This is a genomic window from Microbacterium sp. NPDC090281 (assembly GCF_044769635.1).
Classification (GTDB): domain Bacteria; phylum Actinomycetota; class Actinomycetes; order Actinomycetales; family Microbacteriaceae; genus Microbacterium.
Map to the genome: position 1 here is coordinate 1,041,593 of NZ_JBIVYH010000002.1, position 57,671 is coordinate 1,099,263.

Consider the following 57,671-nt stretch of genomic DNA (forward strand, 5'->3'; position numbering starts at 1 on the left):
GGCCCCGGCTTCACCCTCGCGACGGGTGCCGGAGCCGCGGTCGCCGCGTCGGCACCGGTCGCCGCATCAGCTTCTACGCCGACGGTCGCTGCCGCAGCGCCCACTCCCTCCCCCGCCACGTCGACCTCGGTCGCGGAGCCGCTGTGGGCCGAGGCATCCGACCTCCTCGACGGTCTGGATGCACCGGAGGACGACCCGATCGAGCTGCGCATCCCGCTGTCGTCCGACGAGCACGCCCGGCTGCGCGATCGCGCGGAGGCTCAGGGGGTCTCGCTCGAAGAGGCCCTCCGCCGCCTGATCTGAGCCCGACGACCGCGGCGTACACTCGCACCATGTCGACTCCCGCCCGCACCATCGGCCGCATCTTCCTCGGCGCCTCCCTCGTCTTCGCGGGCGTCTCCCACCTCACGGTGGCGCGCGAGGAGTTCCAGGCGCAGGTTCCCGACTCGCTGCCGCTGGACCCTGACACCACGGTGCTCGCCTCCGGCGTGGCCGAGGTCGCACTCGGATCCGCACTGCTGCTGGCACGACGCCGTCGGCGTACTGTCGGCACGATCGCCGCTCTGTTCTTCGTCGCCGTGTTCCCCGGCAACGTGGCGCAGTGGATGCACCACCGCGACGGCTTCGGTCTCGACACGGACATGAAGCGCTTCGTGCGACTGTTCTTCCAGCCCGTGCTCGTCGCACTGGCGCTGTGGTCGACCCGCGAACCCCGACGCTGACGCATGCCCTCTGAGGCACGACGGGCCCTCCGAGCTGAGGTCCGTAGACTCGGCTGATGACGGAATGGGCGGTGACGCAGCGGTGAAGGCCCGCACCGTCTTCGGTCTGCTCCGCCTCGGCGCGGCCGCCGTCTGCCTGGTGGCGCTCATCCATCGGCTCGCCTGGGGCCTCGCGTCGAACACCATCGCGAGCCAGAACTTCTTCGCGTATCTGACCAACCAGTCGAACATCGCCTTCGTCGTGCTGCTGACCGTCGCCGGCATCATCGCGCTGCGCCGGGTGCGGGATCCTCGCTGGCTCACCGTGGCCCTGGCACTCGTGCTGACCTGGACGATCACCGCCGGACTCGTGTTCGCGATCCTGGTCTGGCAGGCCGGGATCCGCGGCATCCGCATCGATGTGCCCTGGTCAGATCAGGTGCTGCACTTCTGGCTTCCCGCCGTGACCGTGGCGGCGTGGGCCCTCGCGCCCGGTCACCGCTCGGTGCCCTGGCGGGTCATCCCGGTGACGCTCGCGTACCCCGTGATCTGGGGCATCGCCACGATGATCCGCGGTCCCTTGATCGGCTGGTACCCGTACTACTTCCTCGACCCGCGGCAGGTGAGCGGCCCGATCGAGTTCCTCGCCTCCTCCGCCGTCGCTCTCGGCACGTTCGCCGCCGTCGCCACTGCCCTGGTGCTCATCAGCCGGATGCCGCTGCCGCGGCGGCTGCGCACGGAGGGCGAAGACGCGTCCGATACGGCGTCACCGGAGCAGGCGACGGTGGGCGAACGGGTCGCTCAGACGTAGAGAGCGAGGGAGGCGAGGGCCGTTTCGATGGCCTTGTCCTCATCGAGCTTCGCGAACTCGGCGGCCGCCGCCCCTCCCACGATGCCGACGAGCACGTTCTCGCCGGTTGCGGGGCGCAGGTTGATCCACGTCGGGATCGCCACGTCGGCACCGACCGCGTGCCAGATCGCCTCCTCGTTCTCCCAGAACGGCTCGTCCCAGCGGAGCCAGACGGTCTCGATCGCGCCCATGCCGAGTGCCGAGACGGCTCCGCGATTGGAGAACGGCAGGGGCGGGTCGAACTCGATGCTGCGGTCCTGGAGAACGCCGAGCGGCACCGTGACGATGACACGGTCGAATGACAGGGCCTCACCGGTGCCGAGGCGCACGCTCACCCCGGAGTCGTCGTACGCGAGGCGGGCGACCGGAGAGTTGAGCCCCACCTTGACGCCATCGAGCGCCTGCTCGATGAACGGCGCGAGGTCTTCCGTCGCAGCCTTCGGGTCGCCCGTGGGCAGCGGCGGCGCGAACCAGCTCGACAGCTCGTCGGCTCCGGCGCCGGTGCGGGCGGCGAGGATCGCGAGCAGTGCAGCCGTCGCGGGATCGGCGGGGTCGATGCCGGCGGCGGCCAGGGCGTCGGTCACCGAGGAGTCTTCCGGGGCGGCCTGTGCCGTCGTGATCGCTGCATCGAAGGGCTGGGGGTCGACCGGGTCGAGGTCTCCGTCGGGTCCGCGCCAGAGTTCACCGGCCAGTTCGACGATGCCGACCTCTCCGCGGCTCATCCGGTCGAGCACCTCGGCGTCATCCGCGCCGAAGAGCCAGGCGCCGAGCTGCACCGGCACGGGCCACGAGTCGTCGACGCGGGAGTACACCCGTCCGCCGACGCGGTCCCTGGCCTCGAACACCGTCACCTCCAGCCCGCCCGCAGCCAGCAGCGCGGCAGCGGTGGCGCCGGCGAGCCCTGCACCCACGACCGCGACGCGCTCGCCCGAGGTCGCCGGGATCAGGAGTTCTTCGGCCGCGCGCGCAGCCGAGCTGATCGCACCGCGCACCGTGCCGGGGGCATCTTCATCGGTCGCCTCGCCCGCGAAGAACAGGCGTCCGTCGACGGGCTTCCCCAGCGCGAGGCGGGTGCCGGCGAGCACACCGACGGGGGTGAAGCTGGCCGCGCCGAGGGCGTACGGATCGGTGGTCCAGGTGCTGCGGATGCTGCCTGCTGCGGCCGGGACACCGGGCGGAGGCTCGGGCTCACGCGTGCGAGTGGGCGTCGGCGTGGGGGCCGGTTCCGGGGTGCAGGAGGCGAGAAGCACCGAAGCGACACCGGCTCCGGCGCCGAGGAGCAGAGTGCGGCGCGTGATCCTCATCGTGTCGCCACTTTATCCCGAGCGGCCGGGTTCTGCCTCGGCGCGCGGTGTGGTGCCGCGTCGCGCGCGTTCACAACTCAGGAAGAAGCAGCCCGCACACGGCAGAACCGGCCGGATCCGCGGGGATCCGGCCGGTCCATCCTGAGCTGTGAACGCGTGCGCGCTCAGACGGAGAGCAGCTCCCGCTCCAGGCGGGCGAACGACGACTCCATGCCGTCGGCCATGCCGGTGGCGAGGATCATGTCGCGCGTCTCCAGGTCGGGGTACTCGATGAGCAGCGTGACGAGGGTTGCGCCGTCTTCCTCGTACAGGTTGAGGTCATTGAGGGTCTCGGTCGGCAGGCCCTGCATCCGCTCGGTGGTGACGGCGCGGCGCGGGGCGTCGATCAGGAGCGCCTCCCCCTCGAACCCGAACGACTGTCCTTCGGTGTCGCCGACCGGCGCCCAGGAGTTCCGGTACGACTGGCCGACTTCGGTGGCCGAGACGCACTCCGTCATCTCCCAGCCGTCGGGCCCGAGCATCCACTTGCGGATGAGGTCAGGCTCGAAGTGCGCCCGCCAGACGAGCTCGCGCGGCCCCTCGACCAGACGCGTGATGCGCACGTGGGTGTCGTCGAGCAGTTCGACCCGCGTGCCCTTGCCCTGTGCGTAGTCGCGAAGATCCTGCAGCACGGTGTCGAGCTGAGCCATCGCCATCTTGATGCCTTCGACCTGACCCATCTCGACGACCTGCTCGAGCGCATCGACCGAGTCGAAGTGGCTCGTCGTGACCATGCGCGTGCCGTCGGCGGTGGGCTCGAACGCGAACGACATCCGCTGCGCGGGGAAGCCGTCGAGCGGCTTGCCGTTCTCGTCGACGAAGGAATCGATGACCTCGAAGCCGTTCGGCGCGTCGATCGAGACGAACTCCCACGCCCCCGACGACTTCTCGCCGCGCGGTCCGTTCATCGAGTAGACGGCACGCCCGCCGACGGTGTGGTCCCAGGCGGTGAAGGTGGCCGGCCACCCGGGAGGGCCCCAGAAGCGCTCGAGCTGACGCGGGTCGGAGTATGCGCTCCACACCCGCTCGATGGGGGCGGCGAAGTCTGCGACGACGGTCATCGTCAAGTTCTCGGCATCGGTGGTGACGTCGGTGACAGGCATGTTCAGTCTCCTTGTTCGTTCTTCTGGGTGTCGCTGTTGTCGGTTGAGCCGGACCGAGGCGTCTCGGCCAGCAGATCGTCGAGCCGGGCGATGCGCGACCGCCACAGCTCTTCGTATCGGGCGAGGAGCGCCCTGGCGCGGGCGATCATCTCGGGGTTCGCGCGGACGAGCCGCTCGCGTCCCTCGGCGCGCTTGACGATGAGGTTCGCGGCCTCGAGCACGGCGACGTGCTTCTGCACCGCGGCGAACGACATCTCGTATTCGGAGGCGAGGGTCGAGACGGACTGCTCACGCTCGATCGTCCGACGCAGGATGTCGCGCCGGGTCGACGTCGCCAGTGCGTGGAAGACACGGTCGACCTCCGCTTCGCTCAGTTCTCTTTGTGCAACCATTTGGTTGTACGTTATGCCTGAGCGGAGCGGATGTCAAGAGGTCACGCTCAGAATCACGACAGCCGGAGGCTCACGATCTCGAACCCGGCCCGAACCCGATGCTCACCCCGATCACACGTGCACCATCTCCCGGAGGAGCAGCGTGCGGTGCTCTCATGCAACCGGCTGCTGCTGGGTCGCGCAGTGGATGGTCCCGCCACCACTCATGAGACCATCGGTGCTGATCTGAATGACGACACGATCGGGGTACAGTTCCGCGATTCGGTCGAAGGCGAGGCGATCAGCAGCCGCGTCACCGAACTGGCTCATGATGATGCAGCCGTTCGCCTCGTAGTACCCGATGTATCCGGGGGCAGTCGTGAGGGCGAATTCCTCGATGGTGCGAGTCGTGATCGGATGCTCGGCGTTGCGCTCCCGGACCGACGCGTACACCTTCTCTATGTCGGGCGTCGGCAGTTCCCGTGTCGACAAGCGTGCTGCCGGTGAACCGAGCAGGGCCGTTCTCCGCTCCGGCCGCAGCTCGTTGAGCTCGGCGACGGAGGATTCCAAGGCCTTGCGGTTGCGCTGGTCCGACGGCTCGAACTTCTCGTCGAAGGCGAAGACGAGCAGGTCTTCGCCCACGAAACGGGCGGTGAAGTCGACGTGCCAATCCGTCAGCTCGACGCCGGTGACACCCGGCATCCACAGCATGTGCTCGATCCCGAACAGGCGGCGAAGCTCGCCCTCGATCTCTGCTCTCGTCTTTTCCGGGTTCCGGTTCGAATTCACGATGCAACTCTCCATCGCGATGCCGAGACCCGCGCCGTTGACTTCGAGTCCGCCGCCCTCCATCGTCAGCCAGGTGTCGACGATCGGCGCATCGGCGAGACGCGCGATGGCGGCAGCGACTCCACGATCGCGGTCGACCGGCTGATCCAGGACACCGTTCCTCGTCTTCTCAGCATCCTTGCGCCACCCGGGCAGTGCCGTCGATATCGGCCACTGACCCCACCCGTTGAAGTTCAGGTCGACGGCGTGAAGCCGCCGCGCGGCGTCTCTGACGAATACGGGGGCCGTGTCTCGAGTCCAGAGATCGTCGAGCGGGCTGCGGAAGAGGGTGATCCGGTTCGGATCGATCGGCGGAATATCGCTCGATCGGGCGATGCCGCCCGTGAAGATCCGGCCCGTATCGTCCAACTCGTTCGAGAGTTGGTCCTTGGGAGCTACGCCCCCGATGATGTCGGCGAGGAACCCCCTCGCCTCCGCCTCGTCTTCCGCAGAATCGACGAGCATCGCGACAGGCTCGAAGCGGGACAGATTCGCGGCGATCCTCATCAGATCCTGACGCGCGAGGGTGCGACTGTTGCCGATGTCGCGCCCGAACGGAGACGACAAGTCCTCCCCCCAGGCGCCCGGCGTCGCCCCGTACGCCATCCACGTCGTCGCGTGCGGAGCACCTTCAGCGGGCATGAGCAATCTCTCCGGCGAGAGGGTCTGCAGATCGGACATGTGTGCCTTTCGAGTCATTCGTCCACCTTGATGGTGTCCCAGTAGTACATTCCCCACGGTGCGGCCGTGAAACCCGAGACGCGGTCGCTCACCGCGTGCAGCACCTGGTATTCGGCGAGGCTGATCACATTGGCGCTCACGAGCGTGTCGTCCTGTACCGCCTGGACTATCTGCTGCTTCTCTTGCGGAGTACTGGCCTTGGTGTAATCGAGGTACTGCTGGGTGATCGTCTCCGTCTCGTATCCGGAGAACAGCCAGTCGCCGCCCGCGAACACTCCGAGCGGATCGACGACATCAGGGGAGATGGCTCCGGTCGACCAGAGCACCATGTCGGCGTCGAGTCCGTAGGCCCGGCTGAGGAACACTCCTGTCTCCTGCGGGCTCAGCGTGACCTCCACGTCGACCTCATCCAGGTTCGCCTTGATGATCTGCGCGACGAGGGCGTCTGTGGGGTTCGCCGAGTCGTAGATCAGCTCCAGGGGCTCGCTCGCATCGAAGCCGCTCTCGTCGAGAAGACCGACCGCCTCCGCTCGGTCGAGCGCGTACGGCTTTCGGGTCGGCGGCACCCAGTTCTCGAGGTTCGGCGGAACGATTCCCTGAGGCTCCGAGCCGTAGCCCTTGAATGCTCCGGCGATGATCGACTCGTAGTCGATGGCGTAGGCGATTCCTTGACGCGCGCGTTCGTCGTCCAGAGGCGCACGCGTCGTGTTGAAGCTCAGGTGTTCGACCTGGCTGGCCGGCAGCGCGACGAGGGCCTCACCGTAGGCTGCAGCATCGATCGGGCTCACATACTCCGAGATGTCGATCTGCCCCGCCAAGTACTGCGCGCTTCTCTCCGTGGCATCCGGCAGCACATCGATGACGACCCTGTCCAGATATGGTCGCCCCGGCTCGTAGTAATGGGCGTTCTTCTCGAGGATGGTCTTCCCGCCCGGAGACCAGTCCGCCACCACGAAAGCGCCGGCCGCGACGGGTGCCGCGAAGTACTCGTCTTTTGTCTTCCCGCCGAAATCCGAGGGGAAGATCGCGGACGAGGACCACGTCATCAGCACGGGGAACGTGGTGTCCGGAGTCGAGAATGAGAACACGACGGTGCGATCGTCGGGCGTGGCGACGGAAGCGATGTTCGCATAGAGGGAACCGACATTGGGACCTTCGGCCCACACGCCCGCGGAGAACGCGACGTCTTCGGACGTCAGGTCGGAACCGTCGCTGAAGAGCAGTCGGTCACGCAGCACGAACGTCCAGGTCAGTGCCGCCGGATCGAACGTCCACGATTCAGCCAACCCGGGCGCGAGCCCCGTGCCATCAGGCGTCACTCGGACGAGCGGCTCGAGGACCCCCTGCAACGTCTGGAAGGTGCCGTAGGCCGCGGCACGATCCGGATCCCATCCTTCGAAGGACTCGGCTCGTGCGACGTGCAGGATCGCCTCGTCGCCGCTTTCCGAACTCGACTGCCCCGCCGAGGTGCACGACGCGAGGAGGATGCAGATGGCTCCGAGTGCCAGGGAGGCCCCGGCACGCGTCGCAGCGCGCTTCAGCGGCGCGGTCATGATCGCACCACGGCGTGAGCCAACCGCGGGGTGCGCGCAGGTGATGTGCGTCGGCGACCCGTCGCTTCGAACGCGGAGGCGATCTCGAGCAGCGCGGTGTCGTCATAAGCGCGTCCGGCGAAGGTGAGCCCGACCGGCATCCCGATGTCCACTCTGGTGCCCATCGGCACCGTCACGGTGGGGATGCCGAGATGTCGCGGAACGAGATTGCCGTTCGCGACCCAGACGCCGTTGCGCCAGCCTCGCGCTGCTGAGATCGGGTTCACGTCCATATCCGCAGCGCCCACATCAGCAGCGGCGGGGAACACGACCGCGTCGAGTCCGAGCGTGTCCATCCACTGCTCCAGGTCGACGCGCCGAGTCTCCTCGAGTCCGCGCAGGCCCTCAGCGAGTTCCGGCATGTCATCCAGAGTCATTCCCGGATGGGCGCGCGCCCAATCCGGGTAGTCGGAGACGTCGTCATCGAACCCTGTGTAGCGATCCGGGAGCGTGCCGTCGTCCGGCGGGAAGATCTGTGAGCCGTCGACGTCCGCGAGCCGGTGCAGAACCGGGTCGCCGTTGGCCTCGAGAAACTCGTTCCACGACCAGGCGGAGAGATCGACGATCTCGCGCCGCAGGTACTCGGGACCGACCAGCCCGCGTGTCGCGATGGTCGGCGCACCGCGGCGGTCCCCCTCGTAGTTCGACACGACGGGAAAGTCGACCTCGACGACCTCCGCCCCTGCCGCCTCCAGGTCGCGCCGCGCCGCCTCCCAGAGTCGAACGATCGCGGGATGCGTCTCGATCCGCTGCCCCGTGGGACCCCCGATTCCGACGCCCCGCGCAGGCTCCGCGACGCCCGCATCCGGATCCGCATTGATGTACATGCGGGGGATGCCGAACCGGACACCCCGCAATCGATCCTGCGCGGCCGTCAGGCCTGCGGGGCGCAACGCCGTATATGAAGCAGGACGCACGGACGATGCGCTCGGGATGCTCACCCACGGCTGCACACGCCAGAAATCGCCGCGCGTCTCCGGATCGTCGGCGACGATCACGTCGAGCACTTCGAGCAGGTCGGCCATCGTACGGGTGTGCGGAACGACGACATCCATCGTCGGGACGAGCGGCCAGTTGCCGCGCACTGAGATCACACCACGCGATGGCGTATAGGCGCACAGCGCGTTGTTCGAGGCTGGCGCGCGACCCGACGACCAGGTCTCCTCGCCCAATCCGAATGCTGCGAACGATGCGGTCGTCGCCGTCCCCGACCCATTGGACGAACCCGAGGCGAAAGCAGCCGTGAGGTACCTGGCACTGTAGGGGCTCTCGGCTCGTCCGTACAGTCCGCGCTGCATGCCGCCGTTGGCCATCGGAGGCATGTTCGTGAGCCCGATGAGAACCGCGCCAGCCGCGCGCAGACGTTCGATCGTGAAGGCATCCCGCTGTGCGACGAGGTCGGCGAAGGCGGGGCTGCCTGCCGCGACGCTGAGGCCGCGCACGAGGTAGCTGTCCTTGGCCGTGTAGGGAATCCCGTCGAGAGGACCGAGGGTCGCTCCCCGCGCACGGCGGTCGTCGGAAGCACGGGCATCGAGGAGCGCGTCCGGGTTCATGACCACGACAGCGTTGAGGGCAGTGGCGGTTCCCGGGCGGTCATACGCCTGGATACGTGCAAGGTAGGCGAGAGTGAGCGACTCGCTCGTCGCGTGCCCCTCCTCCAGTGCTGCCCTCAGTTCGGCGATCGACGCCTCGACCACGTCGACGCCTGACGCCTGGGTTGTCACCTCGCGCTCCGGCCTGTCGCGGCGGGAATCTGCTGAGTGATGCAGTGCGGGCCGCCCCCGCCGAACGCGATGGTCGCGCCGGGAACGCCGACGATTTCCCGTTCGGGATAAGTGGCGCGCAGGAACTCGAGCACCGGTTCGTCGTGCGCATCGCCGCCGACGGGCACGATGACGGCGCGATCAGCGAGATAGTGGTTCGCGAACGCCACCTCGGAGTCGACATGCGGGTCGAGGAGCGCGACCTCGATCTCGCGGCCGGCCGCATCACGGGATTCGCGGAGTCGGGCGAGGTTGGCACGCGAACGCAGATACTCGGTGGATGCGGGGTCGCTGGGCACTTCGAGCAGAACGCGCCCGGGTGCAATGTACTGGGCGACTCCGTCGACGTGCCCGTCGGTACCCGCCGGCCCGACGTCGAGACTGTGACCGTACGGAAGCCAGATGATCGTGGAGACACCCAGGTAGTCGCGCAGCCCCTGCTCGATCTCTCCCTTCGACATCGAGGGGTTGCGGTTCGGGTTGAGCAGGCACTGCTCCGTGGTGAGCAGCGTCCCCTCACCATCGACGAAGAAGGCGCCACCTTCGAGCACGAACGGCGCACGGAACAGCGGGATGCCGAGGTGCGCGGCGAGGCGGTCGGGAATCAGTGCGTCCTGGTCGTGCGGATGCCACCGCTCACCCCAGGCGTTGAAGCCGAACTTGACTGCAGCGAGCTCGCCACGAGCGTTCGTGACGAATGCCGGCCCACTATCGCGTGCCCAGGAATCGTCGATGGGAACCTCGAGTGGCTCGACCCCGGCACCGCACAGATCGATCACCTCGGCGGACTGGCCGGGGTTGCACAGCATTATCACCGGCTCGAACGCGGCGATCGCCCTGGCCACCGTCGCGTAGTCGCGCTTGGCCTCATCGAGTCGGTCCTGCCAGAGCGCCACGCGAGCCGGCCAGACCATGACGCAGCCGGAGTGCGGGGCCCATTCGGCGGGCATCGAGAAGCCGGCATCGGCCGGGGTGGTGTTCGTGTCGATCACGGCGGACCTCCGTTGGTTTCGTGTACTCACACCATATTGGATCTCATCCAATTCTTTCGCAACCCGGATGGACGATCCGCCCGCTACGAAGGAGGAGCATCGCCATGCACGACGAATAGCGCTCCTCGAGGGGAGCGCTATTCGTCATCTGGCTTCAGGCCGGAGAGCCCGACCCGGCCCCCAAGAAGGCGGCGCAGACGCGCATGCACAGCTGCAGCATCCGCTCATGGTCGAATCCGGGTGCACCCACAGTGAGCTGCACAGAGAGGCCGTCGATCGACGCCGAGATGACCTGCGACACGTCATCGAGGTCGTCGAAGGAGAAGGCCCCGCGGTCTCGCCCGTAGGTGAGGACATTGCGCAGGATCTGCCGCCAGCGGTCATCGAGCTCGTTGTGCACGTCCGCGACGGTGTCGTCGGTCGCCGCATCCGACCACACCTGGAACCAGAGGATCCAGCCGGTGTCGCCGCGTCCATTCGATGCCGACAGTTCGATGAGGCGCTTCAACCGCGCCCAAGGCTCTTCAACGCCGTCAAGCTCGACGTCCACCTGATCGACGAGCGACTCCTCGCTTCGACGGATGGCCAGCATGAGCAGATCGGTCTTCGAGGGGAAGTAGTAGGTCACGTGGCCGGAGGTCATCCCTGCCCGTTCGGCGATATCCGACACCCGCACGTTCGCGAGCCCGAGATCGGCGATGGCTTTCGCCGCGGCATCCACCACGATCTGCTGGCGCGCTTGACCCTTCGCCAGCCGACCGGTCACCCCACTCATAGTGGCTCCATCCTATCCACGCCGCGTGTCAGTGATCCCGGACGTTCCGGCGGTACGACGTCGGGGTCCCATGCGAAATGACAGGCCGCGCGCTGATCCGGTGTGGGCCCCGCCAAAGCCGGCACTCGGTCGGCGCACTCGTCCCTGGCGACGGGACAGCGTGGATGGAACCGGCATCCGGACGGCACCGAGTGCAGGCTGCCGGGTTCGCCACTGAGCGCAGATCCTCCCGACAGCTTCTCGAAGCCCAACCGAGGTGCGGATGACAGGAGCGCGGCCGTGTACGGATGCCGAGGATCCTCGAAGAGCTCTTCCGTCGGCCGGTCTTCGACCACCGTTCCCAGGTACATCACCACGACGCGGTCGCAGAGATGTCGCACCACAGCGAGGTCGTGCGAGATGAAGAGAATCGTCAGGCCGAGCTCCGCGCGCAACCGTTGCAGCAAGTTGAGGATCGCTGCCTGCACCGACACGTCCAGCGCCGCCACCGACTCGTCGGCGACGAGCACCTCCGGCTCGAGCGCCAGCGCGCGAGCGATTCCGACGCGCTGCCTCTGCCCTCCGGAGAGCCGACGCGGGTACGCCTGCAACAGCGACACCGGAAGCTCGACCCGTCGCATGAGCTCCTCCGCCCGCGCCTGCACATCGGCGGGCGCCACCATGCGGTGCACACGGAGGAGCTCGCGCAACGTCTGCCCGATCGTCATGGAGGGGTCGAGCGATGCACTCGGATCCTGGAAGACCATCTGTACACGTCGCGTCTGCTGCGGCGTGCGACGCGGGCTCAGAGTCTCACCGTCGAGCGTGATCGACCCACCCGCGAGCGGCGCAAGACCGACCAGCGCCTTGGCGAGCGTCGATTTGCCGCAGCCCGATTCACCGACGATGCCGACCACCGAACCGCGCTCCACGACCAGGTCGATCTGCTCGATCGCATGCACTTCGGGAACGGCGTGCCCGCGCACACGCGCCCAGAGGGCCGAACCCACGCGGTAGCTGACGGTGAGGTCACGTGCCTCCAGGAGGACGCTCATGCCGCCACCGCCTCGAGCACCTCGGGGCGGATGCAGGCGGTCGCTCTCTCGCCATCTCCGTCGAGGGTGTACGGCGCCCGGAGGCACTCCTCCTGCGCGAACGCGCAGCGTGGAGCGAAGCGGCATCCGCTCGGGAAGTCACGCGGGTCGGGTGGGGTACCGGGGATCGTCGCCAACTCGTCGGTTCCGCCGGCGAACGAGGGCGCAGATGCCAGCAGCGCTCTCGTGTAGGGGTGACGTGGCGAACGCAGCACCTCGGCGACGGGTCCGGTCTCGACGACCCTGCCGGCATACATCACCGCGATGCGATCGCACACCTCGGAGACGACTGCCAGATCGTGCGAGACGAAGACCATCGCCATGCCGCGCTCCTCTTGCAAGCCTCGCAGCAGTCCGAGGATCTGGTCCTGGATCGTCACGTCGAGCGCGGTGGTCGGTTCGTCGCAGAACAAGATCTCCGGCCCCGTGGCGAGGGCTGCGGCAATCATCACGCGCTGACGCAGTCCTCCCGACAGCTCGTGCGGCCACATGCGGGCGCGCCGCGCCGGTTCGGGGATGCCGACGCTCGCCATGAGCTCGACCACCCGCGCCTTGACCGCTCGTCGGGAACGTACGCCCGTGACCCGCACTGCCTCTCCGATGAGGTCGCCGACGCGCATCGTCGGGTTCAGCGCGGTCATCGGCTCCTGGAAGACCATCGCGGCTCCCCGTCCGCGCACACGCTCGGCATTCGCGCTGATCCTGCCGTCGGCGAACGCATACCGCACGGATCCGGTCGATGTCCCGTCGCGCGGCAGCAGGCCGAGCACCGCACGCAGGGACAGGCTCTTGCCCGACCCGGACTCGCCGACGATGCCCAAGGACTCCCCGGTGCGGACGTCGAAAGAGATCCCATCGACCGGTGTCACGATGTTTCCTCCCAGCGACAGCGAGACGTGCAGGTCTCGCACGCTGATCACGTTCCGGGTCATTTCCTCGTCCATTCTTCGATTCCCTCTCCGACCAGGCTCAGTCCCAACCCGAAGCCGACGACAACGAGTCCCGGCACGGTCGAGAGCCACCACTGCTCCCGGATATACGGCTGGCCGGCGGCGATCATCGCACCCCACTCCGGCGTCGGAGCCTGGATGCCGAGTCCGAGGAACGACAGTGCCGCGAGTCCGAGGGTCGCCCCCACGATGTCCGACGGCAGATAGACCAGGGTCTGACCGACCGAGTTCGGGAAGACGTGCCTCCAGAGCGTTCGGCGGCCTGAGAGGCCGGATGCCCTCGCCGCCGAGACGTAGTCGAGCCCTCGTTCGCGAAGTACTTCGGTGCGGATCAGCCGCGCATAGGAGACCCATGCGATCAGCGTGAATGCCACCAGGATCGACGTCACCCCGGGGCCCAGCGCGAAGACGAGGGCGATGATGAGGATGTAGGTGGGGAACGCCTGCACGACATCCGATACCCGCATGATCACGCCGTCGAGCCACCCGCCGCGGAAGCCGGCGACGGCCCCGAGGAACGTGCCCAGCACGGCGGGCAGCGCCGCACCCAGGAAACCGACGAGCAGGTCGATCCGTGACGCGTAGATGAGCCGGGAGAGCACGTCGCGCCCGAGTTCGTCGGTGCCGAGCCAATGCGCAGCGCTCGGAGCGGCGAGGGAGTTCACCACGTCCTGCGCAAGCGGATCGTACGGCGCGATGAGGGGGGCGAAGACAGCGGTGAGCACGTATGCAGCCACGATCGAGATCCCCACCCACACCCGCCGGGGAAGACGGGTCCGCTCTGCAGCGACGATCAGCCGGGTCTTCGGAGACAGCGCTCCGACCGTGTCGGCGGTGATGGCACTCATGATTCGACCTCCAGTCGCGGATCGGCCATCGAGGTGACGATGTCGGCGATGAGGAACACCACGACGACCGCCAGCGCGAACAGCAGGGTGTAGCCCTGGATGGTCGGGATGTCGCGCTGACGAGCGGCCAGGACGATACCCTGCCCGATGCCGGGGAGGGCGAAGGTGGTCTCGACCACGACCGCACCGAACAGCAGGTAGCCGATGTTGAGGGCGAGGATCGAGACGGTCGGTGGTGCGGCGTTGCGGAGCACGAAGCGCGACATGATGCGCCCGTTCGAGAGACCGAGTGAGCGCGCTGTCGTGACATGCTCGGCACCCAGAACCTCGATGATGCTGGTCCGCAGGCTCCGGATCTGCAGCGGGGCGATCGAGAGAGCGAGAGTGAATGCGGGCAAGAGGACAGAATGCAGGTGCTCAGCAGGTGTCGATCCGAATCCGCCGACGGGGAACCACCCTGTCGGCACCGCGACGGCGAGGATCAGCACGATCCCGACCCAGAATGACGGCATCGACAACGCCACGAGCCCGAAGGCCCTCGCCCCGTGATCGATCGGTCCGTCCGGACGGCGAGCCGAGAGGATCGCGAGCGGCACCGAGATCGCGAGCGACATGAGCGCACCAGCCCCCAAGAGCCAGAGAGTCGCGGGCAGCCGCTCGGCCACGATGGCTGACACCGCTTCGTTCGACTTGAACGAGTATCCGAGGTCTCCGGTGAGCAGGCGCCCGACGTAGGCGAAGTACTGCACGATCGCCGGGTCGTTCAACCCGAGCTGTTCACGGACGAGCTCGAGCTCCGCCTCCGGCGCGCGCAGTCCCACGATCAGGCGCGCGGGATCACCGGGGGTGATCTTGAGGATCAGGAAGACCAGGAGCACGATGCCGAGCAGTAGCGGGACGGCGAGTGCCAGCCGTTTGACGATGAAGAGGTAGCGTCCCACGGCTCTACTCGCTCACCTGGATGGTGTCCCAGTAGTACATGCCCCAGGGCGCCGAGGCGAATCCGGAGACACGGTCGCTCACCGCATGCTGCACCTGGAACTCGGTGAGGCTGATCGCCTGTGCGTTGCGCAGCGCATCGTCCTGCACCTGTGCGACGATCGCCTGCTTCTCATCGGTCGACTCGGTCGCCCCGTAGGCGAAGAACTGCGCGGTCACCGTGTCGGTCTCGAACCCCGTGAACAGCCAGGAGGTGCCGGTGATCCAGCCGAGCGGATCGACCACATCAGGGGAGACGGCACCGTACGACCAGAGGACCATGTCGGCATCGAGCCCGTAGGCGCGGCTGAGGAAGGCCCCCGTCTCCAGCGCCGTGAGGCTGAGATCGACGTCCACTTCGGCGAGATTCTCCTTGAGGATCTGGGCGACGAGGTGGTCGGTCGGGTTCGCCGCGTCGTAGATGAGCTCGAGCGAGGCGACATCCGCGCCCGACTCCTCGAGCAGGCTCTCGGCCTCGTCGAGGTCTTTCGTGAAGGGCTGCTCGGTGGGCGGCGCCCAGTTCGCGAGGCTCGGCGGGATGATGCCGCGTGGTTCGGCACCGATCCCCCGGAACGGGCCGGCCGCGATCGCTTCGTAGTCGATCGCATGAGCGAGGGCTCGTCGCACATTCGGATCTGCCAGCGGGCCGCCGGTGGTGTTGAAGCTCAGATGCTCGATCTGACTGGCGGGCAGCGCCACCAGGGCGTCGCCGTACTGCTTCGCGTCGATCGGGGAGATGTACTCCGAGATGTCGATCTGTCCTGCTTGGAACTGCGCGCCGCGTTCGGTCGCGTCGGGTACGACCTCGATGACGATCTGATCGAGATACGGGCGCCCCTCCTGGTAGTAGTGCGGGTTCTTGTCGAGGACGATCCGACCACCGGGCGACCAGTCGGCGACCGTGAAGGCTCCAGCGGCGACGGGGGCGGCGAAGTACTCCTTCTTGCTGAGACCGCCGAAGTCGGTGGGGAAGATCGCCGACGACGACCAGGTCATCAGCACCGGGAGGGTGGTGTCGGGTTCGGCCAGGGCGAAGACGACTGTGTGCTCGTCGAGTGCCGACACGTCCGTGATGTTCGCGTAAAGACCGCCGTAGTTCGACCCTTCCGCCCACACTCCGGCAGAGAAGACGACGTCGTCCGAGGTGAGCGGCGTGCCGTCGCTGAACATGACGTCGTCGCGCAGCGTGAACGTCCAGGTGAGCGCCGCGGCATCGTAGGCCCACTCCGTGGCGATCCCGGCTTCGACCTGATCGCCCTCCGGCGCGAAACGCAGCAACGGTTCGAGCACGCCCTGCAGGGTCTGATAGGTCGAGTAAGCCGCGGCCTTGTCGGGGTCCCACCCATCGAACGACTCGGAGCGCGCGACGTGCAGCGTGCTCTCGGCGTCGGTCGAAGGGCTCGAGCCTTCACCATTGCACGCGGTGAGTCCGGCGGCCACGAACACGACTGTCAGAAGCGACAGCGTCTTTTTCATGACGGGAGCCATGATTCCTCCTGTCTCCCGGGACAACAGCGTCACCGGAGCGGATTTGGATGATATCCAATTATCTTGAGGCTGTTCGTCCTGCTTGTCAACCGCGGGGCCTCCGGAGCCCCGGCACGCTCGACGAACAGCGCACGATGTCGGGCGCGCCCGAGTACCGCGCGCGATCGTCCGGCGGGTGAGCTCCCGACCTCAGCGCGCCGCCCCTGCGCCCGCGTCCGTCGCCCGTTCGTCGGGTTCATCCGGGGCGACACTCCCCGGAACGGCGCCTTCCGGGGCATGGGACTGCGCTGGCACCTCAGCCGCGGTAATCGCCGCACTCTCCTCCAGGGCGCGCTCGGTTCGCACCCCGACCATGACCACGGCGAATACACACACCGCGATGATCGCCTCCGCCCAGAAGAACGCGAGGTAATCGATGAGCGAACCGATCGGCGGGGACCCCGGGGCCGCGTTGCGGAACCCGGCGATCGCGAACAGCGTCGCCGCCATCCAGCCGAGCGCCGGCCAGACGAGGCCGCGACGACGTGACAGCAGGTGCCATGCACCTGTCACGACGGCGATAGCGAGCGCCCACATCGCGAGGATCATGAACACCGCGAAGGTGAGCACGCCGACAGACCGCGTGAGAGTGAGCCCGGCGACGGCCGCATCCGAATCCTGTTGGGCGTCGATCGCCGCACCGAACAGGGCGTCACGGTTGGAGAGCGTCAAGTGAACAGGCACGGTCTCGCCCCCCATCTTCGCCGTGAACTCGATCGTCGCCATGTACCGATCAAACGGGTAGGCGGTGACTCCGGAGCCACTGAGCACGACAGGAACATCGACGCTGCCGATCCGCTCGAGCGCCGGGAAGAAGGGGTCCGTCTTCATCGCCGCTGAGGTGAGGATCTCGAGATCCTCGCGGGGAGAGAGCCCGTCCTCGGTGGTCAGATCACCCCGCGGCACGACGAGCAGGCGCAACAGAAGCTCGCCGCTCGACGGATCCACGCGGATGATCGCGGCAGTGACATCGACACGATCCGGGTCGTTCACCGGACCCGATTGCACACCGCCGCCACCTCCCATCGTGTTGCTGAGCTGGGACCATGCCGCCACGCTGCCGACCAGCGCGATGAGCACTGCTGCCGCCGCAATCGCGCGCAACCGTCTCGATCGCGTCCTCATCCCGTCCACCATCGCCCTCCTTCCCGTCCGAGCGAACTCGAACGATGGCGTTCGCTATGGTCGCGAACGGATACTCACTCCTCTGGATCCCCCGGCATGTCGTGCGTCGCGCAGTGGATGCCGCCTCCACCGGACGCCACCGTATCGATGTCCAGCGGCACGATCTCCCGGTCGGGGAAGTGGTCCTGCAAGATGCCCTGGGCGCGATCATCAGCGCGGCGGTCGCCGAACTCGGGAACGAACACCGCGCCGTTCCCGACGTAGAAGTTCACGTAAGAGGCGAGGAAGTCGTCCCCGGATCCGCGGATCTCACCGAAGTCGGGCTGCGGCAGATCGACGACCTCGAAGCCGTCGCCATTGGCATCGGTCGCCTCCGCGAGCACCGATCGAGCCTGCGCACTGGAACGCGACCAGACATCATCGGGTGCGCCCTCGCCAGGGGTGTCGAGCAACACGACCCCCGGCGCCGTGAAACGCACGAGCGAATCGATGTGGGCATCGGTGATGTCCTCGTCGTAGACGCCGTCGAACCAGATCACCTTCTGCATGCCCAGCAGCTTCTTGAGTCTGCTCTCGATCTCGTCGCGGTTCAGCCCGGGGTTGCGGTTGTCGTTCACGAGTGAGCTCTCGGTCACGAGCAAGGTGCCGAGGCCGTCGGTCTCGAGCGAGCCTCCCTCGCCGACGAGGTTCGCCTGGATGCGCGGGATCTCGAACTCGCGCAGGAACTCCCGGGCGACGAGGGCATCATTCGGATGCACCTGCTTGTCACCCCAGCCGTTGAAGTTGAAGTCGACGCCTTCGAGGCCGCTCGCCCCCTCGACGAACACGGGAACGGTGTCGCGCGCCCACAGATCGTCCACCGCCAGTTCGACGATCTCGACCGCGGCACCGCATTCGCGAGCCGCATCCTCGGCGTCGACCGGCGAGGCCAACATCACGACCGGCTCGAACTCCGCGATCGCACGGGCGATGTTCGCGATGTCTTCACGCACGTAGGCGGTGTCCTCGTCCCAGATCAGCGCGGTCGGCCACGACATGACCGTCAGGGCGTGACTGTCCCACTCAGCGCCCATTCGCCTGTCGGCGCGCGCCTCCGTGCCGCCCGAAGGCGCACCCGTGGCGACGGATCCCCCCGGTGCGCACCCGATCAGAGCCGTGCTGAGCACCCCGAGCCCCGTGGCAGTGAGCAGCCCCCTCCGCGTGACCTCAAACGCAGCCATGTCCGACCTCCAAAAATTAGATGTCATCCAAGAGTACCGCCGGACTTCCGTTGGATCGAATCCTAGGCCCGATGCCCCCGCGGGCGACAGGGTTCCTCGATGCGCCACTCCATCGAGCCCTTGACATCCAGCACACCGGGGTGAAGACTGTGGCCGAGGAATTGGATCTCGTCCAAATATGGACGCAATGCCCACCTCCACACTGGCGTGGACGACGGAAGGAACCAGACGTGAGCGAGCAACGAAGCAGCACCACGACCGCGGGCTATCCCCGCAGGCAGTTCTTGGCCTTTGCGGGGATCGCCGCCGCCGGCCTGGTGGTCGCCGGCCCGACCATCCGGGCCTTCACCACCCAAGACGCGGCCCAAGCCGCCGGGTCTTTCGCCGTGCCAGGAGAGGCCGGGCCACTCAAGCGGATCTGGATGGCGTGGCCCTCCAGTACTTCGATCTGGGGCAGCCTCCTCAACGGCATCCAGGGCGACATCGCCAAGATCGCGAATGAGATCGTCAAGACGACGCCGGTCGTCATGTGCGCCGACGGAACGAGCGCCGCCGCCGCGGCTCGCAGCCGCGTCAGCTCCAACGTGACGGTGATCAGCTCCATTCCGGTCAACGACTGCTGGATGCGTGATTCCGGTGCAGTGTTCCGCACAGACGGCGCCGGCGGCATCGACGCGATCGGACTCAACTTCAACGGCTGGGGCAATGAGCAGACCCATGCGAAGGACGCACTGGTCGCTCAGCGAATCGCCCAATACAACGGCTTCGCCTTCACTGCGGCGAACGTCGTCGGAGAAGGCGGAGGCGTGATCACCGACGGGGACGGGACGCTCATCGCGAACCGCAGCTCCTGGGTCGACTCGGCCCGCAACCCCGGCAAGACGGCAGCCCAGATCGAGACCGAGCTCCTTCGCATGTACGGCGCGTCGAAGATGATCTGGTGCCAGGGCATCTCGGGTCAGGACATCACCGACGACCACATCGACGCCACCGTCCTGTACACGGGCCCGGGCAAGGTGCTCGTTCAACTGAGCAATCCCGCGCGGCCGTCGACCGTCTGGTCGCAGTCCGCGATCGCGACCCGCAATCTGCTCGCTGCGGCGACCGACGCCAAAGGTCGGCAACTGCAGGTCACGACGATCTACGGCCCCGCCTCGCTCCCCCGCATTCCCGCGTCCGCGCAGGCGACGTTCTTCGACGGGTACCTGAACTGCATCGTCACCTCTGGATCGGTCATCACTGCGCAGTTCGGCGACGCCACGACCGACACCGCGGCTCGCGACGCCCTCTCCGCTGCGTTCGGCCGTCCGTGTGTGCAGTTGAACCTCGACGTCCTGATGGGCGAGGGAGGGGGCGGCGCGCACTGCGTCACCATGGAGGAGCCTCTCGTTTCCGGGGGCCCAACGCCGACACCGACGCCTACGCCCACCGGCGCCACCGTCACGGCCGACCGCACCACCGTGAGCCGCGGCGGCACGATCCGCGCCACCGTCGCGAACGGCCCGGGTGGCCGCCGCGACTGGGTCGGCCTCTACCGCGCGAACGATGCCGACAATGTCGGCGGAGTCGACGAGAAGTACCTCGACGGTCAGACCACCCCACCGTCGAGCGGCCGCACGTCGGCGACGATCGCGTTCACCGCGCCTTCGACACGAGGAACGTACAACTTCCGCTTCTTCGCCGACGACGGGTTCACGCTGCTCGCCACCAGCCCGACGTTCCAAGTCACCTGAGGCCGTCAGCGCGGCCGATACCCGCCCTCCGCACTCGCGAAAGTGCACCAGAAAGCGGGCTCGGAGGCGCTGGCACCCATCCCCCAGACAGAAGGGGACTGAGCCCATCTGGGCCCAGTCCCCTTCCGTCGAACTGTCAGGTGTTCCGGCGGTTCCTACTTCGTCGCGTACGAGATGCGCCAGCTGTTGCTGGCCGCATAGTCGAACGATGCACTGGAGACGCCACGAGCCATCACGGCGTCGCCGTAGTACAGATCGCCGTCCGTCGCGAGGAACGTCCCGTCACCGATCGCCGTGGCCCCGGTCGGCACGCTCTTGCGCACGGTGTCCCACCCAGAGCCGGCCTGATGCGCGACCCCACCCGAAACATACGAGATACGCCGCTCATTGGTGCTCGTGAAGTCGAACACCGCGTTCGACACATCCCGAGCCATCACGGCGTCGTTGTAGTACAGGTCACCGTTGGGCGCGAGGAACGTGGCATCACCGATGGCCGTGGCGCCGGTGGGCACGTTCTTGTTCACCCTGTCGAAGGTCGGACCGGCCTGATGCGCGACCCCACCCGAAACATACGAGATGCGCCAGCTGTTGCCACTCGCATAGTCGAACGATGCACTCGAGACTCCCCGAGCGATAACACCTTCGGCGCGGTAGAGGTCACCGTTCGGCGCGAGGAACGTCGCGTCTCCGATCGCCGTGGACCCGGTCGGAACGTTCTTGCTCACGTTGTCCCAACCCGGACCCGCCTGACGCGCAACCCCGTTGGACACATACGAGATGCGGCGTTCACCGTTGCTGGTGAAATCGAAGGACGCACTCGAGACGCCCCGGGCCACCACCACATCGTTGTAGTACAGATCGCCGTTCGGCGCGAGGAACGTCGCATCCCCGACCGCCCGAGAGCCGGTCGGTACGTTCTTGCCAACCACGTCGGAATTCGGAGTCGCCTGATGAGCGCTCGAATACACGGGCGCACCGGTCGTCGCGGTGACGCTCTCGCTGGTGGCGATGTTGCCGGCAGCGTCCCGGGCGACGACGGTGTAGGCCTGCTGCGTACCGGGCGTGGCCGTGGTGTCTTCCAGGGTGACCGTCGAACGCTTCCACCAGGTTCCGTCTGCGGTGGCCACTGCCACCGGCGCGGTCGTTCCGGCGCGGTACAGCTCGTAGGTGAGCGTCAGGTCGCCGCGGTCCCAGTTAGTCGGAATCGACACCTGCGCACGCCCGGGGCCGGTGGCCGCGCCCACTGTGGGCTTCCAGTTCGCTCCCGAGAGCCGGGGGGCGTCTTTCGACCCGCCGGGAGGATTGGTCGAGAACCGCACCAGTCCCTCGAACTGACCGTTGTTGACCGAGCGGAACTCGCCGCCGATCGAGATCATGTCGCCCGCGCCCGTGATGGACAGTCCGGCCTGTCCGAGGCCTGTCGTGTTGCCCACAGACCAGTCCGGAGCCCACTGATACGCCGATGGTGCGGGGTTTCCGCCCCAGTTCGAGTACCCCGCGGTCGTGTTCTTCGCGAGCGTGCCCCGAGCGTCGGCCGTGTACGCCTCGGCGTACTGGTTGGTGTACTGGCTCGTGGCCGACTTGGTCTCGGAGTACCCGCCCATCGTGGGGCAGGAGTGCATGTGGCTGGTCGTGTAGACGACTTTGCCCGTCGAGTAGACGCCGTAGTGGTCACCGTGACAATCGGCGAGCCACCGCACCTTGCCGGTGCCTGTCTCTGCCGCGAAGGTTCCCTCGAACACTCCGGCGCCCCAACCGGTCCCGTAGACCCCGCTCGGATCCGTGGCGAGCGCGAAGATTCCGCCCGTTCCGGTACTGGTGGCGTTCTTCACCGTCTTGGGCAGTGCCCAGGATGCGTCTACCGCGCCCGTGGACTTGTTCACGGCACCGGATCCCAACAGACTGTTGCCGCTCACCGTGGTGAATCGGCCGCCGATGATGACGTTCGAGCCAGCGGGCTCCATCACCATGGCGTCGACCTGGCGGTCGGTTTGCGGCGCCCAGGGCTGCAGCGCACCGTTCTTCTGGTCGAGTGCTGCGAGATTCTTGCGTGCGACGCCGTTGGCCTGGGTGAACAGACCACCGAGGTAGATGTTCGACCCGTCGGTGGTGATCGCGTACACGCCACTGCCACCGATCGACGGCGCGAACTGCGGCACCAACTCACCGGTCTTCGCATCCAGCGCCGCGAAGTTCCACCGATCCTTGCCGTTCACACTGTTGAACGAGCCGCCGATATAGATGCGCGACCCATCAGGAGACGCAGCGACCGCCTTGATCACGCCGTTGACCTTCGGCGCGAACGACGACAGCGCACCCGAGACGATGTCGTACGCCAGCACGTTCGACCGCGCCGTCAAAGAAGTGCCAGGTGCAGCCTTCGGCTCCCGCGCGTTGTCGAACTTCCCCACCGCGTACACCGTCGTACCGATCGTGGTCTGCGCCCACACGTACCCGTTGTCGATCTGCACCGTCGGAATCGGATCCGACGTCACCACATTCTCATCACGCTGCAGCAGCGGTGGAACCGAAGGCGGCACCTCCGCCGCAACAGCCGCCGTCGCACCCAACCCGGACAGACCCGCGATCAACAGACCCGCCGTCAAAGCCGACGCGACCGCACCCCGCGCTCGTCGTCTGAAACTTGCATTCCCCACAATGACTCCCCAGTCATACTGTTCCGAACGCGAAGTCGCCTCACCCCCGCGCACTCGACGAAATCGAGGCGGCGAAGAACGCCGCAAACGCGGTGGTGTGAACTCCCCAGTTCGAAACTCCCCAGTCCCGACCCGAAAAAGGGCCGGTCGCGAACGCCAGACAGCGTCGCCCGTGAACCCTAGCACATCGCTTAGCATCGGGAAGATCTCACCCCGGGGCGAACGCGCCCTGTTGCCGCGCTTCGCTCCGGAAAGCGGCGGCATGCTTCCCCGTCGCTGTCCTTCACCCCTAGGCTGGACAGATCCTTGTGCCGGCGATGCAGCCGGTCACGTGACGGGATAGGCGGGGGCCACTGATGCGATCATTGCGGAACCGAACCACACGAACGAGGCTCGCAGCCCTCGGGACCGTCGCCCTCTTGGCGGCAGCGATGCTGACGGTGGTCATGCCGGCCGCGCCAGCGATGGCGGCGCCAGGGACTCCGGGCACTCCGCAGGCCGGCACCGCGCTGTTCGCGGAAGACTTTCAGAATGCGGCCGCGGCGGCGACGCCGCAACTGCTCACGGCCTACACCGGCGCTTCCGGCATGACCTACACCGCCAACTCTGCGTGGCTGACGTCGTGCAATGGAAACGTGCTGAGCTTCAACTCGCCCGTGTCATCGAAGGGAACCTGCAGCACGACAGCGCTCTCCAACGCTTCGGCTCAGCTCGCCTGGGCGATCGGGAAGTTCCGCAACATGGCGGATCCGGCGACGAACAACGCGGTGAGCGCGTACACGGAGGCTCCCAACCCGGGCGCCGACAAGGTGCAGTTCCAGACGACCAGCAACATCCCGCTGCCGTCGTCGACCGGGCGATTCATCACGTTCAGCGTCGACACCGCTGCGTTCAACTGCGGTGTCTCCGCACCGATGTACCAGTTCTACGCGGTGAACTCGGCCGGCACGGCGACCGCACTCGGCAGCACGGTGAACGCTTGCACATCCCCGACCTCGGTCCCGGTCGCGGCGCATGGGGCGAGCGCGGCGAGGACCGCATCGGTGGGTACGTATTCGTCGAATGGGTCGATCCTGTTCTCCGGCAGCTCGATCGGCATCCGGATGAACAACGCGAACGGGTCGTCGACGGGCAACGACGCCGCCTTCGACAACATGCAGATCATCGATGCGACTCCCCAGCTCGACAAGTCGTTCTCACCGGCACTCGTCGCCACCGGCGGCACGTCGAAGCTGACGTTCACGGTCACGAACACCACGGAGCTGGCCGCGAAGAACGGCTGGAGCTTCACGGACGCTCTTCCGGCCGGGTTGACCGTCGCATCACCGACCACTGCCACGACCAACTGCCCCGCCGGAGTCGTCACGGCCGTCACCGGCGCCACGAGTGTCGGCCTCGCCGGCAACCTGAGCGCCGGCATGGCATCGTGCACGTTCTCGGTGAACGTCACGACGAACACCCCCGGCACGTACACGAACGACGCCACGAACGTCGCCCTCACCGGGCTGAACCCTCCGGGATCGACGAGCGTCGTCTTCGCCACCCCGGGCATCTCGGTCGTGAAGGCTGCCGGCACGCCGGTCGATGTCAACGCGAACGGTCTGACCGACGCCGGTGACACCATCCCCTACACGTTCGCCGTGACGAACACCGGCCCGGTAGCTCTTTCGGGCGTAGCGGTGTCGGATCCCAAAGCCGGTGCGGTGACATGTCCGTCGACCACTCTCGCTGCACAGGCGAGCATGAACTGCACGGCGAGCTACACCATCACGCCGGCCGATCAGACCGCGGGCCAGGTCGTGAACACGGCGACCGCGAGCGGCACTCCGCCCACCGGTCCCGGCGTCACCTCCACGCCGTCGTCGACCACGACACCGGTCCAGACCCCTGCCCCGGCACTGACGGTGCTGAAGTCTGCTTCCCCGTCGGGCGCAGCCGACTTCGTGGTCGGCCAGGAGGTCACCTACACCTTCCTCGTCACGAACACGGGCAACGTCCCACTCGCCGACATCTCCGTCGACGAGACGGCGTTCACCGGCTCGGGGACGGCGCCTGTCGCCGACTGCCCCACCACCCCTCTTGCTCCGAACGCGCAGCTCACCTGCACGGCGACGTACACCCTCACCCAGGCCGACGTGGATGGAGGGTCCGTCTCGAACACGGCGACCGCGACCGGAATCCCGCCGGGAACGTCGACGCCTCCTGTCTCACCGCCGTCGACAGTGGAGGTCCCGTTCGATCCGGCCCCTTCGCTCACCGTCGTCAAGACCGCCGATCAGGATGAGATCACCGCCGCAGGCCAGTCGGTCACGTACTCGTTCCGGGTGACCAATACGGGCAACGTGACCCTCGATGCACTGACGATCAACGAGACGACCTTCAGCGGCACGGGTGCACCGCTCGTCGTCGATTGCCCTTCCACGACCGTCGCGCCCGGAGCAGTCGTCACGTGCACGGCCACGTACACCACCACGCAGGCCGATATCGATGCCGGCGAGCTGTCCAACGCGGCGACGGCGACCGCCACCCCTCCCGACGGACCGCCGGTCGATGCTCCGCCGTCCGACGTGACCATTCCGGTCACGGCCGCACCGAGCATCGCGCTCGTGAAGTCGGCCACTCCTTCGACCGTGACGACCGCCGGGCAGCAGGTGTCGTACTCGTTCCTGGTGACCAACACCGGCAACGTGACGCTGTCCGGAGTGTCGATCACCGAGACGGCGTTCACCGGCACCGGCACGCCGCCGACTGTCACCTGCCCTGCTGAAGCCTCGTCGCTCGCACCGGCCGCTGACGTGACGTGCACCGCCGCCTATGCGGTCACGCAGGCGGACCTCGACGCCGGCTCCGTCACGAACACGGCGACCGCGGCCGGCACGCCCCCGAACGGCCCCGCGTCGCAGTCCACACCGTCGACTGCCATCGTCGGCGTGCAGCAGGTCGCCTCCCTCTCGGTCGTGAAATCCGCCACTCCGGATGAGCCTGCCGCATACACCGTCGGACAGGAGATCACGTACTCCTTCCTCGTCACGAACACGGGCAACCTCACCCTCACCGACGTCGACATCGACGAGACCGCGTTCAACGGATCCGGCACCGCGCCCGTGGCCACATGCCCGGCCGGCGCCGCAGTGCTCACCCCGACGAGCCAGGTGACGTGCACCGCGACGTACACGCTCACCCAGGACGACATCGACCGCGGCACGACCGAGAACACTGCCATCGCCACGGGCGTGCGTCCGACCGGCGAAGACGTGACGTCGACGCCGTCGACGGCGATCGTTCCGGCGCTTCCTGCTCCGGGACTCACCGTCACGAAGACCGCCGACCGGCTGGAGCTGACAGAGGCAGGCGAGCTGATCCGGTACAACTTCCTCGTGGAGAACACCGGCAACGTCACCCTCACCGGCGTCGTTCTGAATGAGACCTCGTTCAGCGGCACCGGTACCGCTCCGATCATCGAATGCCCCGGATCGATGGCCACCCTCGACCCCGGCGAACAGGCCAACTGCATGGCTGTGTACACCGTGACGCAGGCCGACATCGACAGCGGGGCGCTTTCGAACGCCGCCACCGGAACCGGCACGCCGCCGGACGGCCCACCGGTCGATTCCCCGCCGTCGGAGGTCACGGTCCCGGTCACGTCGGCCCCCGCGCTGACGATCGTGAAGTCCGTCACTCCTGACGACGCTGCAACCGCCGGCGCACAGGTCTCCTACACGTTCCTCGTCACCAACAGCGGGAACGTCACGGTGACCGCAGTGTCGATCGCCGAGACGGCCTTCACCGGCAGCGGCGGTTCGCCGACTGTGACCTGTCCCGCTGCGGCCGCCTCGCTCGCTCCCGGCGATGATGTGACCTGCACGGCGGCGTACACGCTGACACAGGCGGACGTCGACGCAGGCTCGGTCGAGAACACCGCCGTCGCGCAAGGCAGCGACCCCGTCGGCACACCCGTCGAATCCGACCCGTCGAGCGCCACCGTGACCGCTGCGGCCGCTCCCGCACTCACCGTCGCGAAGACGGCCGATGTCACCGACATCACCGCCGCGGGCCAGGAGATCACGTACTCGTTCGTCGTGACGAACACCGGCAACGTGACGCTGGCTGATGTCGCGGTCACCGAGACCGAGTTCACCGGCACCGGCACGCTGCCGGTGCCGACGTGTCCGGCGGGCGCTGCGAGTCTCGCTCCGACGGTCCAGGTGACCTGCACCGCGGTGTACACCGTGACGCAGGCCGACATCGACGCCGGAGGCGTGACCAACGCCGCGAGCGCAACCGGCACCCCGCCCGGTGGCGGAACCCCGCCGGTCTCCCCGCCGTCCGAAGTCGAGGTCCCGAGCGTCCCCTCGCCGGCGCTCACCGTCGCGAAGACGGCGGATGTCACCAACATCACCGCCGCGGGCCAGGAGATCACGTACTCGTTCGTCGTGACGAACACCGGCAACGTGACGCTCGCTGACGTCGCCGTCACCGAGACCGAGTTCACCGGCACCGGCACGCTGCCGACGCCCACGTGTCCGGCGGGCGCCGCGAGTCTCGCTCCGACCGCTCAGGTGACCTGCACCACGGTGTACACCGTGACACAGGCCGACATCGACGCCGGAGGCGTGACCAACGCCGCGAGCGCAACCGGCACCCCGCCCGGTGGCGGAACCCCGCCGGTCTCCCCGCCGTCCGAAGTCGAGGTCCCGAGCGTCCCATCGCCCGCACTCACCGTCGCGAAGACGGTGGCTCCGACGACGGTCTCCAGCGCCGGACAGAGCATCACCTATTCCTTCGTCGTGACGAACACCGGCAACGTGACGCTGACCGACGTCGCGGTCGTGGAGGGTGCGTTCAGCGGAACCGGCGCGCTCGGTGCGATCTCCTGCCCTGCGGACGAACTCGCTCCCGAAGACGCGTTCACCTGCACCGCCGCGTATGTGGTGACGCAGGCCGACGTCGACGCCGGTTCGCTCGAGAACACCGCGACCGCGACCGGAACGCCTCCTGGTGACAGCACGCCGATCGACTCCCCGCCCTCGACCGCGCTCGTGCCGATCGTCCCCGCACCGGCACTGACGATCGTGAAGTCCGCGGCGTACGGCGACGACTACCGTGCAGGACAGGTCGTCGACTACTCGTTCGTCGCGACCAACACCGGCAACGTCACGCTCACCGATGTGACGGTGACGGAGACGGAGTTCACCGGATCGGGCACTGCACCGGTGCCGGTCTGCCCCGCTGGTGCGGCAGAGCTCGCCCCCGGAACCCAGGTCATCTGCACGGCCACGTACACGGTCACTCAGGCCGATGTCGACGCGGGCAGCATCTCGAACGCCGCGACGGCGACGGGTGTCCCCCCGGGCGGCGGCACACCGCCGGTCTCCCCGCCGTCCGTCGTCGAGGTCCCTGAGCTTCCCGCCCCTGCTCTCACGGTCGTGAAGACGACGGACACCCAGGCGGTGACCCGCGCCGGACAGGCGATCGACTACCGCTTCACGGTGACCAACACCGGCAACGTGACCCTCAGCACGACCAAGGTCAACGAGGTCTCGTTCTCGGGAGCCGGAGCATTCGGGGCGCCGGTCTGCCCGGCCGGAGCGCTCGTCCCCGGACAGGTGATCGTGTGCACGGCCACCTACACCGTCGTCACCGCCGACCTCACCGGGAAGCCCCTCGTGAACACGGCGACTGCCACGGGAACGCCTCCCGGAGGAGACCCGATCACGTCGGATCCGTCGACGGTGAGGATCACGGACGTCGCCAAGGCGCCGGCCGATGTGCTCCCGTGGACCGGCGCCGAGCTTCCGTGGGGTGCGGGGCTGCTCGCGATCCTGCTGCTCCTCGGCGGCGGTGGGGCTTTGCTCGCTGCAAGGCTTCGATCTCGTGAGACCGCGTAGGAGTCGCTGAGCGGGATGCTTCATCGTCAAAGGCTCCACGCCCTCGCCGTGCTCGGCCTCGGGGCGGTGCTGCTCGCGGGCTGCACCGCCCCGGCACCGGCGCCCACCCCCGACGCGGACGTTTCCGCCGCACCGACCAGCGTCCCCGGCCTGCCTGATGGGGTGGTTCCCGCGACCGACCTGCCGGTGGATGTGCCGAACGACCCCGCCGCGCGCGCAGACGTGCAGCTCGCGGGGTGCGAAGCCACCGCCGACGGTTGGATGGCTTCAGGGGCTGCGACGAATTCGGGAGCTGACCCGGTGGACTACACGATCACCGTCTTCTTCGCCACGGAGACGGCGACGGTCATCGACAGTGCGAGCACGACGCTCACCGTCGCTCCGGGCGACACGGCGGACTGGCAAGCGAGCGCCGATTTCACCGCCCCAGCGGGAACGACGTGCGTTCTGCGCGGCGTGAGCGCAGGAGCGTAAGCGGGGAAGGCGATAGCGTCGCATCACAGCCCGTCGCGCTTTCGGAAGAGGTCTCCCATGCCCGGAATGTCACCCGTCGACGTCAGCGAGCACGACCTCGAGGATCTGCGACGGCGACTACGCGAGACGCGTTGGGCGGAGCCGTGGCCCGTGCAGGGCTGGGATGCAGGCACCGACCAGGACGAGCTCCGCCGACTCGTCGATGTGTGGGTGAACGACTTCGACTGGCGCGCGCAGCAACGGCAGATCGACGCGCTGCCCTGGCGACACGTGGACATCGACGGAACCTCCGTCGCGTATCTCCACTTCGATGCCGAACAGGGAGGGGCCGGCGTCCCCGTGCTGCTCACGAACGGTTGGCCGAGCACAGCTCTCGAACTCGTGGAAGTCGCTCAACGCCTGGCGATGCCGTCGCGTTTCGGCGGCGACCCCGCCCATGCTGCCTCCGTGATCGTGCCTGCGCTTCCGGGGCTGCCCTTCTCGCCGCAACGGCCCCGACTCGGTGTGCAGACCCACGATCTCTGGCACGTCCTGATGACGGAGCATCTCGCCTTTCCCCGCTACCTCGCTCACGGTGGCGATCTGGGAGCCGGGATCACCTCTCGTCTCGCACAGGCGTACCCCCAAGAAGTGGTCGGCATCCATCTGCTGTCCGTAGCTCCTCCGGCACACATCGACGACGAATCGATCACGACCGAAGAGCGGGCCCACGTCGAACGGGTGCAGGAATGGCTCGCCTCCGAAGGTGCATATCAGCACCAGCAGCAGACGCGGCCGCTGACGTTGGCTCCCGCGGTGTCGGACTCTCCCTCCGGATTACTGTCGTGGATCCTGGAGAAGCATCGCTCCTGGAGCGACTGCAACGGTGATGTCTCCTCCCGGTTCAGTGACGACTACCTGCTGACACTGGCATCCGCATACTGGTTCACCAACTCCATCGGTACGTCCTTCCGGGCGTACTACGAGCACGCAGCAGGATTGAGCTCGCTCATCGAACGGGTGCGGGTGCCGACCGCCGTCGCGCTCTTCCCGCGCGACCTCGCATCGCCACCTCGAAGTTGGATAGAGCGCACCTACAACCTCGTGCGCTACACCCGGATGCCACGGGGCGGCCACTTCGCACCGCATGAGGAGCCTGCGTTGCTCGCCGATGACATCGCAGCGTTCGCACGCTCGCTGCGGGAGCCATCGATCACCGGATGACGGAGCGTCACCGCACCCGGATCGCCGACGGCTGGATGGTGACGGTGAACCCCCGCGTCTCCCCCATGTGCTCGCCGTCGATCTGGAAGGCACGGGGTTCGGGGAGCGTGACGTCGATGGTCTTGGCCCGGCCGTAGCCGATGGTCTCGGTGCTCACCGTCTCGTCGCCCTTGGTGAAGAGCTTCTTGAGGCCGTTGTCCCAGAGCATGGTCTTCGCCGTCTCGGCCCACTGCCCGACGCTGTCGGCGCTCACGATCAGGTAGTCGAGCTCGCCGTCGGACGGGTCGGCGTCTGCCAGGAGGGTGATCCCGCCCTGGATGGAGCCGCAGTTGGCGATGAGGAGCGTGTGGCCCTCCTCGTCGGTCGCCGGTTCGTCGTCTCGGGTGATGTGGAAGCTCAGCACATCGGAGTTCGACACCGCCCGGCCGAGGGACTCGACGTAGGCGAGCCAGCCCGCCTTCGCCTTGAGGTCGTCATCGGTCTCCGCGATCATCTGGGCATCGATGCCGAAGCCCACCATCACGACGAAGGCGTGCCGTGCGGTCGTGTCATCGAGGGCGACCTCGACCCAACCGACATCGACGGGCCTGGGCTCGCCTCGGACAGCGCGGGCGAACGCGGCTGGAACATCACCGAGGGGAACGTCGAGGTTCCGCGCGAGGAGGTTCCCTGTCCCGAGCGGAATGATCGCGAGATCCACCTCAGCCGAGTTCTCGGCGAGATGCTCGGCCACCGCGCGCACCGTTCCGTCTCCACCGGCGACGGCGATCAGCTCGACCCCGGCGTCGAGTGCTCGCGCAGCGGCGCCCTGCCCGGGGTCGTCCTCCGTGGTCTCGAACCAGACGGCCTGCCTGGCGGCGCGCCTGCCGACCGACTCGGCCAGGGCCGCTTCGAGCACGCCCTTCTCGGTCTTGGACGGGTTCCAGATGACGGCGATGACTGCGCTCATGGCGAGCCTCCCTTTCGTGGCTGAGCCGGTGCCGCAAGGTCATCACGGCATCCGCGGGAAGGTGAGGGGCAGGCGCTGGGGAGTCCCGCCCCTCACCGGTCTGTTACTTGTTGCTGGACTTGCGGCCGACGATGAGGCCGTAGATGAGCAGGACGACGATCGATCCGCCGATGGCGAGGAGCCAGGTCTGGATCGAGAAGAACTCCTGCAGCGGCGCGTTGAAGATGACGCCGCCGATCCATCCGCCCAGCAGCGCGCCGACGACGCCGAGCAGCAGGGTGATGAACCACCCGCCGCCCTGCTTTCCGGGGAGGATGAGCTTTGCGATCGCCCCGGCGATGAGGCCGAGAAGGAGAAATCCGAAGAATCCCATGGGTGTTTCCGTTCTGTGTATGAGCTCGCCTGAGCTCGTGAGGCCGCGATGAAGCGCGGGTCACCGCCCGACGTCAGGTCAGGACAGGCGCGACTGATCTGCGGCGAGTCGCGCGCGCAGACCGGAGTGGATGGAGATGTAGGTCGGCAGATCACGGCCGGTGAGCGTCGCGAGGTTGGTCACGAGCCTGTCGACGTGCTCGACGACGTCCTTGGGCGAGGTGTTCTGCCGGGGCGTGATGCTGACGTGCATCACGGATTCGCGGCGGATGTCGTTGGCCGAGACATGTGTGGAGAGGATGTCTCCCCTGGCCCCGAGGGAGTTCTTCAGGGCGTCGGAGGCGAACGACTCCTTGACGGTCACTCGACCGAGAGGGTTCTCCTGACCGGCGGAGCGCAGCACGGCGTGCGAGCGGCGACCACCGATCCTGGCAAGAGCGACGATGAGCAGGATCACCAGCAGCACAAGCGCGGCGAGGGTTGCGACGGCGACCCAGGTGAGCGTGGTCGCACCGATGCGGGTGGTCTCCAGAGCCTGGCCGAGCCATCCTTCCGCGGTCCGTGCGGCACCGGTCCACACGTCGGCCGCCTGAGGCCAGACGCCGACCGCGATCACCGCACCGCCGAGTCCGAGCAGCACGATCCCGATGATGAGCAGCAGGAGACGATTCACCGCGCGATTCGTGTTGTTCATCAGTCGAACTCGCTTTCCTTGGGACGGTGGACGCGGACGCGGGTCTTCACGGGGGGAACGAGCCGGTACGTGGCAAGCTCCGCCTCGGCGACGCTGCGCACGCGGGATTGCTCGATCGGCTCGCCACCTGCGGGTCGAACGGTGACATCGACGCTGCGATGCGCGACACCGACGGTGATCTGGTTGCGGGCGAGCCCCGTCTCCGCGCTCAGGTGCTGCGCGAGTGATGCGGCGAGCACGCCGTTGTCGACCAGCACTGCCCGGTCGTTCCAGGTCATCTGGTGCTTGGGCAGGCGCCCGGGGGTGATTGCCAGGATGACGAAGATCAGTCCGATCAGCGCCACGACTACGCCCCCCGTGGCGACGAGCGCCGGCGGTGTGGCGGTGGGGATCCCGACCAGCCACGCGGCAGCGTCGGCGGGACCGAGCAGAAGCGCAGGCTGCGCGAGGAGCGACAGGACGATCTCGACACCGACGTAGACGAGGGCGAGGATCAGCAGGATCACCGCGACGAACATCGCGACGGTCCGCGGAGAGTGGGATTCTCGGCGCACGACTCTCCGCAGTGCGGGGGTGCTCATAAGACTCTCTTTCGCTCGGGGATGACCGCGCCGGTGATCGTGACGTTCACGCGGGTGATGTCTCGCCCCAGAAGGCGGGACAGGCCGTCACGGAGCTCGATCTGCAGGTCGCCGATGCGTTCCAGCACCGGCTTCGTGTTCTCGACCGCCGCGGTGTCCTCCAGGTTCGGGATCGGCAGCGGAGTGCTCGCGCGGACGGCGATGCCGCCACGGAACTCGGCGACGTCGACGGACACATCACCGCGACCCACTCCGACCGTCGTCGCGACCGCTTCGTGAGCAACCTTCCGCAGCACTCGTTCGGCGACGTCGACGCGACCCGCGTAGGGGTGCGCCTCCCCGGCGGCAGCCCCCGAGGGGCCGCCGCCGGCGGGTGCGGTCGCGATCGCCATTACGAGGTGCGCCGACCCGTGAAGGCGTCGGCGAGGCCACGGATGTCGAGCTTGCCCGACACGATCCGACCGATCAGGGCGCCGGCGCCCATGAGCACGGCGACGAGGAGGAATCCCCAGAAGCCGAACACGAGGGCGGAGACGGCGAGGATGGCGCCGCTCAGGGCGCCGACGACGGTCGGGGTCATGAGACTCGCGACTCCTCGTTGTCATCGTTGTCGTCACCGGGCAGGTGCACGTCGTTGACCTCGACGTTGACCTCGACGACCTCCAGGCCGACCAGACGGCTGATCGCTCCGGCCACGGCGGCGCGGACGTTGTTCGCGACATCCTGGATCGGCGCCGGGTACTCGACGACGATCGTGAGGTCGGCAGCGGCCTGGGTGTCGCCCACCTCGACCTTGACGCCCTGCGTCAGGTCGGTGGCGTTGATGGCGTCGCGGATGGCGCCGAACGCGCGGGCTCCGCCGCCGCCGAGAGCGTAGACGCCGGGCACCTCACGGGCGGCGATTCCGGCGACCTTGGCGACGACGCCATCGGCGATCACCGTCTTGCCTGCGGCGTTCTCGTCGCCGGGAAGACGCGACGACGCGAACGAGCGGTCGACACGTCCGGTCGAAGCTGCCGACTTCGGCGCTGCCGGAGCGTCGGTGGCGGCGGTGCTGTTCTTCTGGTCCTCGGTTGCCATGACTGGTCCTATCTGATTCGTGTGGCCGGAAGCACCACTCGTACGAGGCGATCCGGGGAGCGTTACTGGGCTCCATGGATAGGACGTACGAGGGACGGAATTCCTCACGAATCGGTTTGGGAAGCTTCCGAACGCTCTGCGACCAGTGTCGAGCGGTCAGCCGCAGCCGCAGCCGCAGCCGCAGACGCAGCCGTCAGAGCATCGCAGTGAGAACCCCGCCGTCCGCACGCAGCGCCGCCCCATTCGTCGCGGACGCGCGAGGGCTCGCCAGAAATGCGACCAGGTCAGCCACTTCTTCCGGCTCGAGGAAGCGCTCGATCAGAGACGTGGTGTTCTGACCGATGACAGAAGCCTTCATGGCCTCGACCGGAACCACCTGTTCCTCCGCCGCGGCAGTCACCGCCGCCGCGACGCCGTCGGAGTACGTAGGGCCGCCCAACACAGAGTTGACTGTCACGCCTGTACCGCGGGTGCGCTTCGCGAGACCGTTTCCCAGTGCGAGCATCGCCGCCTTGGTCATGCCGTAGTGCACCATGTCGACCGGGACGTTCACGCCGGACTCGCTGCTGATGAAGATCACACGCCCCCATCCTCGTTCGAGCATCCCTCCGAGCAGCTGCCGAGACAGTCGAACGCCGCTCATGACGTTGACCTCGAAGTAGCGCTTCCACTCGTCGTCGGCGATCGAATCGAACTCCGCGAGGCCGAACAGCCCCACGTTGTTGACGAGGATGTCGACCTCACCGATCTCTGCCAGAAGACGCTCCACCTGTTCCGGTTCCGCGAAGTCGGCGACGAGCCCTGACACCTCCGCCTCCGGGTGTTCCTCCTTCAGTCGCGCGACCGCCGCATCGACACGGGCCCGGTCGCGTCCGTTGACCACCACGCTCACGCCTTCTGCGGCGAGCGCGGAGGCGATGGCATAACCGATCCCCTGACTCGAACCACTGACGAACGCCTTCTTACCCCGCAACTGCAGATCCATATCCACTCCCGATTCCCGACACCATCGATGCCTTCTGACTTGCTCAAGCAAGTGACACTACGCCTATTTCAGTTGCTTGGGAAACCCAAACCCGCGGGCGAAACGATGCGGGTGACGTATCCTGATCCCATGACCGCGCAGCCGACCGACTCCCCATTGAGCCCGGAGCAGCTGGAGATCTGGTCATCGATCGCCACCCTGCTCGAGCGTCTTCCCACCGCACTCGACGCCCAACTGCAGGAGGACAGCGCCCTCACGCATTTCGAGCACGGCATCCTCTTCGCCCTCGACTCCGCACCGGATCGACGCCTGCGATTGAGCACCCTCGCCTCATACGCGAGCTGCACACTGTCCCGGCTTTCCCGAGCCGTCTCCAGGCTGGAGTCGAAGGGATGGGTGCGCCGCGAGGTCGACGCGACGGACGGCCGTTTCACCCTCGGGGTCCTGACAGAGGAAGGCCACGCGAAGGTCGCCGAATCCACCCCGGGGCATCACGCCCTGGTGCGACGCCTGATCTTCGACAACCTCACTACCGCGCAGGCTCGACAGCTGGGATCCGCCAGTCGTCGCATCTCCAGCGCGGTGACCCCCGAACCGCTCTGGACTCCCACCCGATAGGCGGCAGCGCTTTCCATTCAAGTGAATCCACCTCGCACTTTCAGGCGTAGGCTGGAGAGAAGGACGGACCGTCCGAGAAGATCTCCCGGCACCGTGCCCGCCCGGAAGTGGAGTCACTCGTGGCTCAGTACGACGTCTCGAACCGCTCGGCGATCGTGACGGGAGCAGGCAGCGGAATCGGACGCTCGACCGCCCTCCTGCTGGCGAAGAACGGCGCATCGGTCGTGGTCAACGACCTGAATGCGGAGCACGCGAACGCGGTCGTCGAAGAGATCCGCGCCGCCGGTGGTACCGCAGAGGCGTCGGTCGGGGATGCGACGGATGCCGCGTGGATCGCCTCTTCGATCGAGCTCGCCAACTCTCTCGCCCCGCTGCGCATCGGCGTCAACAATGCCGGCATCGGCGGCGCCAGTGCTCCGACGGCCGAATACGAGGACGAGGCGTGGGACAAGGTCATCGCGATCAACCTCAACGCGGTGTTCCGCAACATGAAGGCGCAGATCCCCTCGATCCTCGCGAACGGCGGCGGCTCGGTCGTCAACATCGCATCGATTCTCGGCAGCGTCGGCTTCGCCGGTTCCCCCGCCTATGTCACCGCCAAGCACGGCGTGGTCGGCATGACCAAGTCGGCGGCGCTCGAGTACTCCGCGAAGGGCGTGCGCGTGAACTCGGTGGGCCCCGGCTTCATCGACACCCCGTTGCTGGCGAACATGGGCGACGAGGCGAAGGACTTCCTCGTGAGCAAGCACCCGATCGGACGCCTGGGCCAGGCCGACGAGGTCGCGAACCTCATCGTCTTCCTCGCCAGCGACGCCGCGAGCTTCGTCACCGGCAGCTACCACCTGGTCGACGGCGGATACACCGCGCTCTGACGACAAGCTGCACGCATGGCGAAGCGCCGGATGGCCACACGTCATCCGGCGCTTCGCTGTACAACCGGCACCCGGGGAACGGATGCCGCGGGTCACGCTCCTCGACGGGTGGGCGGCAGCGTCCTTCCTCCCGCGTCACGCGTCACTTCCGCGGCGCTCGGCTCCGCCTGTACGCGACGTAGAAGAAGGCGGCGGCCCCGAGAAGGACGCAGAAGGCTCCGACCGACACGAACAGAACTGTGGACGTCGCCACCCCCGACGTGGGGGGATCGGCAGCATCCGTGCGCACACCGGCGTCATCGATCCCGACGATCCGATTCGAGTCGGCGGAGCGGATCAGGGGCGCGCCTCGGTCTTCCCCGTTCGGCGTGGGGAGATAGACGCTGACGATCGTCGTGACCCGGCGCTCCTCTGACGGAATCGTCCCCACGAGGGCGGCTGTCACGAACGTGATGGTCTCACCCGGCCCCACAGAGGCGGGCCAGGTGGCCGTGCCGCCGTCGATGACGCCCTCGGCATCGCTTCCTTCGACAGACGTCACCTCGAGATAGTCGGGAACCGTCACCACCACCGTCGCATCGACGGTGGTGGCGCCGGTGTTTCGCAGCTGGGCCGTGTAGACGAGCTCTTGTGCGGCATCGGCCTCCGTGACGCTGTCGTCGATGTGGATCGAAAGCCCCGACGGCGCGACGGCGGCGCTGTTCGCCACTCCGAGCAAGGAAGCGCCGAGCAGACAGAGGCTGAGGATGACTCGGGTCACGATGCGCATCGGTGTTCTCCTGGTCCTGGCCGTGGTGTTCCACGGCCGCATTCGTTGCATCCGCGCCCTGCGGGCATTGCGATGGGGCAGAGCCTCGGGCGGCTCTGCCCCATCTGGCCGTTCGCCGTCGCCGTGGGGGCGCGACGCCAGACCGTCGGTCAGGTCGTCGACCTCACCGCCTGCTCGTCGCTCAGCTGGCGCTCACCCGCTTGCGGTTGCGAGCGAACAGGATGCCCGCCCCTGCGGCGAGGAGCATCGTGGCGAGCGCGATCAGCAGACCGGACTCAGCACCCGTGATCGCGAGCGGACCGCCCGGGTTGGTCGACACCGGGGGGTCGACGAGGGTGTCGGCCGCGCACGCCGGATCACCGGATCCGACGACGCAACCGGAACCGGAGCTCGCCGGCACGACCACGAGGTTGTGCAGGTTCGCGCCGTCCTTCAGGTTCTTGACCGTCACGGAGTATGTGATCTCGGCGGTTGCGCCCACCGCGAGCGGACCGGACCATGCCAGCACGGGCGTGCTGTAGCTCGTCGTCCCCGCGTTCGTCGACTTTCCGTTCGTCGTCGCCGTGGCATCGTCGTTGTAATCCGCCGCCCGCAGCACGTTGCCGAGGTCGTCGGTGAGCGTCGCCGGAGCATCGTCCGTGAACGGGACCTGACCGGTGTTGGTGACGGTGATCGTGTAGGCCACGACACCACCGGCCTTCGCCTTCGTCACGGAGACCACCTTCGTCACGTCGTAGGACGAGACAGGGACCGTCACGGTGCAGCCATCCTCGGTAGCGCATTCGCCGCCGGCGGAGGCATCCGGGAGCACGACGTTGACGAGCGAGCGGTCGCCCGTCGCCGGTGTCGTGAGCGTCACGGAATAGGTGATGACGGTACTGGCCCCCACCGCGAGCGGACCACTCCAGGTGAGCGTCGCCCCGGAGATCGTCGCGCCGTCCGAGGCATCCTCGTTGTAGGTGGCATCATCGAGCACCGCAGACAGGTCGTCTGTGAAGGCCGCGGGAGCAGCGCCCGTGTAGGCGACCTGGCCGGTGTTCACGACCGTGACCGAGTACGTCACCGTGTCGCCCGGGGCTGCCGTTGACACATCGGCGACCTTCGCGGTGGTGAACGATGCGACCCGGGCGGTCGTCGTGCAGTCGGCATCCGTCGAGCCGATCACGCAGTTGCTCGCGATCGTCGGCGGCGTGGAGACCACGTTCGTGAGCACGCGGTCACCTCTGAGCGGTGCGTCCACCGTCACGGAGTACGTGATCGTTGTCGTCGCCCCGGCCGCGAGCGGCCCCGTCCAGGAGAGCACGGCACCGGTCACAGTCGCGCCGTTGTTCGCGTCATCGTTGTAGGTGGCGTCATCGAGGACAGCGGACAGGTCGTCCGTGAAGGCCGCGGGTGATGCCGTCGTGTAGTCGGCGTCTCCCACATTGGTGACGGTCACCGTGTAGGTGACCGTGTCGCCGGCGAGCACGGAGTCTGTCGACTGCGTCTTGGCGAGAGCGAGCCGTGGGCCGGGGAGACTCACGGAGCACTCGGGATTCGTCGAACCCGGTTCGCACGAGCCACCGATGCCGGGCGGGGTGACGACGGTGTTCGCCATCGTTCCGTCACCGGTTGCGGGTGCATTGACGGTCGCGGAGTAGGTGATGGTCACCGTCTCGCCGATCGGCAGCGCCCCGGACCAGGACAGCACGGGCGCCGTGTAGGCGGCACCGCTGGTCGCATCGTCGTTGTACGTCGCGTCGTCGAGGATTCCGGACAGGTCGTCGGTGAAGGACGCGGGGTTCTCCTCCGTGTAGTCGACCGCTCCCGTGTTGGTGAGAGTGATCGTGTACGTGACGACGGCTCCGGGGATGACCGCGTCCGAATCGCTAGCCTTCAGCGCCGTGAAGGCTGCGATGGGCGTGACGGTGCCGCAGGTCTCGCACTCGCCGCCGCTGCCCGGAGGCGTGGTGACCGTGTTGACCAGGCTGTGATCGCCGGACGAGGGCGCCTTGACCGTCACCGAATAGGTGATTGTCGTGGAAGCGCCCACAGCGAGCGGACCGGTCCAGGTGAGGATGTTGCCGTCCACCGTCGCACCGTTGGATGCGTCGTCGTTGTACGTCGCATCATCGAGCACACCGGCGAGGTTGTCGGTGATCGAGGCGGGCGCCGCGGTCGTGTAGGCAACGGCTCCCGTGTTGGTGACGGTCACGGTGTAGACGACGGTGTCGCCGCCCACCGCAGTCGTGGCCGAGGCCGTCTTCAGGACCGAGTAGCTCTGGACGAGAGTCGTCGTCGTGCACTCGTCGGCCGTGGTGCAGGATCCGCCCGTAGTGGGGTCGGGGACGACGACGTTGGTCATCGTCCGGTCTCCCGTCGCCGGTGATCCGACCGTCACCGAATAGGTGATGGTCTCGGTGGCGCCGACGGCGAGTGGGCCGGACCATGCGAGGGTCGTGCCCGTGACGGTCGCGCCGCCGGTGGCATCGTCGTTGTAGCTCGCGTCATCGAGAACGGCCGACAGATCGTCCGCGAATGCGGCGGGTGCCGCTTCCGTGTAATCGGTCTGTCCCGTGTTCGTCACGGTCACCGTGTAGGTGACCGTCGCACCCGGAAGCACGGTCGCGGTGGACGCCGTCTTGGCGACCGTGAACGAGCTGACCGGTGTGATGGTCGCGCAGTCGTCCTCCGCGGCACAGCTGCCACCGTTGTCGCCCGGGACGACGACGTTGTGCAGTGTGCGGTCTCCGGCAGGCGGGGTGCCAACGGTCACCGAGTAGGTCACGGTCGCGGACTCACCGATCGCGAGCGGACCGGACCACGTGAGCGTCGAACCGATCACGCTGGCACCGTTCGTGGCGTCGTCGTTGTAGACCGCGTCGTCGAGCACACCGGACAGGTCATCCGTGAGAGTTGCGGGTGCTGCCGTCGTGTAATCGGCTTGGCCCGTGTTGGTGATGGTGACCGCGTACGTCACCACACCACCAGGGACGACCGATGCCACGTCGGAGCTCTTCGCGACGGTGTACGAGGCGACCGTGGTGGTCGCGATGCATTCGGCTTCGGGGTCGCAGGTACCACCGCGGGTGGTGGGAACGACGGCGTTCGTGAGGATGCCGTCGCCGGTCTGCGGTGTATTGACCTGCACGGAGTACGTGATGGTCACGGTCTCACCGACCGCGAGAGCACCGGACCAGGCCAGCGTCGTACCGGTGATGGTGGCTCCGCCGGATGCGTCGTCGTTGTACGTCGCGTCGTCGAACACGGCGGAGAGGTCGTCGGTGAACGTGGCGGGGGCCACGTCCGTGTAGTCGACGGCACCGGAGTTGGTGACGGTGACCGTGTAGGTGACATCGTCACCCGGGTGCACCGAACTCGATGATGCGCTCTTCGCGACCGTGTACGACTGCCCAGGGACCTGCGCTGTGCAGTCGAGGTTGTTGCCGTCCGCGGGGCAGCTGCCGCCGGAACCGTCAGGGGTGACGACCGTGTTCTTCAGCCGCTGATCGCCGGTGACGGGGTCGTTGATCGTGAGCGAGTAGGAGATCGTGATGGTCTCTCCGACAGCGAGCGGACCGGACCACGACAACGTCGGCGCCGTGTAGAGAGCACCGTTGTCGGCGTCGCCGTTGTAGACGGCATCATCGAGCACGTCGCTCAGATCATCCGTGAACGATGCCGGTGCAGCCGTCGTGTAGGCGGTCTGACCGGTGTTCGTCAGGGTGATCGTGAAAGGCACGACGTCGCCGGCGACCACGCTCGTCGCGGACGTCTCCTTGAAGACGCTGAACGACTGCACCGGCGTGTTGGTGACGCAGTCCTCGGCCGTGGCGCACTGCCCGCCGGTCGCGGGGTCGGGAACCACCGCGTTGCTGAGGGTTCCGTCACCGGTCGCCGGGTCGTTGACCGTCACCGTGTAGGTGATCGTCTTCGATTCGCCGATGGCGAGGGCGCCGGCCCAGGAGAGCGAGGGGGCGTCGTAGACGGCACCGTTGTCGGCATCGTCGTTGTACACGGCGTCGTCGAGGACAGCCGAGAGGTCGTCGACGAACGATGCCGGTGCGGTATCGGTGTATGCGCCGCCACCGATGTTCGTGACGGTGATCGTGTAGGTGAGCGCATCACCGGGGACGACCGAGGTCGCAGAGACCGACTTCGCTGTGGCGAATGCGTTGACGGTGGTCGTCGTCGTGCACTCGGCGGTCGTCGTGCAGGTGCCGCCACCCGTCTCATCGGGAACCACGACGTTGGTCAGGATCGCATCGCCGGTGATCTGGCTGTTGACCGTGACCGAGTACGTGATCGTCTTCGTCTCACCGATCGCGAGCGGACCCGCCCAGGTGAGTGTGTTGCCGTTGACGGTCGCGCCCTCGGTGGCGTCGTCGTTGTACGCGGCGTCGTCGAACACTGCTCCGAGATCGTCGCTGAAGCTCGCCGGTCGGTCGGTCGTGTAATCCGTGGTGCCGGTGTTGACGACGGTCACCGTGTAGGTGACGACGCCGCCCAGGAGCGTCGTCGAGGTCGACGCGGTCTTGTGCACCTGGAAGGAGCTCACGGTCGTGGTGGTGACGCACGTGACGTCGCAGCTCCCGCCGATCGTGGCGTCGGGCAGGACCGCGTTGGTGAGGGTACGGTCTCCTGGCACCGGGTCGCCGAGCGTCACCGAGTACGTGATCGTCTTGGTCTCGCCGATGTCGAGGGCACCGGACCAGCTCAGCTTCCCTGCCGTGACGCTCGCACCGTCCGTCGCATCCTCGTTGTAGGTGGCGTCGTCGAGCACGGCGGCCAGGTCGTCGGTGAACGTCGCAGGTGCGGCTGTCGTATACGCGGCCTGACCTGTGTTGGTCACGGTCACGGTGTAGGTGAGGACGTCGCCGGGCAGGACGTCGGTCTTGTCGACCGCTTTGTTGACCGTGTACGTCTGGACCGGGTTGTTCGTCGTGCACCCGTCGACCGTGGTGCAGGTGCCGCCTCCGGTCGGATCGACCACGGTGTTGCCCATGATGCGGTCTCCCGTCGCCGGGTCGTTGACAGTCACCGTGTACGTGATGGTCTTCGTCTCTCCGACGGCGAGTGCGCCGGACCACTGGAGGAGCGCGCCGTCCACCATCGCGCCGTTCGAGGCGTCGTCGTTGTAGGTGGCGTCGTCGAGCACGCCGGAGAGGTCGTCCTCGATGCGCGCCGGGGCGTCATCCGTATAGTCGACGACACCGGCGTTCGTCACCGTGATCGTGTAGGTGACGGTGTCGCCCGGGTGCACCTGTGCAGGTGCGGAAGAGGTCTTCGAGAGCTCGAGGCAACGGCCGCCGATGGCGATCTCCTGGCCGGTGGTGTCGACGGCGGCATAGCTCCAGTCGTCGATCGAGGTGTTGTTGCCCCACGAGTTCCCGTTGAAAGCCCAACCGTGCACGCCCTGGCCGACATTGCTGTTCGTCCCGGCACGACCGTCCTTGACCGGAGTGCTGTTGGCGCGCGGCTCGGCGAGCGCGGTGTCGTCCCAGTAGAGCGTGGAGTTCGGTGCATTCGGTCCGTTCAGACGAGTGAGCCGGATGCCGTCACGGCCCTCCACGTCCTCCTGCCGGATATGGATCTCGCCGAGCTTGTCGAAGTGCACTCGCGCGTTCATAAGTTGGCAGTCGGCGATCGCGTCTCCCGTGCCGTCGAGGCCGTCGAAGTCGTAGGTCTCGGCGAAGTTCTTGCCGTCGGCCCCCATCAGGATGGAGCGGTCGACGGGCTCGCCGTAGATGCCGTTGCCGTTCGTGTCGATGTCGAGCGTGTAGGAGCCGGAGAAGCGAGCAGGCATCGTCCAGCCGAACGTGCCGGCATTCGAACCGCCCGAGGTCGCGGTGAAGGCAAGGTCGGAGACGGTGAGTTCGGCCTCCGTGAGCGGTGTCGGCATCACGGTGAGAGGGCCCGACGCGCTGACGGCAGTCTGCGGCAGGTCGGCTGCAGGCGCTTCGAAGAACAGCCTGTAGGGCTCGGAACACGAGGCAGCGAGGCCCGCGGTGACCCTGGACTGATAGCTCGGAACCGCGCAGTCGGCTGCCGAGATGGGGTTGCCTGAAGCGCTCGCCTGGACAGCCGAATTGATGCCGTTGTAGTTGGTGAGGTCGAGTTTGTAGACGTAGCCGACGTTGTTCACGGCCCAGAAATTGAGCAGCGGGCTGGCGGCCGAGTTGACGTTGTTCATCTTGTACTCGTTCGACCACACGCGTCCGGGCTTCTCGACTCCGCTCGCGCGGACCGTGACGGACCAGTTGTAATAGCGGTCGCCGACCTGGCCGGCGGGGTTGGAGGCGGTGAACGCCCAGACGCCATCAGCGGTCGCTGTGTGATTCGTGTTCAGTGCGCGGTTCGTGCCCGCCTGATCGACCAGACGGAACGTGGAGTTGAGTCCAGCGCCGGAGAATCTCGTCGCGTTGGCGTTGATGGTCTCTCCGGCCTTCACGTATGCGTAGAACGTGTTGGTTCCCAACCGGGCGGTCTCGTCACCGAACCCGGTGAGGTTCGCGCCACTGGAGCCTTGAGTTACGGCCTGTGCGCTCTGCCCTCCGAAGAGAAGGCCCATCCCGGTGAGTGACGTCGCGAGGACGACACCGGTGGCCACAGCGGCCATGAGCCTCACCCAACGCCCCCAGACCCCGTTGCTACCGGTCGGTATCGATCTGTGCGCGCGCATGAGCGTGGTCTCCCTCAGAGAAATGTGCGGCCTCCGATGAGGGAGCCAGTCACCATCAAAGGGGTGGGATGAATGCCAGAAGAGGGTTCTGCTCGTATTTGGTCCACGGGTTGGTCCATCCCGCGGATCACGAAGAGGTGCTGCCGCGAGTCGGGTCGGACCGAATCATGGGAAGTCCGGTCGGTGAACCGGGACGGACCGCGCCGAGCGTGACATCGGTTCGGCTACTCTGAGCGTGGAAAGTGGCGAGCGGCGCTGGACGGCGTGCAGGCGGGGAGAGCAATGTCAGCGGCGATGCCGGAGTCGGTGGTCGAGGCAGCCACCGACGCGAAGGAGCGCGGTCTCCCTCCTTTTCGGGTCCCCCGATTGGCAGCCTCTTTGGTCACGCGTGAGCGTCTGGTTCAGAGGCTCGACCGGCTCGCCGCAGTTACGGTGCTGCATGCGATGAGCGGCTTCGGGAAGACTGCTCTGGTCGGCGCCTGGGCGCGAGGTCAGCAGTCGCGTGGGGCGACCGTGTTGTGGGTGACGGCGACCGCCACGGGCGATTCGGAGAACGTGCTCGATGCCGTGCTGCAGGAGGCGAAAGCCCATCGAACGGCGCGAGCACGCCTGATCGTCGTCATCGACGACGCCCACCACCTGACGCATGCCCGGGCGATCGACGATCTCTGCGCGCTGCTCGATCATGACTTCATGCTGCACGTCGTCGTGATCAGCCGAGTTCGGCATCCGCTCATCGCCGCTGCGGAGGGCCGGCGGATCGAGATCGATGTGCTGTCTGCGGGCGATCTGGCGGCGGACCCCCTCGAACTCGTCGAACTCGCGCGCGCTTGGGGGCACCCTCTCAGTGTGGATGAGGCACGACAGCTCCATGGCCTTGTGGGTGGGTGGCTCACCCCGGCAAAGCTTGCCCTCGACAGCAGACGCACAGGGGACGCGGTTTCGCTGAGCGAGCGCGCGCGTCGCTTCATTCGCGCAGTCGTGCTGCCTGACGTCGATGAGGCCGCCTTCCCGGTGCAGCTCGGGCTTCTGTCCCTCCCCGAGACGATCACGGCCGCACGGGCCGACCTCCTTCTCGGGCTGAAGGTGACGGTGCACAAGCGCGCTCCCTTGATGACGCCGACGCCGACGCCGACGCCGACGCGCGAAATGCTCGACGGGCTGGAGCGTGCGGGGCTTCTTGAACCGATGCGGAGCAAAGGCGAGAGAAGGTGGGCATTCCCTGCCCCGATTCGCGGCGAGCTGGTCGATTCCTACGAGGCGCAGTACCCGCGTGAGGCGAAGGAAGCTCATCGGCAACTCGCCGTTCATTTCGCAGAGCAGGGGGAGGCGCAGTCGCTCGGTGAGGCGCTCCTGCACGCTCGGCGCGGGGAGGACTGGACTTTCCTCGCCCATCTCTACGCGAAGCACGCGCTGCGGCTCACGTTCGAGTTCCGGGCTGCGGCGATCGGTGCGTACGGCCATATCCCCACGAAGGTTGTGGATGCCTTCCCCTCGCTGGTGATTCCCGTAGCGGTCGTGAGCAGTCTGATGAATCATCCCGATGAGGAGGAACGATCGGTCTTGATCCGCGCATATGCGACGGCGGGGCAGCGGAGGCTGAACCAACTGAGCTCGACGACCTCGGTGGATGATGCTCTGGGAGCGGCCTCAGCCGGAATGGTCTCACTGCGCTCGGACGGCCTCCTCCGCGAGGCTCTCGAGGTCGCGTTGCGCGTCGAGTCCGAGCGAATCACTCGGCGGACGCTGGGCGAGCCCGAGCCGTCGGCCGCGCAGCTCGCATGGTTTCTCATGCAATGGTCGATGACGTGCCTTCTGGCGGGGCAGACCACGCGCGCCACCGAAATCTCGGCGCGCGCTTTCAGCGCCTCCGCCCGGGTCGAGACGAACTTCGTCGCAGCGAACGCCTCCGCACAGCTCGCGCTCATCCACGCGCTCGACGGGGAACCCATCAAGGCAGAACGTTGGCTCGTCCAGCACAGCCGGTTCGACATGGCTGACCAGTGGGTCGCGCACCTCGTCGCGCTCCCCGCACGGATAGCCCGCATCCATCGTGCGCTCGACAGACTGGACGAGGACGGGGCCGCTGAGGCGCTCCTGCTGGCGGGGGATCCGGAGCAGCCGATCGAGATGTGGGCCTTTCTCGCGAGTGCGATGGTCGAGCACGCCCTTCTCTTCGGCGAGCCGATGGGGGCACTGGCCACGCTGAAGAGCCTCGCGGCGTCTCATCCTGAGGTGCTACGGGCTGACAGCGCCGCAAGACGCATCGTCGACAGATGCACGGCTGACCTCCTCCTCGCACTCGGGGAGCTCCACCGCGCCCAGAGGCATCTGGCGGAGGTGGAAACGGATGGACCATGGCTCGCCGTACCGAGGGCGCGCCTCCAACTCATCGCCGGGAACGCCGCCGGGGCGCACAGCCTCGCCGGTGCGGGCGCGTGGCGGACAGGGACGACGCCCCGTGATCGGATCGACCTGCTTCTGATCGCCGCGACCGCTGACCTCGCTCTGGGACACCCCGAGGATGCCGTGAAGGCGTTTGCGCATGCGCATGAACTCGCAGAGAAGGCGAACACGCTCGCGCCCCACGCACCGATGCCGGCCGGAATTCGCGACCTCCTCCTCCAGCTCAGCGGAATCACGCTGCGGCCGGAGGAGGAGGCGCTGCTCGCCACGATCCGAGGCGGCTACCCGGAAAGCGGCGAGCTCATCGCCCTCACATCGAGGGAAGAGGTGGTGCTGGGGCAGATGCTCCTCCACGACACCATTCCCGTCATCGCTGAGGCGCTGACCCTCTCGGTGAACACGATCAAGAAGCAGACCGTGAGCATCTACGGGAAGCTCGGCGTGAGCGACCGGGCATCGGCGCTGGCGCGCGCACAGAGATTGGGTCTGCTCGAACAACAGCAGTGAGCGACGTGGATGCCCATCCGCCATCCGGCACTCCGCTCTGCGACGGGCATGCGGCATCAAAGATGCCGCATGGGTCAGCCGACCACCGAGGCCGCATCGAGCGCGGCCAGGCGCAGGGTCGCGGTCGCACTGTGCGCCGCCATGCCCTCCGAGTCGGAGATGACCTGTACGGCGTTGGCCAGCTCGGGCGTCGCCTCCCGGGTGATGCGCTGATAGGTCAGCGGCTTCAGGAACCGCGAGACCGACAGACCGGCACTGTGCTTTGCGCCGCCGGCGGTCGGCAGCACGTGGTTCGTGCCGGCCATTCCCTTGTCGGAGTATGCGACCGTGCTCCACGGGCCGAGGAAGATCGATCCGTAGTTGCGCAGATTCTCGTGGTACCAGTCGTCGTCGGCGGTGAGCAGTTCCAGGTGCTCGGGGGCCAGGTCGTCCATGAGGGCGACGGCCGTCTCGCGGTCCTTCGCGACGGTCACGACGCCGTAGTCGCGCCATGCGGCTCCTGCGATCTCCGCGGTCGCGAGGGTCTCCAGCTGCCGGTCGATCGCGGCGATCACGGCACGACCCTGCTCCTCCGAAGTGGTGACGAGCGCGGCCGGCGAGTTCGGCCCGTGCTCTGCCTGACCGAGCAGGTCTGCCGCGACGAGCTCGGGGTCGGCCGTCTCGTCCGAGATCACGGCGACCTCGCTGGGTCCCGCGAGCAGGTCGATCGCGACGGCGCCGAACAGCTGCCGCTTGGCCTCGGCGACGAACGCATTACCTGCCCCGACGAGCATGTCGACGGGCAGTTCACCGAGCAGCCCGTACGCCATCGCGGCGAGTGCCTGCACGCCGCCGATCACGAACACCCGGTCGACACCGGAGAGGTACGCGGCATAGACGACCGCATCGTTCGCTCCCCCGTCGGGCTGCGGCGGCGTGCACGCGATCACCGTGGGCACGCCGGCCGCCTTCGCGACACCGACCGTCATGAACGCGCTCGCGGTGAGCGGGAAGCGTCCGGCCGGCAGATACGCGCCGACGCGGGCGACGGGGATGTACTTGGCACCGGTGACGATGCCGGGCACGAACTCGGTCTCGAAGTCGGTCAGGTGCTCCCGCGAGGCCCGCGCGAACGCCTGCGTGCGCTCGGCGCCCAGCTCGATCGCGGCACGGAGGTCGGGGGCGAGGCGGTCGCCGCTGGTCGCGATCTGCTCGGCGGTGAGCTCGATGTCGGCGCCCTGGTAGTTGTCGAGCTTTCGGGCGTAGTCGAGCACGGCGTCCATGCCGCGCTCGCGGATGTCGGCGAGCATCGTGGTGACCGTGTCGATCACGGCCGGATCCCTCTGGGCGGCCGGTGCGTCGATGAGCGGAGTCTTGAGGTGGTGGAACGCGCCGTCGAAGCGGGCGAGCACTGCTGAGGAGTAACGCATGCAGGAAGGCTAGATCCGCCGCAGCCATCCGGCAAGCCTGATGATACGTACCTTTCCATCGGGTTTACCATTGGCTGTGACCATCACCCAGCTGACCGCTTTCCTGGCAGCCCTCGAACACGGCTCGTTCACCGCCGCGGCCGTGCACCTCGAGATGACGCAGGCGTCGGTCTCCGAGCTCGTCGCACGCCTGGAACGCGAGCTCGGCGTCGCCCTGTTCACACGCGGCAGCCGCCGACTCGTGCCCACCACGGCCGCGCTCGAACTGCGCCCGCACGCGACCCAGGCCGTCAGCGCGGTGCAGAACGGCATCGACACGATCCAGGCGCTGACCTCGCTCGATCGTGGCACCTGCACCTTCGGGGTGCTGCGCAACGCCGCGTACTACACCCTCGCCGACCTGGCCGAGACCTTCCATCACCGCCACCCGAACGTGCGACTGCGCCTGGTGGGCATCAACTCCGCGCACGTCGCGCGCTCGATCGCGAACGGCGAGCTGGAGGCAGGACTGCTCGTGCTGCCGGTCGACGAAGACGGACTGGAGGTGCGCCCGCTGTTCCGCGACGAGGTGCTCTACGCCTCAGCCACGCGCGACCCGGGCGCCGGCTCCGTCACGATCGACGAGGTTGTCGAGGCGAAGCTCGTGCTCTATGACGCGTTCGCCGGCTGGGATGACCCGACCCGGCGGCAGCTGCTCGAACGCGCCCGCCTGCAGGGGCTCTCGATCGAGCCGGCCATCGAGGTCGAGCACGTCGAGACCGCGCTCGACCTGGTCGCCGCCGGCACGGCCGAGACGATCGTGTCCCGCTCGATCGCAGAGGCCGAAGGCTTCCCCGCCGGCATCCGCACATTCCCGTTCGACGAGCCGATGCACGACACGATCGCGCTCGTGCAACGCGAAGGGATGCTGCTGTCTCCGGCGACGCAACGGCTCGCCGAACTGGCGGAACGGATGCTGCGCGAGCGGCTTCCCGAGCACCGTGGACGCACTCCGCTCGACTGAACACCCTCACGGTCAGGAGGAGTTCTCGCCGTGGGGAGGAGCTTGGCGTCCGGAGGCTCCTCCCGACGCCGAGTTCTCCTCCCACGACGCACCACGCCGAGACTCAGTACAGCTCGGCCCGACGGTCCTCGAAGAGGTGGTTGTGCGGAGCCAGCGCCTTGTCCCGGGCGGCGGCGAGCGACAGCTGCGCGGTGGCGCCCATCACGGCGCGGAAGGCGACGATCCATCCCTGCTCATCGATGATCGCGGTGCCGTCGGTCCAGTCGACGCCCCGCTCCGACCCCCAACGGTCGGCGATCACCACCGGGAGCCGTGACGATCGAGCGGCGGCCATCGCCTGGATGAGCTCGGGGGCGTGCTCCCCCTCCGGCCGCGACACGAGCGGCCAGTTCACGGGCAGCGCCAGGACGTCGGCCCCGGCGAGCGCGAGCTTGCGCGGCACTTCGGGGAACTCGTTGTCGTAGCAGAGCGCCACACCGAGCCGGCCGAAAGGAGCGTCGACCACGACGCCGGCCTCCGACCCGCGGTCGAAGACGAGGGTCTCCGTGCCCCACAGGTGCGACTTGCGGTAGTCGGCCAGACGCGCGGTGCGCGTGAGCACGGCGGCGGTGTTGAAGAGCTCGTCGTCGGCCCGTTCCCCGTAGCCGACCACGACGACCGCATCGTCGGGGATGACCTCCTGCACCGCCTCCCAACGATCATCGTCGGCGGCGATCGCCGCCTCCCACGCCTCATCCCGATCGGCGAACACGTAGCCGCTCGTGGCGAGCTCGGGCAGCACGATGAGCCGAGCACGCCGCGCGGCGGCTGCCGCGACAGCATCCCGGATGCGGGCGAGGTTGCCGTCTACGTCGCCGAGCACGATCTCCGGCGAAAGGGCCATGGCCCTGATCTCGTCGGCTGAGAGCGGAGCAACAGACACGGTGGCAGCGGAGACGCCGGAGCGCGAGGAGCCATCGGCCCCTCGCGCTCCATGGTTCTCAGTCATCCTCGGTGGCGGTCACCATCACTCCGAGCGGTGCGAGATAGCCGTTGGGGTCGATCGTCCAGTCGGCCGCTGCGGCCGCCTCGACGACCTCCGGTGCCCACTCGAGGTAGACGCGGTCGTCACCGCCGTTGATCACGAGCACCGTGCCGGTGCCGCTCTCGTCGCCCTCGACGCAGGTGTACGAGCGCCATGCGCCCTCGGGCACCGAGAAGGCGTCGCCGGGGCCGAGGTTCACGGTCGTCGTCGAGTCGTCGTTCAGCGTGACCTCCCAGCGACCGGTCTTGAACAGCAGCGCCTGCGTCTTGTCGTGACGGTGGCGCAGCACGCCCTGGCCGGGCTCGGCCTTCACCCACGCGAGGTTGAAGGAGTGGGGCTCGTGCACGTTCGGCACCTGGCGACGGTTCTCGCTCATGCCGTAGCCGATCGCGGTGGCGAGCTCGACGCGACCGCCCTCAACCGCCGCACACAGCAATGCCGCGGCCGAGTACTTGCGATCACCGGGCTGGATCACGCGCGAGCGCATGTCCTCGACCGTGAACGTCGTGAGCTCGTCGATGTAGTGCTGCTTCATCGGCGTGATCAGCGCGACGTCGTCGGGCAGCACGTCGCCGGCGACCGTGTCGATCAGCTGGTTGTCGGCGGTGAGGTGCAGGCCGTAGGACTCCGCCTCGCGCAGCACCGACGGGCCCCAGATGATGCCGCCGTTGTCGTCGCGACCGAGCACCGTGTAGAGGATGCCCTCGTCCGGTCCCTCGTTCGTGAACCCGCGGAAGATCCAGGTCGGGATGGTGACGATGTCGCCGTCGTGGCTGATGTATTCACCCTGCTTGCCGTCGACGCCCCAGCGGAGGCGGAATTCGCCGCCGAGGTTGATGAAGACCTCGGCCGTGAAGTGCAGGTGCAGGTTGTTCGAGATGCCGTTCGGCATGCCGGCCGCGCCCGTGTTGAACCCGTGATTCTCCTCGAGGTTCACGTACTGGTTCGCGTTCTGGGAGACACCGGCGCCGATGAAGGCGTAGTTCTCCTTGCGGTCGGACCCCGGCGTGCGGCAGTCGATGAACGCCGAGTTGCAGGGCACCCAGTCGGTGCGGCGGATCGTCCGTCGCTCGATCTCGTTCGCGTCGACGATGACGTCGCCCGCGTCGACGATGGCGTTGCTCATTTCTTCTTCTCCTTCAGGAAATCAGTAGATGTTGGCGAAAGCGACGGGCTCGTCGTCTCGCTGGCCTTGGATCTGGGCTCGAAGGGCGATGTCGTCCCACAGACGCACTTCCTTGACGAGGGCTCCGTTGTGGAACGTGAACTGCGAGATGCCGAGCACGTCGACCGGCTTGCCGGTGAGGGGGCCGTAGTTCGGGACGCCGTTGTAGTCGCCGACGAACTTCCACACGACGGCGACGCGCAGGCCCGCGTACCGCACGTCGTAGTTGGTCTGGATGTCACGGATCTCGAACTGTCCGCCGGGGAACGACTCGAGAAAGCGCAGCAGCGCCCGACGGTAGCCCTCCGGACGGATGACCAGGCGGTTGCCGACCGTCAGGAGCACGAGGTCGCGCTCGAAGAACTTCTCGACCTTCTGCAGGTCGCGGTCGTTCCACACGGTCTTGATCAGATCGATCACGGTCTCGACCTCGGAGCGGTACTCATCCGGGCGGGCCCCGGAGTCGCCCTTCGCGATCGGGTCGACGGGGGCGGGCTCGTTCCAAGAACCGGAGAAGCCGCGGAAGGTCTGCGCTCTGGCGACCTCGTCGAGATCCTCGCCCCGGGCGAGCGGGCCGGCGAGGGTGTCACGGACGACCCATTCCTCGACCATGCGGCCTCGGCGGTACAGGCAGTTGGCGATCGTACGGCTGAACTCCGAGGTCTGCAGGTGACCGGAGAGCACGAGGTGCGAGCTGAGGAACGCGTCGTCGCCGCGCTGCTCCCAGATGACGTCTTCGGCCTGGCCGGTGCGATCGGGGGTCGCCGAGATGCGCATGAGCGATCCCTCGATCACCTCATCGCGGTTCGAGGACGTACCGAGACCGCCATGCACGATCGAGTCGGGCTCGTAGTTCTCACGGATGTAGTGGATCGACCGATCGACCCAGATGAGGTCGGTGACTTCGCGGATGAAGTCGTCGGGGTCCTTGTACGGCAGATAGGCAACCGGGTCGAGAGACACGCTTTTCGCTCCTTCGAGATCAGAGTCTGCGGTTCATCCGTGATCGCAGGCCTCGTTTTCGTCAGTGTATGCGTATGCACAGCGAGGCGCAAGAGCCATCTCAGCGCACACGTGATCATCAGTGGACCGAACGCCGCGGGGCGGGCGGTCGCGAGCTCAGTGCGAGGGCGCGGCCGCCAGAGTGCGCCGCGGAACGAAGGCCGAGCCGAAGCGGGTGCTCTCACGCTCTGCCGTCGGATCCTCGATCCGACGCACGATGAGGCCGGCAGCGGCGCGTGCCATGCCGGCGATGTCGTAGCCGACGGTCGCGAGGTCGATCAGCGGCCAGGCCGCCTCCGGCAGATCGTCGAAGCCGATGATCGACAGATCCTCCGGCACCCGCAGCCCCGCACGATGGGCGGCGTTGAGCGCGCCGTACGCGACCACGTCGTTGCCGCAGAACAGCAGCGTCGCGCGAGGGTCCGCCGCGAGGAGCTCGGCCGCAGCCGCCTCGCCCTCGGCGGCGTCGTAGGGCACCCGGCGGGTGTCGCCCTCGCTCAACGCGAGGCCGTTCGCGATAAGGGCGTCGCGCAGGGCCGCCTCACGACTCTGCGCCGTGCTGGTGTTGCTCGGGCCGAGAACCGCCGCGACACGTCGATGCCCGAGCTCCACCGCCCGCGCCACCGCCTCCCGATACCCGGGGACCGGGTCGACGACCGTGGCGTCGGCATCGACCATCGCGCCCGTGCGGTTGAAGTACACGAAGGGCAGGCCGCGGTCCCGCAGCCGCAACGGCACCACCGAATCCACCGTGGTGGTCGCGAGGATCACGCCGTCGAGCCCGTTCGCGACGAGTCTCTCGACGACCGTGTCGTTGTCGGCACTCTCGGTCTGCAGCATCAGCTGATAGCCGAGCTCCTCGAGCTCGCGGTGCACCGGGGCGATGATGTGCGAATAGAACTGGTTGTCGAGGTCGGTGAGCAGCAGGCCGATGCGCCGCGTGCGACCGGATGAGAGCGCTCGACCCGCCTCGCTCGGCACGTAGCCGAGCAGCTGAGCGGCCTCGCGCACACGGAGCTTGGTGGCCTCGGAGACTCGCGCATCGTCGCGCAGCGCTCGCGACACCGTCGGCTGAGAGACGCCCGCCAACCGGGCCACATCACGACTCGTGACGACCATTCGACGCCTCCCCCTCGATTCTTGGGGATTCTACTGCCCTTGACGCCGGAATGCATACGCGGTCATAATCAGCACATACGTATGCAATGAAAGGATGGGCCATGCCCCTGCATCTGAAGACCGCGCCGACGAAGACGTTCGCGGACACCGCTCAGCAGGATGTCGCCGAGCGTGTTCGCACGATCATCGGCGACATCCGCGAGAACGGCGACGTCGCCGTCCGGCGGTACGCGGAGCAGTTCGACAACTGGAGCCGCGACTCGTACCGCCTGTCCGACGACGAGATCACCGAGATCATCGGCACCCTCCCCGAACAGGTCATCGCCGACATCGAGTTCGTGCAGTCGCAGGTGCGGCGCTTCGCCCAGGCACAGCGCGACTCGCTGGTCGACATCGAAGTCGAGACGCTGCCCGGTGTCTTCCTCGGGCAGAAGCACGTGCCTGTTCAGGCTGCGGGCGCCTACATCCCCGGCGGCAAGTACCCGCTCACGGCATCCGCGCACATGACGATCATCACCGCCAAGGTCGCCGGCGTCCCCCGCGTCGTCGCGTGCACCCCGCCGATCCGCGGCGAGATCCCCGCCGCCACCGTCGCCGCCATGAAGATGGCCGGTGCCGACGAGATCTACCTCCTCGGCGGCGTGCAGGCGGTCGCGGCGATGGCCGTCGGCACCGACTCGATCGAGCCGGTCAACATGATCGCCGGCCCTGGCAACGCCTATGTCGCCGAGGCCAAGCGTCAGCTGTTCGGCGAGGTGGGCATCGACCTGTTCGCCGGCCCCACCGAGATCCTGATCGTCGCCGACGAGCATGCCGACCCCTTCTTCACGGCGGTCGACCTTCTGTCGCAGGCCGAGCACGGACCCGACTCCCCCGCCGTGCTCGTGACCACGTCGCAGCAGCTCGCAGAGGAGGTCATCGACTGGATCGAGAAGATCCTCCCCGGCATGCCGACGCGTGACTACGCTGGTCCTGCCTGGCGCGACTGGGGCCAGGTGATCGTGGCCGACGACCTCGACGAGGCATATCGCATCGCCGACGGCTTCGCCTTCGAGCACGTGCAGATCTTCACCGAGAACCCGCGCGAGGCGCTGACGAAGATGCACGACTACGGCGCGCTCTTCCTCGGCGAGAACACCTGCGTCTCTTACGGCGACAAGGTCATCGGCACCAACCACGTGCTGCCGACGCTGGGGGCCGCCCGCTACACGGGTGGGCTCTGGGTCGGCAAGTACCTGCGCACGGTGACCTACCAGGAGGTGCAGAACACCGAGTCGTCCGCCGAGCTCGGCGCTGTCTGCGGTCGCGCTGCGCGGGTCGAGCTGTTCGAGGGGCACGCGCGCTCCGGTGACGCCCGCGCCTGGCGTCACGCCGGCACGGAGTTCGCCTGGATCGAGGAGAGCCACGCGGTCGGCGCGGAGCCGCGATGACCGACCTCACCGGCCGCAGTGCCGTGATCACCGGCGGCGGCAGCGGACTCGGGGCGGCCATCGCCCGGTCGCTGCACGCCGCAGGCTCCGAGGTCATCCTGGTCGGCCGCGACGAGCGCAAGCTCGCCGCGGTCGCGGCCGAGCTCGGGTCGAGGGCGCGCGGGCTGTCGTGCGACGTGTCGGATGCGGCATCCGTCGAGGTCCTGCGCGAAGCGCTCGGCGACACCGAAGTCTCGATCCTCGTGAACAACGCCGGCATCCCCGGCCCCGTCGCCGCGCTCACCGACATCGACGTCGCCGACTGGGACGAGGTGTTCGACGTGAACGTGCGCGGCACCTTTCTGCTCTGCAAGGCCCTGCTGCCGGGCATGATCGCGCGCGGTGACGGCGACGTGATCAATGTCGCCTCGGTCTCGGGCAAGCGCCCGCTCGCGCACCGCACCCCGTACTGCGCGTCGAAGATGGCGGTGATCGGCCTGACGTCGACACTCGCGTTCGAGGTCGGGCCGGCGGGTGTTCGCGTGAACTCGCTCTCGCCTGGTCCGGTCGCAGGTCCCAGGATGGAGCGGAACTTCCGCCTCGAAGCCGAGCGCTCCGGCTCGAGCATCGACGACGCCGAGCAGGCCTTCGTCTCGCGTGCCGCGCTCGGACGCATGGTCACCGAGGCCGAGGTCGGACAGGCCGTCGTCGCGATGCTCGGGATGCCCGGCATGTGCGGCGCTGACGTCGACCTCTCGGCCGGGATGGTGGCGTGATGGCCTCGCGCGATCGCGCCTCGCTGCGGGAGCGAGCGAACGAGGGCGAGAAGCTGATCGGCGCGCTGCTGCGCATGCCGTCGGAGGAGCTCGTCGAGATGCTCGCCGTTGCCGGGTTCGACTTCGTGCTGATCGACTGCGAGCACGGGCCGGCCGACATCGTCACGCTGCGTCAGCACATCGCGGTGGCGGCCGTGCACGGGGTGCCGACCATGGTCCGGGTCGGGGAGGGCGACCGCGGGCAGATCCTGCGGGTGCTCGACCAGGGTGCGGAGGGTGTTCTCGCCCCGCACCTCGACACCCCCGAAGACGCGGAGGCCCTCGTCGACGCCTCGCTGTACCCGCCGGTCGGCAGTCGTGGCTTCGCGACCTACAGCCGTGCCGGGCGGTTCGGCCAGGTCGACCCCGCCGAGCACCGCGACTGGTGGCTCGAGAACACCCTGGTCCTCGGCATGATCGAGTCGCCGCGGGGCGTGTCGAACGTCGAGGAGATCGTCGCGACGCCACGACTCGACGGCATCATGGTGGGCCCCGCCGACCTCGCCGCGAGCTCGGCCCCCGACGACCGGCCTGTCGCGGAGGCGATCTCCACGGTGCATGCGGCCCTCGCTGCCGCCGGCTCGCTGCGGATGGACATCGTCGGCACGAGAGCCGCGGCCGATGCGGCCTTCGCCGCGGGCGCCGACCTCGTCGTCTACAACCTGGCTTCGTCACTGCTCGTGCACCTGACCGACCTGGCGTCGCCCGCACACTGACCGCCGCTGCACGCCCGCCCGCCGCGCCGGGTCAGGCGGAGTTCTCCTCGTCGGGAGGATGCCTGCGAAGCATCCGTCCTCCCGACGAGGAGTTCTCCGCCCCACGCGATGAGCACGGCGTCAGCGGGATCCAACTCCCGAGAGCTGCTGCCTCCACGACCGCAGCAGCTCTCCGAACGCCCGGGGACGCTCGAGCGGAAGCAGGTGACCGGCGTCGAGCGTGACCAGCCTCGCATCCGGCATCTGCGTCACGATCTCGGTGTGGAAGTGCGGCGGGCAGATCACGTCGTCGAGGCCGGAGACGACCAGCGTCGGCGTCGCAACTCCCGGCAGCGCACCGAGCAGATCCCGACGGCTGAGCTGCAGGTGCAGCTGCGAGCGCAGCAGGACGGCGCCGGTGTCATCGCCCATCGCGAGCGTGCGCTCGATCAGGTCGGGGCGCTCGCGCACGGCGTCATCGCCCAGCAGCGCTGGCAGGATGCTCGCCTGCAGCTGACGAGCGTCCTCCCCGCCGTCGAGCCGCGCGATCCAATCTCCCCAGCCTTCACGCTGCGCGCCGGTGGGAGCCTTGGCATTGGTCGAGACCAGACACAGTCCGCCCAGACGCTCCGGCGCCGATACGGCGAGCGCCATCGCGACGATGGCCCCGAGCGAATGCCCGACCAGCACGAAACGCTCGGGCAGCTCCGCGCTCAGCGCAGCCACCTGCTCGTCGATGTCGCCACGATCGAGCAGTGGGCGGATGACGGGACCCAGCCCGGCATCCGCCCACAGATCGGGCGTGCAGTTCATGCCGGCGAGCAGCACCAGCGGCAGCATGTCAGCCCTTCACCGCCCCAT

The 57,671-nt window shown here is 67.6% G+C and carries 47 protein-coding genes (2 of these 47 running past the window's edge); 14 read left to right on the forward strand and 33 right to left on the reverse strand.

Going from position 1 to position 57,671, the window contains the following annotated elements; all coding sequences use genetic code 11:
• From ACIQTX_RS19135 to ACIQTX_RS19145, 3 genes are all read left to right on the forward strand, one after another.
• A protein-coding gene (locus tag ACIQTX_RS19135) for a ribonuclease H (protein ID WP_402975346.1) crosses the window boundary here: on the forward strand, positions 1–303 show its 3' end. Its footprint begins 444 nt before the window's first position; 303 of the gene's 747 nt are visible here — the last part of the coding sequence; its start codon lies off the left edge, out of view; it ends in the stop codon at positions 301–303.
• Positions 304–332: 29 nt separating this feature from the next.
• Positions 333–722, forward strand: coding sequence for a MauE/DoxX family redox-associated membrane protein (locus ACIQTX_RS19140; protein WP_402975349.1), 390 nt, complete (start codon positions 333–335; stop codon positions 720–722).
• 64 nt (positions 723–786) lie between these two features.
• The gene (locus ACIQTX_RS19145; protein WP_402975352.1) at positions 787–1,512 is read left to right on the forward strand and encodes a Pr6Pr family membrane protein; all 726 of its coding nucleotides are present in this window, start codon (positions 787–789) and stop codon (positions 1,510–1,512) included.
• On the opposite strand, the gene ACIQTX_RS19150 is transcribed toward ACIQTX_RS19145, so the two are convergent.
• The 15 genes from ACIQTX_RS19150 to ACIQTX_RS19220 all read right to left on the reverse strand — a co-directional run bounded on the left by ACIQTX_RS19150 (position 1,503) and on the right by ACIQTX_RS19220 (position 18,720).
• A complete protein-coding gene (locus ACIQTX_RS19150) occupies positions 1,503–2,855 on the reverse strand; it encodes an FAD-dependent oxidoreductase (protein ID WP_028502980.1) in 1,353 nt (450 codons plus the stop codon). The two genes, ACIQTX_RS19145 and ACIQTX_RS19150, sit on opposite strands and share 10 nt — an antisense overlap.
• Before the next feature lie 164 nt (positions 2,856–3,019).
• The gene (locus tag ACIQTX_RS19155; RefSeq protein WP_402975356.1) at positions 3,020–3,997 is read right to left on the reverse strand and encodes an SRPBCC domain-containing protein; all 978 of its coding nucleotides are present in this window, start codon (positions 3,995–3,997) and stop codon (positions 3,020–3,022) included.
• A gap of 2 nt (positions 3,998–3,999) precedes the next feature.
• Positions 4,000–4,389 carry an ArsR/SmtB family transcription factor gene (locus ACIQTX_RS19160; protein ID WP_402975359.1) on the reverse strand — a complete coding sequence of 130 codons (390 nt, stop codon included), beginning with the start codon at positions 4,387–4,389 and terminating at the stop codon, positions 4,000–4,002.
• A gap of 153 nt (positions 4,390–4,542) precedes the next feature.
• Entirely contained in the window at positions 4,543–5,895 is a 1,353-nt protein-coding gene (locus tag ACIQTX_RS19165) for an agmatine/peptidylarginine deiminase (protein WP_402975362.1), read from the reverse strand.
• Positions 5,892–7,430 (reverse strand): ABC transporter substrate-binding protein, encoded by a 1,539-nt coding sequence (locus ACIQTX_RS19170; RefSeq protein WP_402975365.1) that lies wholly within the window; start codon positions 7,428–7,430, stop codon positions 5,892–5,894. Before ACIQTX_RS19170 ends, ACIQTX_RS19165 begins: the two co-directional genes overlap by 4 nt.
• On the reverse strand, positions 7,427–9,193 hold the full coding sequence (locus ACIQTX_RS19175; RefSeq protein WP_402975368.1) for an amidase: 1,767 nt from the start codon (positions 9,191–9,193) through the stop codon (positions 7,427–7,429). Before ACIQTX_RS19175 ends, ACIQTX_RS19170 begins: the two co-directional genes overlap by 4 nt.
• Positions 9,190–10,224: an agmatine/peptidylarginine deiminase gene (locus ACIQTX_RS19180; protein ID WP_402975371.1), complete on the reverse strand. Its 1,035-nt coding sequence runs from the start codon at positions 10,222–10,224 to the stop codon at positions 9,190–9,192. The genes ACIQTX_RS19175 and ACIQTX_RS19180 overlap by 4 nt, the downstream gene beginning before the upstream one ends.
• A 154-nt stretch (positions 10,225–10,378) precedes the next feature.
• A complete protein-coding gene (locus ACIQTX_RS19185; RefSeq protein ID WP_402975374.1) occupies positions 10,379–10,999 on the reverse strand; it encodes a TetR/AcrR family transcriptional regulator in 621 nt (206 codons plus the stop codon).
• A complete protein-coding gene (locus ACIQTX_RS19190) occupies positions 10,996–12,033 on the reverse strand; it encodes an oligopeptide/dipeptide ABC transporter ATP-binding protein (RefSeq protein WP_402975377.1) in 1,038 nt (345 codons plus the stop codon). The genes ACIQTX_RS19185 and ACIQTX_RS19190 overlap by 4 nt, the downstream gene beginning before the upstream one ends.
• Positions 12,030–13,004 carry an ABC transporter ATP-binding protein gene (locus ACIQTX_RS19195; protein WP_402975380.1) on the reverse strand — a complete coding sequence of 325 codons (975 nt, stop codon included), beginning with the start codon at positions 13,002–13,004 and terminating at the stop codon, positions 12,030–12,032. Before ACIQTX_RS19195 ends, ACIQTX_RS19190 begins: the two co-directional genes overlap by 4 nt.
• A complete protein-coding gene (locus tag ACIQTX_RS19200) occupies positions 13,001–13,870 on the reverse strand; it encodes an ABC transporter permease (protein ID WP_402975383.1) in 870 nt (289 codons plus the stop codon). Before ACIQTX_RS19200 ends, ACIQTX_RS19195 begins: the two co-directional genes overlap by 4 nt.
• Positions 13,867–14,811 (reverse strand): ABC transporter permease, encoded by a 945-nt coding sequence (locus tag ACIQTX_RS19205; protein ID WP_105527555.1) that lies wholly within the window; start codon positions 14,809–14,811, stop codon positions 13,867–13,869. The genes ACIQTX_RS19200 and ACIQTX_RS19205 overlap by 4 nt, the downstream gene beginning before the upstream one ends.
• Before the next feature lie 4 nt (positions 14,812–14,815).
• Positions 14,816–16,336, reverse strand: coding sequence for an ABC transporter substrate-binding protein (locus tag ACIQTX_RS19210; protein ID WP_402975386.1), 1,521 nt, complete (start codon positions 16,334–16,336; stop codon positions 14,816–14,818).
• 189 nt (positions 16,337–16,525) lie between these two features.
• Positions 16,526–17,500, reverse strand: coding sequence for a DUF4436 family protein (locus ACIQTX_RS19215; protein WP_402975389.1), 975 nt, complete (start codon positions 17,498–17,500; stop codon positions 16,526–16,528).
• Between the two features lie 74 nt (positions 17,501–17,574).
• Complete coding sequence (locus ACIQTX_RS19220) at positions 17,575–18,720, reverse strand: agmatine deiminase family protein (protein ID WP_402975392.1); 1,146 nt, start codon at positions 18,718–18,720, stop codon at positions 17,575–17,577.
• A 230-nt stretch (positions 18,721–18,950) separates the two neighbouring features.
• On the opposite strand from ACIQTX_RS19220, the gene ACIQTX_RS19225 reads away from it, so the two are divergent.
• Positions 18,951–20,453 carry an agmatine/peptidylarginine deiminase gene (locus tag ACIQTX_RS19225; protein ID WP_402975395.1) on the forward strand — a complete coding sequence of 501 codons (1,503 nt, stop codon included), beginning with the start codon at positions 18,951–18,953 and terminating at the stop codon, positions 20,451–20,453.
• Positions 20,454–20,608: 155 nt separating this feature from the next.
• Here ACIQTX_RS19225 and ACIQTX_RS19230 read toward each other — a convergent pair whose 3' ends face one another.
• Positions 20,609–22,948, reverse strand: coding sequence for a hypothetical protein (locus tag ACIQTX_RS19230; protein ID WP_402975398.1), 2,340 nt, complete (start codon positions 22,946–22,948; stop codon positions 20,609–20,611).
• Positions 22,949–23,541: 593 nt separating this feature from the next.
• On the opposite strand from ACIQTX_RS19230, the gene ACIQTX_RS19235 reads away from it, so the two are divergent.
• The 3 genes from ACIQTX_RS19235 to ACIQTX_RS19245 are packed head-to-tail and all read left to right on the forward strand — an operon-like array spanning position 23,542 to position 30,675.
• Positions 23,542–28,998: a hypothetical protein gene (locus tag ACIQTX_RS19235; RefSeq protein WP_402975401.1), complete on the forward strand. Its 5,457-nt coding sequence runs from the start codon at positions 23,542–23,544 to the stop codon at positions 28,996–28,998.
• Between the two features lie 15 nt (positions 28,999–29,013).
• On the forward strand, positions 29,014–29,472 hold the full coding sequence (locus tag ACIQTX_RS19240) for a hypothetical protein (protein WP_402975404.1): 459 nt from the start codon (positions 29,014–29,016) through the stop codon (positions 29,470–29,472).
• Positions 29,473–29,529: 57 nt separating this feature from the next.
• Positions 29,530–30,675 carry an epoxide hydrolase family protein gene (locus tag ACIQTX_RS19245; protein ID WP_402975407.1) on the forward strand — a complete coding sequence of 382 codons (1,146 nt, stop codon included), beginning with the start codon at positions 29,530–29,532 and terminating at the stop codon, positions 30,673–30,675.
• Positions 30,676–30,682: 7 nt separating this feature from the next.
• On the opposite strand, the gene ACIQTX_RS19250 is transcribed toward ACIQTX_RS19245, so the two are convergent.
• From ACIQTX_RS19250 to ACIQTX_RS19285, 8 genes are all read right to left on the reverse strand, one after another.
• On the reverse strand, positions 30,683–31,624 hold the full coding sequence (locus ACIQTX_RS19250; RefSeq protein WP_402975410.1) for a diacylglycerol/lipid kinase family protein: 942 nt from the start codon (positions 31,622–31,624) through the stop codon (positions 30,683–30,685).
• Between the two features lie 103 nt (positions 31,625–31,727).
• Complete coding sequence (locus tag ACIQTX_RS19255; RefSeq protein WP_105527562.1) at positions 31,728–31,997, reverse strand: GlsB/YeaQ/YmgE family stress response membrane protein; 270 nt, start codon at positions 31,995–31,997, stop codon at positions 31,728–31,730.
• 78 nt (positions 31,998–32,075) lie between these two features.
• Positions 32,076–32,690, reverse strand: a complete 615-nt coding sequence (locus ACIQTX_RS19260; protein ID WP_402975413.1) for a hypothetical protein — start codon at positions 32,688–32,690, stop codon at positions 32,076–32,078.
• On the reverse strand, positions 32,690–33,271 hold the full coding sequence (locus tag ACIQTX_RS19265) for a DNA/RNA endonuclease G (RefSeq protein WP_402975416.1): 582 nt from the start codon (positions 33,269–33,271) through the stop codon (positions 32,690–32,692). Before ACIQTX_RS19265 ends, ACIQTX_RS19260 begins: the two co-directional genes overlap by 1 nt.
• Positions 33,268–33,663, reverse strand: a complete 396-nt coding sequence (locus tag ACIQTX_RS19270) for a hypothetical protein (RefSeq protein WP_402975418.1) — start codon at positions 33,661–33,663, stop codon at positions 33,268–33,270. The genes ACIQTX_RS19265 and ACIQTX_RS19270 overlap by 4 nt, the downstream gene beginning before the upstream one ends.
• Complete coding sequence (locus ACIQTX_RS19275; protein WP_028503923.1) at positions 33,663–33,851, reverse strand: DUF2273 domain-containing protein; 189 nt, start codon at positions 33,849–33,851, stop codon at positions 33,663–33,665. Before ACIQTX_RS19275 ends, ACIQTX_RS19270 begins: the two co-directional genes overlap by 1 nt.
• Positions 33,848–34,351: an Asp23/Gls24 family envelope stress response protein gene (locus ACIQTX_RS19280; protein ID WP_028503924.1), complete on the reverse strand. Its 504-nt coding sequence runs from the start codon at positions 34,349–34,351 to the stop codon at positions 33,848–33,850. The genes ACIQTX_RS19275 and ACIQTX_RS19280 overlap by 4 nt, the downstream gene beginning before the upstream one ends.
• A 193-nt stretch (positions 34,352–34,544) precedes the next feature.
• Positions 34,545–35,336, reverse strand: coding sequence for an SDR family NAD(P)-dependent oxidoreductase (locus ACIQTX_RS19285; protein WP_402975422.1), 792 nt, complete (start codon positions 35,334–35,336; stop codon positions 34,545–34,547).
• A 129-nt stretch (positions 35,337–35,465) separates the two neighbouring features.
• Here ACIQTX_RS19285 and ACIQTX_RS19290 point away from each other — a divergent pair, with 129 nt between their 5' ends.
• Positions 35,466–35,954, forward strand: a complete 489-nt coding sequence (locus tag ACIQTX_RS19290; RefSeq protein ID WP_105527606.1) for a MarR family winged helix-turn-helix transcriptional regulator — start codon at positions 35,466–35,468, stop codon at positions 35,952–35,954.
• 119 nt (positions 35,955–36,073) lie between these two features.
• Positions 36,074–36,826: an SDR family NAD(P)-dependent oxidoreductase gene (locus ACIQTX_RS19295; protein WP_105527565.1), complete on the forward strand. Its 753-nt coding sequence runs from the start codon at positions 36,074–36,076 to the stop codon at positions 36,824–36,826.
• A gap of 142 nt (positions 36,827–36,968) precedes the next feature.
• Here ACIQTX_RS19295 and ACIQTX_RS19300 read toward each other — a convergent pair whose 3' ends face one another.
• The gene (locus ACIQTX_RS19300; RefSeq protein ID WP_402975427.1) at positions 36,969–37,595 is read right to left on the reverse strand and encodes a hypothetical protein; all 627 of its coding nucleotides are present in this window, start codon (positions 37,593–37,595) and stop codon (positions 36,969–36,971) included.
• Positions 37,596–37,776: 181 nt separating this feature from the next.
• The gene (locus ACIQTX_RS19305; RefSeq protein ID WP_402975430.1) at positions 37,777–44,193 is read right to left on the reverse strand and encodes a beta strand repeat-containing protein; all 6,417 of its coding nucleotides are present in this window, start codon (positions 44,191–44,193) and stop codon (positions 37,777–37,779) included.
• Positions 44,194–44,538: 345 nt separating this feature from the next.
• Between ACIQTX_RS19305 and ACIQTX_RS19310 the strand changes: the two genes are divergently transcribed.
• On the forward strand, positions 44,539–47,169 hold the full coding sequence (locus tag ACIQTX_RS19310; RefSeq protein WP_402975433.1) for a hypothetical protein: 2,631 nt from the start codon (positions 44,539–44,541) through the stop codon (positions 47,167–47,169).
• Positions 47,170–47,243: 74 nt separating this feature from the next.
• Here the strand turns inward: ACIQTX_RS19310 and hisD (ACIQTX_RS19315) are convergent, their stop codons facing one another.
• A complete protein-coding gene (gene hisD / locus ACIQTX_RS19315) occupies positions 47,244–48,578 on the reverse strand; it encodes a histidinol dehydrogenase (protein WP_402975436.1) in 1,335 nt (444 codons plus the stop codon).
• A gap of 76 nt (positions 48,579–48,654) precedes the next feature.
• On the opposite strand from hisD (ACIQTX_RS19315), the gene ACIQTX_RS19320 reads away from it, so the two are divergent.
• On the forward strand, positions 48,655–49,581 hold the full coding sequence (locus ACIQTX_RS19320; RefSeq protein WP_402975439.1) for a LysR family transcriptional regulator: 927 nt from the start codon (positions 48,655–48,657) through the stop codon (positions 49,579–49,581).
• Positions 49,582–49,684: 103 nt separating this feature from the next.
• Here ACIQTX_RS19320 and ACIQTX_RS19325 read toward each other — a convergent pair whose 3' ends face one another.
• The 4 genes from ACIQTX_RS19325 to ACIQTX_RS19340 form a co-directional block, all read right to left on the reverse strand.
• The gene (locus ACIQTX_RS19325) at positions 49,685–50,569 is read right to left on the reverse strand and encodes a nitrilase-related carbon-nitrogen hydrolase (protein ID WP_402975442.1); all 885 of its coding nucleotides are present in this window, start codon (positions 50,567–50,569) and stop codon (positions 49,685–49,687) included.
• Positions 50,562–51,731, reverse strand: coding sequence for a cupin domain-containing protein (locus ACIQTX_RS19330; protein ID WP_402975445.1), 1,170 nt, complete (start codon positions 51,729–51,731; stop codon positions 50,562–50,564). Before ACIQTX_RS19330 ends, ACIQTX_RS19325 begins: the two co-directional genes overlap by 8 nt.
• A gap of 21 nt (positions 51,732–51,752) precedes the next feature.
• Positions 51,753–52,733 (reverse strand): ester cyclase, encoded by a 981-nt coding sequence (locus ACIQTX_RS19335; protein WP_402975448.1) that lies wholly within the window; start codon positions 52,731–52,733, stop codon positions 51,753–51,755.
• Between the two features lie 156 nt (positions 52,734–52,889).
• Complete coding sequence (locus ACIQTX_RS19340; RefSeq protein WP_402975451.1) at positions 52,890–53,891, reverse strand: LacI family DNA-binding transcriptional regulator; 1,002 nt, start codon at positions 53,889–53,891, stop codon at positions 52,890–52,892.
• 101 nt (positions 53,892–53,992) lie between these two features.
• Between ACIQTX_RS19340 and hisD (ACIQTX_RS19345) the strand changes: the two genes are divergently transcribed.
• The 3 genes from hisD (ACIQTX_RS19345) to ACIQTX_RS19355 are packed head-to-tail and all read left to right on the forward strand — an operon-like array spanning position 53,993 to position 56,831.
• Positions 53,993–55,321 carry a histidinol dehydrogenase gene (gene hisD / locus ACIQTX_RS19345; protein ID WP_402975454.1) on the forward strand — a complete coding sequence of 443 codons (1,329 nt, stop codon included), beginning with the start codon at positions 53,993–53,995 and terminating at the stop codon, positions 55,319–55,321.
• Positions 55,318–56,076 carry an SDR family NAD(P)-dependent oxidoreductase gene (locus ACIQTX_RS19350; RefSeq protein WP_402975457.1) on the forward strand — a complete coding sequence of 253 codons (759 nt, stop codon included), beginning with the start codon at positions 55,318–55,320 and terminating at the stop codon, positions 56,074–56,076. The genes hisD (ACIQTX_RS19345) and ACIQTX_RS19350 overlap by 4 nt, the downstream gene beginning before the upstream one ends.
• Entirely contained in the window at positions 56,076–56,831 is a 756-nt protein-coding gene (locus ACIQTX_RS19355; protein WP_402975460.1) for an HpcH/HpaI aldolase/citrate lyase family protein, read from the forward strand. Before ACIQTX_RS19350 ends, ACIQTX_RS19355 begins: the two co-directional genes overlap by 1 nt.
• 120 nt (positions 56,832–56,951) lie before the next feature.
• Here the strand turns inward: ACIQTX_RS19355 and ACIQTX_RS19360 are convergent, their stop codons facing one another.
• Together ACIQTX_RS19360 and ACIQTX_RS19365 are read right to left on the reverse strand one after the other, a co-directional pair.
• Entirely contained in the window at positions 56,952–57,650 is a 699-nt protein-coding gene (locus tag ACIQTX_RS19360; RefSeq protein ID WP_402975463.1) for an alpha/beta fold hydrolase, read from the reverse strand.
• Between the two features lies 1 nt (position 57,651).
• A protein-coding gene (locus tag ACIQTX_RS19365) for a carbohydrate ABC transporter permease (RefSeq protein WP_105527579.1) crosses the window boundary here: on the reverse strand, positions 57,652–57,671 show its end. Its footprint extends 874 nt past the window's final position; the window shows 20 of its 894 coding nt (coding positions 875–894); the start codon falls outside the window, past its right edge — the gene reads right to left on this strand; it ends in the stop codon at positions 57,652–57,654.

Excerpts from the sequence above, each read along its gene's own strand:
- ACIQTX_RS19140 (WP_402975349.1), top strand. The coding sequence starts at position 333 with ATGTCGACTCCCGCCCGCACCATCGGCCGCATCTTCCTCGGCGCCTCC.
- ACIQTX_RS19145 (WP_402975352.1), top strand. The coding sequence starts at position 787 with ATGGGCGGTGACGCAGCGGTGAAGGCCCGCACCGTCTTCGGTCTGCTC.
- ACIQTX_RS19150 (WP_028502980.1), bottom strand. The coding sequence starts at position 2,855 with ATGAGGATCACGCGCCGCACTCTGCTCCTCGGCGCCGGAGCCGGTGTC.
- ACIQTX_RS19155 (WP_402975356.1), bottom strand. The coding sequence starts at position 3,997 with ATGCCTGTCACCGACGTCACCACCGATGCCGAGAACTTGACGATGACC.
- ACIQTX_RS19160 (WP_402975359.1), bottom strand. The coding sequence starts at position 4,389 with ATGGTTGCACAAAGAGAACTGAGCGAAGCGGAGGTCGACCGTGTCTTC.
- ACIQTX_RS19165 (WP_402975362.1), bottom strand. The coding sequence starts at position 5,895 with ATGACTCGAAAGGCACACATGTCCGATCTGCAGACCCTCTCGCCGGAG.
- ACIQTX_RS19170 (WP_402975365.1), bottom strand. The coding sequence starts at position 7,430 with ATGACCGCGCCGCTGAAGCGCGCTGCGACGCGTGCCGGGGCCTCCCTG.
- ACIQTX_RS19185 (WP_402975374.1), bottom strand. The coding sequence starts at position 10,999 with ATGAGTGGGGTGACCGGTCGGCTGGCGAAGGGTCAAGCGCGCCAGCAG.
- ACIQTX_RS19190 (WP_402975377.1), bottom strand. The coding sequence starts at position 12,033 with ATGAGCGTCCTCCTGGAGGCACGTGACCTCACCGTCAGCTACCGCGTG.
- ACIQTX_RS19195 (WP_402975380.1), bottom strand. The coding sequence starts at position 13,004 with ATGACCCGGAACGTGATCAGCGTGCGAGACCTGCACGTCTCGCTGTCG.
- ACIQTX_RS19200 (WP_402975383.1), bottom strand. The coding sequence starts at position 13,870 with ATGAGTGCCATCACCGCCGACACGGTCGGAGCGCTGTCTCCGAAGACC.
- ACIQTX_RS19210 (WP_402975386.1), bottom strand. The coding sequence starts at position 16,336 with ATGGCTCCCGTCATGAAAAAGACGCTGTCGCTTCTGACAGTCGTGTTC.
- ACIQTX_RS19215 (WP_402975389.1), bottom strand. The coding sequence starts at position 17,500 with ATGAGGACGCGATCGAGACGGTTGCGCGCGATTGCGGCGGCAGCAGTG.
- ACIQTX_RS19220 (WP_402975392.1), bottom strand. The coding sequence starts at position 18,720 with ATGGCTGCGTTTGAGGTCACGCGGAGGGGGCTGCTCACTGCCACGGGG.
- ACIQTX_RS19235 (WP_402975401.1), top strand. The coding sequence starts at position 23,542 with ATGCTGACGGTGGTCATGCCGGCCGCGCCAGCGATGGCGGCGCCAGGG.
- ACIQTX_RS19240 (WP_402975404.1), top strand. The coding sequence starts at position 29,014 with ATGCTTCATCGTCAAAGGCTCCACGCCCTCGCCGTGCTCGGCCTCGGG.
- ACIQTX_RS19245 (WP_402975407.1), top strand. The coding sequence starts at position 29,530 with ATGCCCGGAATGTCACCCGTCGACGTCAGCGAGCACGACCTCGAGGAT.
- ACIQTX_RS19250 (WP_402975410.1), bottom strand. The coding sequence starts at position 31,624 with ATGAGCGCAGTCATCGCCGTCATCTGGAACCCGTCCAAGACCGAGAAG.
- ACIQTX_RS19255 (WP_105527562.1), bottom strand. The coding sequence starts at position 31,997 with ATGGGATTCTTCGGATTTCTCCTTCTCGGCCTCATCGCCGGGGCGATC.
- ACIQTX_RS19260 (WP_402975413.1), bottom strand. The coding sequence starts at position 32,690 with ATGAACAACACGAATCGCGCGGTGAATCGTCTCCTGCTGCTCATCATC.
- ACIQTX_RS19265 (WP_402975416.1), bottom strand. The coding sequence starts at position 33,271 with ATGAGCACCCCCGCACTGCGGAGAGTCGTGCGCCGAGAATCCCACTCT.
- ACIQTX_RS19270 (WP_402975418.1), bottom strand. The coding sequence starts at position 33,663 with ATGGCGATCGCGACCGCACCCGCCGGCGGCGGCCCCTCGGGGGCTGCC.
- ACIQTX_RS19275 (WP_028503923.1), bottom strand. The coding sequence starts at position 33,851 with ATGACCCCGACCGTCGTCGGCGCCCTGAGCGGCGCCATCCTCGCCGTC.
- ACIQTX_RS19280 (WP_028503924.1), bottom strand. The coding sequence starts at position 34,351 with ATGGCAACCGAGGACCAGAAGAACAGCACCGCCGCCACCGACGCTCCG.
- ACIQTX_RS19285 (WP_402975422.1), bottom strand. The coding sequence starts at position 35,336 with ATGGATCTGCAGTTGCGGGGTAAGAAGGCGTTCGTCAGTGGTTCGAGT.
- ACIQTX_RS19290 (WP_105527606.1), top strand. The coding sequence starts at position 35,466 with ATGACCGCGCAGCCGACCGACTCCCCATTGAGCCCGGAGCAGCTGGAG.
- ACIQTX_RS19300 (WP_402975427.1), bottom strand. The coding sequence starts at position 37,595 with ATGCGCATCGTGACCCGAGTCATCCTCAGCCTCTGTCTGCTCGGCGCT.
- ACIQTX_RS19305 (WP_402975430.1), bottom strand. The coding sequence starts at position 44,193 with ATGGCCGCTGTGGCCACCGGTGTCGTCCTCGCGACGTCACTCACCGGG.
- ACIQTX_RS19310 (WP_402975433.1), top strand. The coding sequence starts at position 44,539 with ATGTCAGCGGCGATGCCGGAGTCGGTGGTCGAGGCAGCCACCGACGCG.
- hisD (WP_402975436.1), bottom strand. The coding sequence starts at position 48,578 with ATGCGTTACTCCTCAGCAGTGCTCGCCCGCTTCGACGGCGCGTTCCAC.
- ACIQTX_RS19325 (WP_402975442.1), bottom strand. The coding sequence starts at position 50,569 with ATGACTGAGAACCATGGAGCGCGAGGGGCCGATGGCTCCTCGCGCTCC.
- ACIQTX_RS19330 (WP_402975445.1), bottom strand. The coding sequence starts at position 51,731 with ATGAGCAACGCCATCGTCGACGCGGGCGACGTCATCGTCGACGCGAAC.
- ACIQTX_RS19340 (WP_402975451.1), bottom strand. The coding sequence starts at position 53,891 with ATGGTCGTCACGAGTCGTGATGTGGCCCGGTTGGCGGGCGTCTCTCAG.
- hisD (WP_402975454.1), top strand. The coding sequence starts at position 53,993 with ATGCCCCTGCATCTGAAGACCGCGCCGACGAAGACGTTCGCGGACACC.
- ACIQTX_RS19350 (WP_402975457.1), top strand. The coding sequence starts at position 55,318 with ATGACCGACCTCACCGGCCGCAGTGCCGTGATCACCGGCGGCGGCAGC.
- ACIQTX_RS19355 (WP_402975460.1), top strand. The coding sequence starts at position 56,076 with ATGGCCTCGCGCGATCGCGCCTCGCTGCGGGAGCGAGCGAACGAGGGC.
- ACIQTX_RS19360 (WP_402975463.1), bottom strand. The coding sequence starts at position 57,650 with ATGCTGCCGCTGGTGCTGCTCGCCGGCATGAACTGCACGCCCGATCTG.